Genomic DNA, 57,671 nt, shown 5'->3' with positions numbered 1-57,671 from the left:
TGACTTTGCAGGTGGGTGACTTGATGATTGCGCCCCCGTTGCGAAGGTTCAGCGTGACCATGGGAGTTCTTGCATTATTCAGCACCTGCCCCGCAAAGATGCCATCATTCCCAATCTTGCCACTGCCTACCGTCGCGCTGGTTTTGATCAATTCGACGGTTACAGTGGATGCTGGAATACCCAGAACTTGCCCAATCCGATAATATATTTCCGCAGTGTAGTTGACCGATTTGGGTCCACTATCGCCAGTCAAGGTCTGCGTTATTCTGATTCCAATCCCAGGCACCGCAGTAGTAAGCCCCCCCGGCACCGTTGGGACATAGCCATTGGAAGTAGCTTGAAAAATAGCCAATGAAGAGCTGTTTGGTCCAAACGGATCGCAGATGAATGTATTCGCGCTCGTCGGGCTGATGCTGAAGGTACGTGTGAGAATCACCCCCCCAACCGGCAAGCTGGATGGAACACTGATTTCGCCTAGATTGATGTCGATGTTCTGCGCGGAAAAGCTCACTAATGGATTGACACGGCAGTTCGCTGACGCATGTTGGGAATAAGTTGCTCCCAGCACTGCGAGCAGGGTTGCAGCAAGCAAATGCACCGTTGGATGGATCACCGGCATACCGTCTCCAATGAAGTTACTCCGAACTGATCCTGCCCAGGAACAGCCGCCACCTGATAGTCAAACACGCAACGTTGCGATGCTTGCGATCCCCATTCAACTTGCAGCCTGCCGTTATCGCGGTCACTACGAACATAGAGGCGACCGCCCTGCCCAACCAGGCCAACCAGCTGCCCCTGCTCATCCTTGACTGAGGCACCCAACGGTAGCGATTTCCCCGCTGCGCCTCTCACGCTGATCAGCAGCGCGCGTCCGCTACGCGTCTGGAAGCGCAGCAGACTGATAGCGCCAGCGTAGGGTGCTATCGACTGGCTACTCGACTCCAATTCAACATCGCGCGGCATGTCTCCTGGATCCAGGGTGATGGCATTGAGCCGAAAGGGCGACACATACGGCACAACGGCATAACCGCGCCGATCCACACGTAGACCCAGTGCATTGGTCACCTGCGCATCAGCCGCTCCCGGCGCATGCACCAACACCATGGTGTCGCCGCGATACGGTGCGAAAGTAACCCCGCCAGCATGCATCACCACATTGCCGCTTGCACTCAGCGACAACTGGCGGAAGTCATCCGAGTAGCCATAGGCGCCATTGAGGCTTGTGTAACGGCCACGATAACCCGCAGTGGCCATGACGCTGGTGCTCCCGCTACGGCTGTCTGCCAACGTCAGCCCATAGTCAAAGTTGTAGTCGACGCCGGCAGACCCGCTGATACCGATTCGGCTGTTGTCATAGCCACCGGCTTGGTTGCGCGCACCACTATCGCGAATGCCGATATCTGCATTAAGCGACATCGATCGATTCCGCCTGCCCAATGGCATGCTCATGCTGAGCAGATATTGCGTATCACGTACCGCAGGCAGGCCGACTTCGGTACGCACCGCAGAGAAACCGAAATTCACCGCGCGCCAGGCATTGTTGTAACCCACCTGGTACTGCACGCTGCTACCTGCGATATCGTAGAAATCACGTACCGATCCCGTTACATACAGCGCACCCCAGCCCTTGGCCAACGGCTGATTCAAGGTCAACTGGAACTGGCTGCGTTGCCGCCCGTAGCGTTGCGCGTCGAAGCCACGCGAAATTGCATCACGATGGTTCAATGCATCCTGCAGGCTGTAGTAGCCGCGGGTTGAATACCGGTATGCCGCCAGGGTCACATTGGTACCCAGCTGACCAATCAGGTTGCTATAGCTCAGCCGCATGCTCGCGCCCAACTTGTCCTCACCTCCCTGGAAGCGCGAACGTGCGTGCGTCATGTCGAACGACAATGCGCCTACCGGCGTTGCAAGTCCTGCCCCATATAGCAGCGCACCATAGTTCTCACTCAGCAAGCCGCCGCCATACAAGGTCAGACGATTGCCAATGCCACGCTGGTAGGTGCCCTGCGCCAACCAGGGCTCATCCAGCAGGTTCTCGTTGCGCACCTGTCCGACGGTGAACGCATAGCGTGACATCCCCGGGCGCAGCATCTGCGCCACCGCGCCGAACGGAACCTTGAAGGAGCGCGTGCGACCATCAGCCTCGACAACACTGACCTCCAGATCGCCGCCATAGCCGGTCGGATACAGATCGTCGATAACGAAGCTGCCAGGCGATACCGTGCTCGAGTAGATCAGCTGCTGGTTCTGGCGAATCTCTACGCGCGCATTGGTTTCGGCGATACCACGAACGACGGGCGCGTACCCACGCAGCGAATCGGGCAGCATGCGATCGTCGGTCGCCAGGCTGACGCCGCGATAACCTACCGAATCGAACAACTCACCGCTGGTATAGGCCTCACCAACAGTGAGCGCTCCACCCACCCTTGCGAATCCTCGCTGGGCATAGGTCGCGATGCGCTGCCAATGGCTGCCATCACCCTCGTTCCAGGTCAGGTTCGAGTCCTGGCGCAGCTGCCAGCCCGCCAGATTCAGACCCACGTTCAGGCCAAGATAGGCGCTACGGTTGCGTTGACCAAACGCGCCACGCGTCTGCCCATCCACCATGTTGAAACTGTAGCCGACGAAGCCCGCATTGATACCGCGGTCCCATAGCGCAGGATTCACGTAACCGCGCGCCTCGCGGCGAAGATTGACCTGGGGGATGCTCAGGTCGTAGCGCAGATTGCCGCTGTCATAGATACCGAATGCATCTGGCATGCGCTCCTGCACCTGGTAACACACGCTTTCTGCATTGCCGTCGGCGGCGGCCGCCTGCAGCTGCTCGGTATCTACACCGAGTTCCTCGAGCAGCGCGATGTCCAGGCAGGCACCCACCTCGCCCTGCCGGTTGGCGCGGAACGGCAGGTCACGGCGCCCCTTCCAGCTGCCGTTGACGTAGATATCCACGCGGTAGTCGCCCGCCACCATCGGGTTGCCATTGCTGAAAGCGGACAGATCGACCTTGGTGCCGGAGCCGGAGAGAAAGTTGGAGTCGAATTGCGCCACTTCGGGAGCAGCGCGCCTCGACGGGCCTGCGCTCACCAGCAACGCCTGCTCGCCCAGATTGGCGCTTGGCTCGGGAGACGCTGCCGGCGCCGCCCATAGCTGCAAGGGCAGCGCAGCGCCTGCGACAAGCAGGAACATGGGCAGCATTCGCTCCCTGCCCGTTGCAGCATCGAAGATCGATCTCCGAATTGATGATGACAACCTGCTCTCAATCACACCGGCTTCCTTCAGAACGATCGCAACTGCGATACCGCTCGATCCATCGAGCTGCTACTCAGGGGCCAGCCGATACGCTGGCGCTGTTCTCCACCCGTCCGCCGTAGTCGTTGATGGTGATGAAGCGCACCTTGTCCATGGGACCGGTGGCATCCAACGTCAACTGCTGGTTGGGGCCGACCATCTTTCCTTTCTCTTCAACCAGCCTGTCTGCGCTGGCGCTGATTGCATGCACCTCCGCCAAGGTCACGTGGTAAGGCGTGGGATTGTCTGCCCTCAGCTTTCCGCCCGACCAACTCCAGCGCAGTTTCGGCGGCGCATCATTGGCGGTATCCGGCAGCCTGTTGGGGCGGTAGAACAACTTGATCCGCGAACGGAAAGCCACCTGCAGATAGTTCTGCTCTTCACCGGTTTCCTTCGGCGATGGCGCGACATCCAGTACGTTCAACCAGAACAGTGACTCGCGATCCTTCGGCAGATCCGCACCGGTGAAGATCACCCGCAAGGCTTGGCTACGCCCTGCCTCAACCCGGGCGATGGGCGGCGTCAGCAGGAACGGAGCGTCACTGTTTTCTGCCGTCTGCTCGGGGTCGCCGCTGTCGATCCACGCCTGTACCAACGATGGCGCCTCGCCAACATTGTTCACCTGGACGGTGATCTCGCGCGCCTGCTCCGGGTAGATCACCCGTGTCCCGCTGATCACCACGCCCGCCATGGCCGACGGGGAAAACGACGCCATCAACACTGCGCCAAGCAGTGTCACTGGAATTTGTGCTTTCATCGCAGTCGCTGCTTCTATGCGTGGAAGATATCCCTCGGCCGGCCGCATCGCCGACCGAGGGTGACGGCAACTGCAATCAGTTGTAGATGATCGTGTACTTCACGCTGCTGGTGACTTCACCCGGGCTGACCGCGCCCTGGGCGTAGTACTCGACCGCGTAGTTGAGGTTTGCCGATCCATCGGCAGCAACAGTGACCCATTGCGAGTTGGTCTGCGGCTGGCCCGCGCCTCCAGCGGCGACCGGCAGCGCGAGGTTGTTGCTGCCAAGCAGCTGCAGCTGCACCTGGGTCGCAGCGTTGGCGGTAGCGGTGTTGTTCAAGCGACCGCTGCTGGCATCGATGGTGGCACCCGGCTCGAAGTAGGTCGCCACGCTGCCAGCATCGCATTGGGTCAGATTGATCGAGAACGGCGTGCGGCCGGCAACCTGGCCACTGGCCGCCAGCGCGCTGGCGCCCACCGTCGGCAGGGTCACGGTGAAGTCCTTGCCCTGCGGCGTGGAAACGGTGCAGGTCTTGTCGGTGATTTCACCATTGAAGGTGATGGTGCCGTCAGCGGCGCTTGCGGCGAGCGGTGCTGCTGCCAGCAGGAGTACTGCGATGATGTTGACGTTGCGCATTGCGATTACCTTGCTCTGATGGAGTGGAAGTGGGTCCGGGGCAAGCAAGGAATTCAACGAAGCAATACTCAATCCTTGACTCGCTTCCCGATCAGGACTCGACACCTGCTGTTCGAGAACTGGACGAGAAGTTATCAGGAACAAATGTGACGCTCTCCACATTAATTGCCAATTAGCCGTTCCAATCAAATCTGCGACAGCCTTTCGCATGACAGCTGCACATGCAGCACATGTGTGCCCTTTCGTGTATCCGGATTTCACTCGGTACAGTCGATCGACCAGACGTCTCATCTGCCGTGGAAAATGATCGACTTGATCGTGATCACTCAACACGCGTGATGTCCGCGAGCAGAACGGCAAGTTGCCTCTTCTGTTGCGTTTCGCGCAGGCGCCTACTGAAGCTCCCAAACGCGGAGTACGGCCATGATTCGTTCTCTCCTGCTCGGTGCGGCGTTGCTTTCCATCACTTCGGCAGCCAACGCCAGTCAAGGCACCATTCGCTTCGTGGGACGCGTAGTTGATTCAGGCTGCAGTATTGGGCTGGTGCGTGATCAGCGACAACTGAACCTGGATACCTGCCCGATGTCTGCGCAAGGCGCGCAGCTGGAGGTATCCACTCTGGCCACCGGCGATGTCATCACCTTGGCCGCCTACAAAGCGCAGGTTGGGCTTGCGGCACATCAAGGCGAAGCACACGAGCGCTTTTTTTCCAAGAGCTACGCACTGCAGCCCAGCCCGGGGCAACAGGCAAAAGCAGGCTATCTGGTAGTGGTCACCTACCCGTGACACCCGCAACGGAAGCCGGCAGACCTGAAAGGCCTGCCGGGCTCCGTCCCACTTTTCCATGGTCATCCGATTGTTGGGCTGCAACCCTTGACGCCAGCGACCCGCGCCGATCAGTCGACGTGCAAGGACTCGCGAATCGTGAAGTCGCGCGAGTACCGCGAGCCCTCGCGGTCAATGCTGGTATCAGGCTGCAGGCACGCGTGGAGTACTCTGGCTTCGAACCGCCCGCACACTCCAGCCAGCCAACAACAGCGAGCACGCGAGCGCATACACCGACGCCACAATCATCTGCGTCCAGATACCCGGCACGAGCTTGAGCAGCACCATCGCCATCCCCAGCACCAGCACCGCCAGCACGGGAAGGCGCAGCATCAAGGAGTCGGCCAGCAGCGCGTAGCGGCGCAGGAACAGATAGGCCGTGAGCAGGCAGCCGGCCAGCGCTGCCCAAGCGATGCCCGCGATGCCAGTGACCGCGGGCACCAGCAACAACACCAGCGCATTGAGACTACTGCCCATCAATTCGTAGCGCATCGGCAACACGGTGTTGCCAACCGCATAAGCGTAGCGCGCGAGCAACGCATTCCACGCGCCAAATACAATCACGCAGGCAAACCACGCCAGCAACATCGGCAACGCGCCCTGCTCCATGCCTGCAGGCAGCAACAGCTTCACCAGCGATGGCGCGCTGGCAATCATGCCAGCCGCGGCGGGAATGGTCAGGGTAGCCGTCACCAGCAGCCCGAGACGTAGTGCGTTGCGTCGAGCGGCCTCGTCTTCGCCCAGCTGCGCCATGCGCGCCAGCACCACCTGGTTGAGGCTCATCAGCGCGACCAGTGGCAGGTTGACCAGTTTGCGTGCCAGATTGACCAGCGTGATCGCGCCTTCACCCAGGAACGAGGCACATATGCGCTCCAGCAAGACCAGCCCTTGGCTGGCACCTGCGCTGGCGAGCAGCGGCCCTAGCCGACGGTACAAGCCATACGCATCGGCTTGCTGCCAGTGCCAACGCCACGGCCGCCAGCCACCGCGCCACAGCAGCGGCAGCACCGAGAGCAGCATCAACACCGCACCAGCAACAAAGGCCCAGGCCAGATCGCGTTCGTTGGTTGCCGAGCGCTGCATCAACAGCAACAGCACCGCCGGCAGGTTGTACAGAAACGAACCCAGGCCAGCCACCAGGAAGCGTTGCTGGGCCTGCCCTATCGCTGCTGCCAATGCATGCACCAGCAGCATCGGTACCACGCAGGACAGAATCAACAGGCTGGACGCGGCCGTATGCTGCACGCCCGTCACCAGGCCAGGTCCGATCAAGCGGACCCAGATGCCCGCGCCTGCCGCCAGCGCAATCGCGATCAGCGCGCCCACCAGCAGCAGACTCAGCATCTGCGTGGACACCCATGCCGGTTGTCGCGGGCCTTGCAACTGCTGGTACAACGGCAATGCGGCGGACGACAACAGGCCTGCAGCCAGCGTCATGCGGATGGCTTCGGGCAGGAACAACGCGACCAGGAAACCATCACTGCGTGCACCTGCGCCCCAGGCATCAACCAACAGCCATTCGCGGCCGAAACCGAGCGCGAGCCCGGCCACCGTCACCAAGGTCAACCAGAGCGTGGCGCGGAACATGGCTCAGTGCAGCAGGGTCAGGATGTTCTTGCCACCCACCCGGTAGGACAGGTTGTGCGGGCGTTCGCCCATTGGCTTGGCGCCGCTGCCGCCGATGATCTTGTACGGCGGAACTTCCTTGGCCACAACGGTATTGGCGGTGATCACGCAGCCACGCCCCAGGTGCGCACCGTGGGCGACCAGCGCACGGCTGGCGATCCACACATAGTCCTCGATCACGATGGGCGCCGACACCGACCAGAATTCCGGGGCGGTCAGGTCATGCGTCCCGGCGATGATCAGCACATGCGATGCAATCGCGACGTGGTCGCCGATGCGCAGGCCCGCACGCGCATCGATCTGGCAATGCCAGGCAATCACGCTGTCCTTGCCGATCACCAGGCTGTCCATGCCCAGTACCTCGGTGTTGCGCCAGATGGTGGAGCCCTCACCAATCTTTGCGCCGCCGATACGCAGCCAGGTCAGGCGTACCCAATGGAAAGGCACCTTGTTGATGGCGATGTTGTAGAGCTGCTCCCACAGGCGCAGGCAGCGATCCTTGAACGTGATCCAGTTGATGCCGTAGCGCGGCACCAGTTTGGTCGGCAGTTCCATCTTCAACTCGTGGTAGAGGCGCTTGCCCAGCGGATGCTGCAGGCGCCATTCAATATCCACCGAGCAGATCGACACGCGCAGCTGATCGCCACTGGCTTCCTCGAACGCGCCCTCGTTGGCCAGCAACCACTCATAGGCCTCGGTCAACGCGGCAGGTTCCACCCCCATGCGCGCAGCGTAGTCGCCAAGCCGCGAGCGCAGGTCGACGGAATGAAAAATACGATGCCTCATTGCTGCTTCCTCGAACTCGATAAAGGCCGGCCCTCTGCGCCGGGTGGAACAGCGGCTGCGCTCTGCAGCCCGAGCCCCATCACCAGCCAGAACAAGGCCACCAGCACCATGGTGAAACTGTAGTAGTGATCGATCAGCCCTGTCAGCAGGGCGGCGACCAGCGCGGTGGTACAGCCCATCCACAAGCCGTTGCGGCGGTCGATGGTGAGCACCTTGCCCTGCGGCCGCACCTGCCGCCACCAGCGCCAGGTCACCACGCAGTACAGCAGCATGCCGAGCAGGCCCAGCTTGTACATGTAGTACAGCCACAGGTTGGAGATACCAAGCAATCCACTGCCGGGTACCGGCGGCTCGGTACGGAAACCAATTCCCAAGGGATAACGCGCAACAGCCTCGGGGAAGCGCTTGTATTCATCCACGCGTACCTCGGTACTGGCGTTGTCCGATGAGAACATCGTCGCCAGACGGTCCTGCAGTGGCGCATAGGTCACGGTCAGTACGCCACCGAGAATGATCCCGGCCATCACCATTGCCCGCGCATACGGCACCCGCAGCCAGGACAGCCACAACAGCACCACACCGATGGCGAGGATGGCGCCGCGCGAGCTGCTCAGCAGCAGGGCAGCCGCGCCGAGCACGGCCACCGATGCCCCCAGCACGCGTCGCCAACCGTGCTGGTAGAGCCCGTAGAACGCAGCAAGTGGCACGAACATCGCCATCGCACCGCCGGTCAGGTTCGGGTGGACCCACGGCGAACCGAGACGTGCGTTCTCTGCGCTGAAGATGTCCAGCAAGGCCTCCGGGTGCGCATAACGCAGCTTCTCCAGCACGGGAATCATGTCCAGTGCGCTGCGTGATTTGACGAACATCCCCAGCGACAACACCAGCATCGCCAGATTACCCAGCAACAGCATCACCACCAGCTGCTCGCGCTGCTTCTCCTGTGACAGCATCAGCGGCGCCAACAGCAGCAATGACAGGTTGGCCAGCCAGCGTACCCAGTTCACCGGCCCGTTGCCGTCAGCCACGATCGTGACCTGCCCCACCACGAACGGCAGCGCGCTGAATGCCATCAACAACAGCATTCCACGTTCGACGCTGCCCCACTGCGGCCGCTCCAGCCGCTGGAAGAACAACTGCAATGCCACCCCGGCCCAGGTCAGCCCGAGCATGGCCTCGGCCACGGTGAAACGAAAGCCGACCTGCAAGGTGCTGAAGGGCATGAACGTCGCCACCAGCGCGAACAGCGACAAGCCGACCACTGGCCAACGCAATACCACCAATGCGGCTGGCAATCCCAGCAGCACCACGATGAACTTGGACGGCGGCAGGAACAGCAACAGACTGCCGAACAGCAGGCCGCACAGCACCGCGATGGTCGTGCCCAGCCTCATCGCGACGCCGCCTGCAGCAGTTGCGCTACGCGCTGCTGGTAGGGACCAGCGGCGTAGCGCTGTGCTGCCGTGATCAAGGTTTCGCGTGCCTCGTTCTCGCCACGCCCGCAAGCCGCTGCGAGCAAGGCATCACGCAGCGACGTCGCACTCCGTGGATCGAAGCGCAACGATTGCGGTGGAGTGATTTCATCCAGCGCACTGCCGGTGGCAACCGCGACCGGCGTGCCACACCCCAATGCTTCGATCACCGGCAGACCAAATCCTTCCGCGGTCGCCGGGTGCAGCAGACGTTCGGCATCGTGATAGAGCCGCGACAGCTGCGCGTCACTCAATCCGCTGCGCCAATGCAGGCCAGGCAGGCCAGCCAGCTCCGCGTCCACATCGGCGCGATCGCCAACCAGCACCAGCTCCGGCAGCGGATTACCTTCCCCACGTAGCGCACGCCATTGCTGCAGCAGGAACGGAATGTTCTTGCGCGGCTCGCGGGTCCCCACCACCAGCCAATAACGCGCGGGCAAGGCTGGATCGGCCGCCGCGCTGGGTACCGCCAATGGCAGCACTGCGTTGGGCAATACCGAGGTCCGCGCCCGCGCACCCGGATACAAGCGGGCAAGCTCACCAGCGCTGAACTGTGATGGCGTCCAGATCGTGTCTGCCGCACGCACCGCGTGCCCAATCAGGAAGCGGTCCATGGCACCGTAGACACGACCATGCAACCACGTGGCATGACGCCCTGACAAGGTCAGCTGGAATACGTCGTGCAGCAACAGCACCTGCCTGCGCAGCGTCGCCGGGCGGCGCAGCGGCAAGCCGCTGTTGGCGGTGGCGATGTACAGATCGATGCCCTGCTGGCGCAACGCGCCCGGCAGGAAACCCAGCTCGAAAGCCATGCGCGTACGCGGACGGTGCAGGCCATTGCTTGCCACCGACGCAGGCGGACAGATCGCCAGCTGCCGGTGCGGGTGCCCATCCGGCGCCATGCTGAAGCGCACCAGTTCACGGCCTTCGGCCAACAGTGCCTGTTCAAGCGCCAGCACCTGACGGGCGATGCCCGAGTGCGGCGCGGCGGTGACTGGCCGGTAATCAATGCCTATGCGCATGTCAGCTCGGTGTACACCGCCTCCAACTGGTCGGCCGAACGCTGCCAATCATGTTGCGCGCGCACGTAGTCACGGCCAGCCTCACCGGTCGCATGCGCCAACTGCGGATCGGCCAGCAGCTGCAGCGCCGCAGCAACCAAGGCGGCAGTATCGCCCCCGCCTTGATAATGCGTGCCACGCTGGACGTCCAGCCCGGACACCGCCTGCGCTGTGGCGACCACCGGCAAGCCCGCCGCCATTGCCTCCAACACCTTCAGCTTGGAACCGCCACCGTCGCGCAGCGCGGCCAGGAACAGACTGCTCTTGGCCTGCACCGGTTGCAGACTGGGGACGAAACCGCGCCACTCGATGCGTGCATCCGGCCAGCGCTCGGCCCAGTGCGTCGGCAATGCGTAACCGCACAGGCATAGCCGGGTCTGCGCTGCAGCCGCCCAGATCGCCGGCATGATCTCGTCCAGCAGCCATTCCACCGCATCGATGTTGGGCGCGTACTCGAAGTTGCCGACGAACAGGATCCGTCCGGCGCCAGGATCGGCCACCACCTCGGCAAAGGCCTCGGTATCGGTGCCATTGACCACCACGGCGATGGGCTGCCTGCTGTATGCGGCCAGCACCTTGGCATCATCCTCGGTCAAGGCCACCACCTTGCGTGCTGCACCCACTACGTGACGTTCCCAACGCTGGTAGCGCCAACGGTCCAGCCGCGCCAACGGCCTGAACACTGCAGGCAGGCGGCTGTAGGTGACCTCGGCAAGCGTGGATTCGACATTGTGCTCACTGAGCAGGAAACCCGCCGCGTACCGCTGCAATGGCGCCCGGCACGGTTCGTACATGTACGAATGCTCCAGCTGCACCACATCCCAAGGCTGCTCCAGCAACGTTCCCAGCGTGCGACCGAAGTCCGGCGCGTGACCATTGACCGAAGCCAACAGCGGCACCGGTGACAACAGTCCGTTGATCATCGTCTTCAACGAACGCAGCGGGCGCCGCTGCAGCACGATCAGGCGCTCCAGCAGCGGCTCGAGTTGCGCCTGGGTTGCAGCGTCCAACGGCACTTTGCTTTGCACCAGCAAGGTGATGCGATGTCCGCGCGCGGCCAGGCAACGCAGCAGATGGTATTGGCGCAGCTTGCCGCCACTGGTGGTTGGCCATGGCAGGTAAGGCAGGATCCACAGAATCCGCAGCGGTCGCATCACCACTCCAATACCGAAAGCGTCGTCGATACCGGTACGTTGACCGCATCGCCGCTGCCGATCTCCTTGTGCGCGCCGCTCAGTACATCGTGCAGCACCGCCTGCTTGAGGCCATTGACCTGCACCTGCCCGGGTTGCGCGCCCCAGAACAACCATAGCCGGCGGCCGTCCGGGCGCTGCCAGCCAATGCTGATCATGCCCGGCGTATTACCGGTGAATACCGGCGCCTTGCCCGGGACCAGACGCGGTCCGGTGATCTGCAGCAGCCGTTGCACCGCGCTGTACACCGGCTTGGCGGCAGCAGCTTCATCCAGCAGCCCATAGCGCCGATCACGCGCACCTGCGCGCTGGTCCAGGTCACTCAGCGCGAACAGGAAAATCTTGTCGTAATCCAGCGCGCTCATCAGCGCCAGGCGACGGGTCACGAAGTCCGCCTGCCCCTGTGCGCCGATGATGGGCTGCTCTTCCTTGGGGCCTGCATAGCTGGACCAACCCCATTCGTCGGCCCAGATGTCACGCGCACCGGCGGCGCGCAAGGATGCATTGCCTTGGCGGGCACGCTGCACGAAGTCCATCGCATGTGCGTCGTCGCCTTCCGGATACAAGGAGTACGGGTGATAGGCGGTAATCACGTCCAGCGAGAACAAACCGCCCTTGGCCAATGCTTCAACCATCAGCGCGCCACCGCGGGTGGGCATCTGGCTGAAGTAGCCCATGCCACCCAGCACGATCTTGCGACCAGGCGCTTCGCGACGCATGGCCTCCACGCTGGTCAACAACAGCTGGCCATAGGCGGCAGGATCCTCGCGCGGTCGCCAGAATGCCGGCAGGTTGGGCTCGTTCCACACCTGCCAGGCAACAACCTTGGGATAGCGCTGCGCCAGCTGCACCAGGGCGCGCGCGTAGAGCTTGGGATCCTTCGGCGGGTATTGGTCCGGGTTCGGACTGCCGGCTGGTGCGGAGGTGGCATGCGGCGCCGATCCGACCAGATACACCTCGGCCTTGAGACCGCGCCGTTCCATTTCCGCCATCAAGGGGTCCAGTACATCCCAGCGGAACTGGCCTTCGCGTGGTTCGATGGTGTCCCAGTGCAGATCCACCCGCACCCACTGCAGGCCCAGGGCCTGCAGCTGGTCCATCTGTTTGCGGTATTGGCTGGGCTCAAACCACAGGAAGTGTGCGTTCACGCCGAGATAGTCGGCCCACACCAGCGGTCGCGGCGGCACCAGTTCCTGGGCCGCGCGTTCGCCCTTGGCACAGGCAGTGACGCCCCATAGCAGCGAACCGACCAGCACTGCTGATGCAAGTACCCGCAGCAGCCGCGCCTTGAACATGCCTGGTCCTTTCATTGCTTACGCTCCACAACCGATCTAAACAGTGCCGCAAATTCGCTGGCAATGGTCGCCCACTGACGCTGTGCGCCCAGCGCGGATGCCGCTGCCGCCCAGCTGTGCGCCAACGACGGCTCATCCAGCAGGCTGCCAATCCGTTCGGCCAGGGCCGCGCTCTGCCCCTGCGCATAGACCACGCCGTTGCCGTGGGAAACTTCCTCGGCAAACGCGCGCGCATCCGAGGCAATCACCCCGCGCCCGCTGGCGTTCGCCCACGACAGGGCACCACTGGTGCCGCGCATGCGGCCAAGCAAGGCCAACTTCTTTGAATCGCGATACGGCAACACCATCGCGTGATGGGCCTGCACGCAGTCCAGGATGCCGCTGGCAGGCAGGTCGAGCTGCCACTCGATCCGATCTGCGATGCCCAATTCGGCAGCGCGTCCCCGCAGCTGCGACAGGTAGTTGCCGCGGCTGCCAAACGCCAGCTCAGGCGCCGATCCGCCAGCCATGGTCACTGCAAGCCGCGCCTGCGGGCGCTGGCGAAAAACGGTGGCCAAGGCATCGAACAGATCCTCGATCCCCTTGCCCGGATAGATGAAACCGAAATACAGCAGCTTCAGCAGCTCGCCGTCAGGCAACGCGGCGGTAGCAAACACCGGATTGCCGTGCGCGATGAAGTGCACCTTGCCTGGCGCAACCTGCATGCGCTCGACCAGACAGCTGCCGCCGGTACGGGTCAACGCAACCATCGCATCCAGACCGGCAGCCAGGCTGCGCTCGCGCGCCAGCGTGCGCCGGTCCTGTGCCAGCGCCAGCAGCTGCGGCAAGGGGCGCGGCCAGGTCGCTATGCGGCGGGCCAGCCCCTGCGCAAGGTCCGGTGAGCGCCATACCAGCCGCTCCGGGTCATGCACGGTTGCGCTGGTCGCCAGTTGCGGCCAGCGCGCACGTAGTTGTTCAAGCGCGAGGAACTCGGGGCTGCGTCCACCGCCCAGCTGCGCATGGACGATATCCACGTCCTGCCAGAACGCTGCGTCACCTGTGTCCCAAGCACCGTCTGCGTGCTGCGGTGGTACCCGCACATCGACGCCCGCGCCGCGCAGCGCCTCCATCCACGCCTGCGCGTAGTCGGCGATGCCGTTCTGCAACGGCGGCAGCGGTGCGAGCAGCGCCAGCTTCACTCAGTACGCTCCGAGCCAACGACTGATCGGCTTCCAGAACCTGGCCGGGATTTCAAAAACGCGACGATTCAGCACGATGCCGTCGACACGCCCCAAGGCATCCCGCAGCAACGCCAGGGCGTTTTCCACTGCCGGCACCGTGGTGCTGCGCGCCTGCACCACCAGAATGATGCGATCGCAGCCGCGCAACGCAATCAGCGCGTGCTCGTCGCTCAGCGGCGGCGCCTGCACGATCACCATTTCGCCCGGCTGCGCCGGCAGTGCGCCCTCGCGCACGCTATAGCCCTGCTGCCTGAGCACGATGGCCAGACGCGAGGCAATGAAGCTCACGCCTTCGCCGGAACGGCCCGAGGTCAGGCCCACCGACAGGCCATGCTCGGCGATCTGCTCCAGCGGCAGGCGGCAATAGATGCGGTACAAGGCCGCACGCAAGGGTTGCGAAGCATCCTGGTCGCGTTCGATCTCCGGTACCGTGGCCAACAGGGGCACGTTGAAGGTTTTCTCGATGCGGCCACCGTCATGGATACGCTGGTCCATCAGGTACAGCAGGAACACCACCACCAAGGCCACGGCCAGCGCCACCGGAATGGTCAGCAGCAGCATCAACATGCTCTTCGGGAACACGCGCGACGGGGTGAAGCTCGATTCACCGACCAGCGCCACATTGCTGAGGCGGTTGCGATTCAGGTCACGGATGACGCGCGCGCGCAGCAGATAGTCCGAGTACTGCGCAAACGTCTTCTCGGCAGAACCCAGCTCCAGGCTCAAGCGCGACAGCGATGGTTCCGCCGCCATCACTTCTTCGCGCGAGGCCTGCAGCTGCTTGAGCTGCTCATCGATCTCGGCGATGTTGGCGTCGATCTTGGCCACATTGATGCGCGCATCCTGCATGTCCTGGCGCAGGCGGGTGCCCAGGGCGTTGGGCGCGACATTGCGCGAGCGCACCACATTGTCATTGACCGCTGCGATCTCCGCTTCCAGTCCGGCAATGCTCTCATCCAGCGCACGTACCGGCGGCGCACCTTCCTTGAAGTTGCGCAGCAGATCCAGGCGCTGCTGTTTGAGTCCGTTCAACTTCAGCTTGAGGTCTTCGCGGGCAGGATTGAGGCTGATCTCGCGCTCGGTCACCACTTCCCCTGCGACCGCAGGCAACTGCCGGCCAGCCGCGCCGAGGATGCCGAGCAGCGCCTCGCGCTCGGCCTGCAGTTCGCGGCGGTGACGGTACAGCTTCTGCAACTGGTCGGTCACGTCCTCGATGCGCTGTTCGACGCTGGTGGCATCGATGACACGCAGGCGATCACGCAACTGCTGCTTCAGCTTGATGATGGTGTCGTTGAGCTCGGTGTTCTGCTGCTGGTAGAAATCAAACAGCGCATCACCGCCAGCGGCATTGGCGCGCTCGTCGAAATACGCGTCCACCCAAGCCTGCGAAATACCCTGGGCGACATGCGGATCGCTCCAGGTCACACGCATCTCCATCACGTTCGAGCCCGGATCGTGGCTGACCGTCAGGCGCTTGGCCAGGCGTGCCGCAAGGCGATCCTCCGGCGGCGCCTTGTCCATCAGGCCCACGCCGACGAACACATCACGGACAACTTCCTTGCACCAGGCCGCCGCCTTGCCCATCTGGAACTTGAAGCGCGCCCAGCCGCCCTGCGGCGGTACCGATGACATCGCCAGGTAGGCCTTGGCGACCTTCAGCATGACCGGTGCGCTGGTCGCCATCTTTTCCTCATCCAGCAACGGATCGCGCTGCGGGCTCTGCTGCACGAAGCCCGACTCCGGGCCCGGCTGCACCGGCAACTGCACGCTGGCGCTCTGCGTTGGCTTGACCAGCAGGCGCGCATCGGAGACGAAGCGATTGGGCAGCAGGAAGGCACCGGCCACCACCACCGCGATCGTGACCATCAGGGTCAGGCGGAACTCGCGGGCGAAAATGAACAGCAGACGCAGCGCGTCGCGAAGGCTACGGACTTCGATCACGGCACGGTTACCTCTGGCGTATTGATCCGGTAGGACGGCTCGTTTATCTGGTAGTTGGCCGATGCACCGAAACCACGGAACATCAGCAACTGGCCGACATACATGTCCACGCGCTGGATCGCATTGCCGATCCGCGAGCTGGGCACGAACACCAGGTCACCGCGCTGCAGCTGCACCCCCGGCTGGCCGTTGGTGGCAGGGCTGAGCAGGGCCGCGTAGTCGAAGAAATAGACCTGCTGCACGCCATCGTCATCCTGGCGCACCAGCGCCACATGATGGCTGTCCGCGGTCGGCAGCACGCCCCCGGTGGCGGTGATGGCCTGTGGCACGGTCACCGCCGACATCAGGTCGAAGGTTCCCGGGTTGCGCACGGCGCCGCCGACATACACCCGGCTACCGGGCGCTTCAGCGATATTGATGGTCACCCGCGGCTCGCGGTAGATCGCATCCAGCCGTTCGCTCAGCTCCTCGCCGATTGCTTCGGGGGTACGCCCGCCAGCCTTGACGATGCCGATGAATGGATAGGCGATATTGCCGTCGGGCCTGACCCGGTACAGCGTTGCCTCGTCCTTCTCCGCTGGCGTCTGCGCATCGCGCACGATGCGCAGCACATCGCCGGTATGCACCTTGAGCACCGGCTTGGGCAGCTGTTCCGGGCTGAAATTGCTGATCTGCCGCTCACGCACCACCTTGCCAGCGGGCAGCTGGACAACGTTGGACATGGCGCAGGCGGTAACCAACAGGGTAAGCAGCGCCGGCAGCGCCAATCGCAGGGACTTCATGATTGCCTCCAGTAGCCGGTAAACATTCCAATGCGTCGCTTCAGGCGCAGCGGCAGATGCCGTTCCATGTGCCCCAGACGATAACCAATGAACTTTGCAGCGGTGCGCAACAACGCACCGGGTATTGCAGTGACCGCACCGGCCTGGCGCAGCGCGCGCAGCTCGGAACGCACAAAGCGCCCACCTTCGCCGCCGGCACCACCAAAGCTTTGCCGTATCCAGCCCTCGCGCGAATAGAACACGCCGATGTCGAAGTAGCGTCGCAGCTCTTCCACGATGCTGTAGTCGTGCGAGTGCCAGGCCTCGGCAGCTGCCACATAGTTGACCGCCCAGCCCGCCAGCAGCGCGCGCGCGGCGACATGGGTGTCCTCGGTGCCGATCACATCCTCTGGAAACCCGCCCACCTCGGCCAGCACGTCGGCGCGGTAGGCGCAGAACGCATCGGAACTGAAGCAGGTCTTGATGCCGAGCTCGGCGGCGTCGCTGCTGCGCTTGATGCGGCCCTGCGACGGATAGTTGAAGGCGCGCGCATGCCGGGCCAGGATGCCGGCCTCCGGATGCGGAATCTGCCGCCCGTAGGCCACCGCCACGTCGTCAGCGGCATACACGCCATCCACCAGCGCCTGCAGCGCATCCGGCGGCACCGGTATCGCATCCTGGGTCATGTAGATCAGCACATCGGCGCTGACCAGGCTGGCCGCAAGACGCCGCGTGCCGCCATGGTTGAAGGTGGCCGGATCAATCTCCACGACGCGCGCACCAAACTCGCGCCAGCGCGCGACACCGCCATCGGTGGAGGCACTGTCGATGATCAGCAGCTCGTCCGGCTGCAGCGACTGCGCGCGCAGCGCAGGCAGCATCCGCGCCATATGCGCTTCACCGTTGCGTACTGGAATGATCAGGGCAACACGCGGCCTGGCCATCAGTACGCCGCCTTCATCGACAACACGGCCGGCAAGGTGCGCAGCAGGATGAAGGCATCCAGCCCAAGCGACCAGTTCTCGATATAGGCCAGGTCGTACTCGACGCGCTTCTGCAGCTTCTCGACGGTATCGGTCTCGCCACGGTAACCATGCACCTGCGCCAGACCGGTGATGCCGGGCTTTACCTTGTGCCGCGCCACATAGTTGGCGACCGCCTCCTCGAACAGGATATCCGCCGCTTTGGTGGCAGTGGCATGCGGGCGCGGCCCGACCATCGACATGCTGCCGGCCAGCACGTTGAACAGCTGCGGCAACTCATCGATGCTGCTCTTGCGGATGAAGCGCCCGATCCGGGTCACCCGCGGATCGCCAGCGCGCGTCTGGGTCTGCGCATCCATGTCGCGTTGATCGTGGAACATGGAGCGGAACTTGTAGACCTCGATCAGCTGGTGGTTGTAGCCATAGCGGCGCTGCCGGAACAGCACCGGACCACGCGAATCCAACTTGATGGCGATGGCTACCAGCAGCATCAACGGCGACAGCAGCAACAAGGCCAGGCTTGCCAGCACCACGTCCTCGGCACGCTTGTAGGCAGGCGCCCAGCCTTTCAATGGCGGCTCCGAAACCACCAGCATCGGCACGTCGGAAATGTCCGCAACACGCGGCAGCGCGAAGTTGAAGGCCTGCATCTCCGGCACCAGGAACACCTGCACCGGCATTTTCCTGAGCAGCTCAACGTAGTGGTGGTTGCGCCCCTCAGCCGCCGCTGGCAGCGCCATCAGGACCTGATCCACCTCGTTGTTGCGGATCAGCTGTTCGAGCAACGCGAAGTTGCCGATCAACTGCGGCCGCAGGTTTGAGGCGATGCGGTCTGGACTGCGGTCATCGATGAAGCCCAGCAGGCCACTGGCGATATCCACATTCTGCTGCATGTGCTGTGCGAGCCGGCTGCCGTTCTCGGTCGCTCCAAGGATCACCGAGCGGCCAACGAAGTGGCCGTCGCGGATCCGCCGCTGGAAGAACGCCAGCATCAGCAGTCGCCCAAGCACCAGCAACAACAAGGTCGTCAGGTACCAGAGCAGCGCCATCTTGATCGGCAGGTAGGCGATCACCCGGAACACGGTATGCAGCATCAACACCAGGCCGAAGCTGGCCGACCAGGCAACGATGGTGGAACGGATCAGCACCCGATTGCTGAACATCTCCCGCCCGTACATGCCGAACGCGGTGAACACCAGGATGGTCAACAGACCGGCCAGCAAGGCCAGCACCCCATAGGTACGTATCAAGCTGCCGTCATGGACCCCCATCAGCAACAGCACCAGCGCCGCCGGCGAAACCGCAGCGCAGAAGTGGAAAATACGCGCCATCAGACGCGACCAGCGCATCACTATCGGGCGTGTATTTGCAAACAATGCATCTGAAAACGGTAAGCGCATTACGACGTCAGACACCTGTGCTGATGCGAACAAAACAGGCACACACCCACACAAACCGAGGCAGTCGCCTGCAAAGCGACGCCATCGGCTTGACCCTAGTGAGCCACCTGCCCCCCTGCAGACAACCGGCCGGACTCATTCAACGACGAGAACGGCTGTACCTGATCATCTGTTCCTTACCCGATACAATAACGTGATGGGACTCACGTTTACAGGGGTATAGGCACACGGATGCGCTGCGTTAAGGAATCAACCGCAGTTGTCAAGGCCAGATGACAGAAGTTTGACGCCTACTGAAGCTCGAAGACCTGCCGCAGATAGGACAGGTAGCCCGGATCATCACACATGCTCTTGCCGGGTGAGTCGCTGAGCTTGGCCACCGGCTGGCCATTGCAGCGGACCATCTTGATGACGATGTTCAGCGGCGTCGGGCCCAGGTCGTTGGTCAGGTGTGTACCAACACCGAAGGCAACCTGGCAGCGGCCACGGAAGTGGTCGTACAGCTGCATCACCTTCTCGATGTTCAAGCCATCGCTGAACACCAGCACCTTGCTGGTCGGGTCAACGCGATTGGCCTTGAAATGGGCCAGCATGCGGTCGCCCCACGCAACCGGGTCGCCGGAGTCATGGCGCACGCCATCAAACAGCTTGCAGAAGTACATGTCGAAGTCGCGCAGGAAGGCGTCCAGCCCGACCACATCCGACAAGGCGATACCCAGGTCGCCGCGGTACTCGCGTGCCCAGGACTCCAATGCCGCCACCTGCGAGTCACGCAGGCGCGGGCCCAGTGCCTGGAAGGCCTGCAGATACTCATGCGCCATGGTGCCGTGCGGGGTCATCCCATACATGCGCGCGAAGTACACGTTGCTGGTGCCGACGAACTGCGGGCCCAGCGCGTCGCGCAGCATCGGCAGCATCGTGCCATGCCATTCCCGCGAGTAGCGACGGCGGCTGCCGTAATCGGCGATGCGGCAGTTCTCGAAGCCGGCGGTATCGCGCAGCAATGCAGTCTTGGCCTGCAGGCGGCGCTCGCCTTCGGCGAAATCAGCGGTGGTGGTGTTGCGGAACCAGACTTCGTTGATGATCGCCAGCAACGGCACTTCGAACATGATGGTGTGCAGCCACGGCCCGGTGATGTCCAGCTCGATCTCACCCGGCACGGTTTCCGACGCACGCAGGCTGATGTACTTGCGGTCCAGGTGGAACAGGCCGAGGAAATCGGCGAAGTCCGGCTTCACGAAGCGCAGCCGACGCATGTATTCCAGCTCGTCGGCGGTGAAGCGCAGGCTGCACAGATGGTCGATCTCGCTGTTGATCTCGTCCATGTACGCGGCCAGGTCAATCCCCGGCGTACGGCATTTGAACCGGTACTGGACGATGGCGCCCGGGTACTGGTGCAGTACCGCCTGCATCATCGTGAACTTGTAGAGGTCGGTGTCGAGCAGGGATTGGATGATCATGCCCGGCATTATGCGCTGGCTGGCTGCTCCGGTTCAGCCAGCCGCTGGGGCTTGTTCATGGTCTGTGGCGGGCACTGGGGTTAGGGCGGAGGGTGATTGCTCGAAGAGCACCCCTCCCCAGCCCTCCCCAGCCCTCCCCTTGGCTGCGCCAAAGGGAGGGGGCAGAAGCGTGCATTGCTCCCTCCCTTTGGCGCAGCCAAGGGGAGGGCTGGGGAGGGGTGCTTTGAACGCCACAACACCCCAGATCCGAACTTACTTCAGCAACAAGCGCGGCACCTGCAACGCCGCATGCGCCCAGATCGCACACCACACCCCTGCCCTCACCGGCAGGCTGCGCTGGCTGGCTTCGAACTTGCGGAAGTAGCGCCACAGGCCGCGATGCTTGTGCCATTCCACGAAAAACGGCCGCGAACGGCTGGATACGCCACGCACATGCAGCACCTTCAAGTCATTGGCTATCGCCACCACAGCACCGGCCTGGCGTGCGCGCCGGCATAGATCCAGGTCTTCGGCATGCAGCCGGTAGCCGGCGTCCCAACCGTGCAGGCGGTCGAACAAGCCACGCGGCATCAGCAACAGCGCGCCCGACAAGGCCTGCACCTGCTGCAACGCTGCCGAATGGTCCACCTGCACCGCGAGCCGCGAGCCCGCACCAGGGTTGCGCAGCATCGCGGCGAAGTCCGGGTCGCGGCGGCGTACCGCTGGATCAGCGGCGCCGTCCTCGTCCACCTGCTCCACGCCGAGCAGGCAATCGCCCAACGGCCGGCCAAGATCGCGCAAACGCGCCAGGGTCTGCGGCTCGACCATCAGATCGGGATTGACGAAGGCCAGCCACGGCGAATGGCATTCGCTTGCGCCCTGGTTGCAGGCGGTGGCAAAGCCGGGATTGTCAGGATTGGCGATGAAACGCACACGGCTGTCGGCCAGCGCATGCCGCTGTGCGATCGCCAGCGAACCATCACGCGACTCGTTGTCGACCACGCGGATCTCGGCAACATCGGCGGCGGCGCGCAGACGCTGCAGGCACTCATCCAAGGTGCTTGCACTCTGGTAACTGACCACCACCACCGCAATCGAATCGCTCACACCGGCTCCGCGCCTGGAAGGGAACCACAGGCATCGAACAGGTCGGGCTGGGCTTGCGGCATTATCGCCTGCTCGCACAACTGCTGCAGTTGCTGGCGGTGGGCATGAAGCGGGTCGTTCATCAGGAACGCGGCCAGCCGCGCGGTCCACACCGGCCAGCGATTGGCCAGCACCTCCATGTCGCCTTCGGCCGGCCGACCTTCGCTGTGGCGGCCAACGAAGGCGTTGTCACACAGCACGTTGCGCCAACCCAGCCCGCTCATGCGCAGGCTCAGGTCTACCAGCGCGGCGTACCACGAACCATAACTGTGGATATCCAGACCGCCGGCACGGCGACGTGCACTTCCTCGTATCAGCACCGCATGGGTGACCGCAGAGGGCAGCTCGGGCTGCAGCAAGGGCATCGCCGCCAGGGCCTGCAGCAGCCGCGCCGGATCGGCAGGCAGCGGATTGAGTTCGCCGGCACGCGGCCATGATACGGCTTCGCCGGCGTTGCTCCACGGCGTGGCGGTGGCGATGGAGGCATCACGCGCCAGGCAGTCGCTGAGCTGCTGCAACCAACCGGCCATCGGCAAGGCATCGGGTGCAAGCACGGCGACATCGGCGTCGCCACAGGCCTTCAGCATCTCGTCCAGATGCGCGGCTTCGCCGATCGGACGTGGACGGCGCGTGTACTCGGCCTGCAGGCGGGTGCTGGCAAGCCAGTGTTCGATCACCACCTGGCCGCGCGGGCCGCTCTGGCCATCGTCGGCCAGCCACACCGGCGTACCCGCCGGTGTGTGTTTCTCCAATGCCGCCAGGCAGGCATCAAGCGCTGCATCATCCACACCCACCGGCAGCAGGATGACCGGCAGCGCCATGCTCAGCGACCCTTGGGTGCGTTGATCGGATCCAGCGCACGGAATTTGCTGCCGTACTCGTCGGTGAGATTGCGCGCCTCCTGAGGATTGCGAACGATGGTCGGGGTCAGCAGCACGATCACTTCGCTGCGTCGGCTGCTTTGCGTCTTGCGACCGAACAGGCCACCGATCACCGGCAATCGGCTCAGTCCGGGCAGACCGGATGAGCCCTTGGTGGCACTGTCCTCGATCAGGCCGGCCAGCATCACCGTGTCACCGGCATTGACCGCCGCTTCGGTCTTCATGCGGCGGGTGTTGATGCGTACGTTGCCGTTGTCATCAGGCTCGCCTTCGGGCGAGCTGACTTCCTGCACGATGTCCAGGAACACCATGCCATCGCGGGTGACACGTGGACGCACCTTGAGGATGGTGCCGGTCTCCAGGTACTGCACCTGCGCGTACTGGTTGTCGCTGATGCCGGACACCGACACCGAATACACCGGAATCTTGCTGCCCACATTCAACGTGGCCACCGCGTTGTTGCGAACGAACAGCGACGGGGTTTGCAGCAGGCGGACATCGGTGACCTGGTCCAGTGCCGTGATCACCGCAGCAGCATTCTTGCCGAGGAAGGTCCAGCTCAGCCCGCCGCCGCCTTTGCCGTCACCGGGAATCAGCGAGCCAGCGATATCACCCCAGATGCCGCGCCCGAGGGCTGACGGCAGGCCGGCGCCGCCGTCGGCAACCGGCCTGTTCACCGCCTGCTCGAAATACCAGTTGACGCCATAGCTCAGGTCACCGCTCAAGGCGACCTCGGCCACCTGCGCCTCGATGTGCACCTGCATCGGCATCACATCGAGCTTTTCCACTACTTCGCGGATCGAACGCCATGCCTGCGGTGTGCTGCGCACCAACAAGGTATTGGTTTCCTCGACGGCGGAAACACCGACGCGGTCGCCTTCCACTTCCAGGGTCACGCTGCCATTGCCCGAGCTGCGCTGCGGCAAGGCCATGCCCTCGCCCATGCCGCTGCTGCCGCTACCACCGCCCACGCCATCGCTTTTGCCGAACGAACCGCCGCCGTCACCGAGGTTGTCGTCGGCGCTGGCCGATGGATCGACGGTGCCACCGCCTTGCAGGCTGACTGCACTGGCGCCCGGCGCCAGCGAAGCGGCACCACTCTGCCCGCCACGCGAACCACTGCCAGCGCCGAACACTTCGGCCAAGCGGTCCGCCAGATCCTTGGCCTTGATGTACTTCAGCTCATACGAGAACAGACGCGCACTGCCGCCGGCACTGTCGATGCGGTCCAGCCACTGCTGGATCTGGTCCAGGTAACGCGCCTGCGGAGTGATCACCAGCACCGCATTGGCATTGTCCAGCGGCATGAAACGGAACATGCCGGCACTTGGCGTCTTGCTGGCTTCGCCGAATACCTTCTCAAGGTCACTGGCCACCTGTGAGGCGCGTCCGGACTGGATCGGGAACACGCCCACCGACATGCCCGACAGCCAATCCACGTCGAAGATCTCGACCGTGCGCAGGTAGTTTTCCAGTTCGGCGCGGGTGCCGCCCAAGGTGATCACATTGCGCGAGCCATCCACGCCGACAATCGCGTTCGGGCGTGCATACGGCTCCAGCACCTTCTTCATCTCACTGGCCGAGATGTACTGCAGCGGCACCACCCGCACCTCATAACCACGTGCGGCCGAGGCCGGTGCCGTGCTCGGTGCGACCGTGCCCGCCAGCGACTGGTCAGCCGGCACCACGTTGTAGCGGCCGCCGCTGTAGATCAGCCGGGCGTTGTTCCAGCCCAGCACCATCTCCAGCAGGTTCAGCGCCTGTGCCGGCGACACCGGCTTGGGCGTGGCCAGGGTTACCGTGCCCTGCACGGTCGGGGCGATGACGTAGTTCTGGCCGAGCATGTCACCGAGGATGGCTTTGGTGACTGCCTGTACCGATTCGCCCTCGAAGTTGAACACCGCCGTGCCGTTGCCAGCGGCGGTCAAGGCGGGGGTCGGTGCCGAGGCGGCAGCGCGGTTGATGACCGTGCCGTTGCCACGACGGATCACCGCCCTGCCTTGGGCGTCATCGACCTTGGGGGGATCTTCGGCGCCGAGCGGATTGGTGCGCGCTGCCTCACCGGGGGCCGGCGTACTGCTATCCGTCGCAGCATTGCGACGGATGTCCGGTGCCGGCGTGGTAACGCAGCCGCTCAGGGCACCGATCAGCAGGCTGACTGCAACTATGCGTGATGTCATACGCTCACTCTACGGGTTCTGGCGGCCGGAGCTGCCGTTCTGATTCTGTTGTGCCTGCCGACGGCGGGCCTGGATGCGATCACGGATCGCCTTTATCTGGTCTGCCGATGGCGCAACCGGGTCGGCTGCAGGCGGCGGAGTAGCAACGCTGACCGGCGGAGGAATCGGCTGCGAATTGCCAGGCAGGGGCACTACCCCCCCCTCTGTTGGCGGTTTGAGCCCGCCACTGAACACCTGCAATTCCAGGTTGAGCGTGCCGGCCGGGCCGCTGACCACCGCGCTGCGCGGCTGCAACGACAGCAGCTGCCAACCGTCCTGCACCTCACCGCCCAGGCGCAGGCGCAGCGACTTGCCCTGCTCGGTGGTCAAGGTGGCCATGTCCAGCCCCGGTGTCATCAATACGCCGGTCAAGCGCACACCTGTCGCTGCAGGTTCACCGGCTTCGCCAATGAAGAACGGATGCGGCCGCCGATCGCTGGCAAACAGTGGCCGGTTCAAGGCTTCGGCGTTGTCGGCGACCACCAGCTCCCTCGCCTGCGGTACCGCTGGCAAGGCCGGCACTTCCAGCGCTGCGTTGCTGCTGCCAATCCTGCCGCCAAGGCCGAACAGGCAGGCTGCCCACACCAACAGCGCCCAAGCCGCGAATGCAGCCAGCAACCAGGTGCGTAGACCCGCTGCGTCATTGCGCATTGGCTGCCTCCGTCGCTGGCGCGACCACGCCCGGGCGCAGGTAACCGCTGAGCTCGAAACTAACGTCCAGTCCGCCACCGCCTTCGCCCAGGCCGGCGGACAGGATGTCGAGCCGGTCCACGCGCAATTGCGGCGCACCGGTTTCCAGCGTCTGCAACACGTTCATCCATTCGCTCATGCCACAACGCAGCCGCGCCTGCACCGCAACGCGCGGGAAGCGGCCAGTGCTGTCGGCCGGCAACGGCGAGCGATCGCTGATCGCGCAGCTGCGCTGGTCCGGACTGGCCAGACGTGCCGCTTCCTCCAGTCGTTGCACCAGTTTGGAGGTCGCCAGCTCCGCTGAGCTTTCCGCCATGAAGCCGGGTTGATCGACCAGTGCCTGCTGGGCCTGCTGCAGCCGTTGCGCGACCTGCGGCGCCTGCCGCAGCTGCATGCCGATGCGCTGCTGGCGCTCCTGCAAGGCCTGGATTTCCGCTTCGACCACCAGCATCGGGCGGACCCACAAGGGCTGCACCAGCAGCAGGTAAATCATGCCCAGTACGGCCAGAAGCAGGCCAAGTGCCAACCAGCGGTCACGGCGTGCGGGATGCGTTGCCATCGGCAGCCTCCTGGTTGGGGCCGCGCAGTTCCGCGGTCAGGGTGAAGCGTTCACGCGCGGCACCCTGGCCGGTCTGCAACACACCGGTCAGCGATGGCGTCTTCCACAGCGTTGAGCCCTCAAGCTTGGAAACCAGCGATGACGCACTGCTGCTCATGCCGATCAGCTGCATGCGGCCACCTTCGATCGAGAGTTTCTCCAGCGAGGTATCGTCGCCCAGGCGCTGGCTGAGTTCGTTGATGATCTCCGTTGCGGTCGCCTGCTGGGCGCGTTGTGCGGTGAAGAACTGCTGGCCATCGACCATATCCTGCAGCTGCTGCCGCTGCGCGGCCACCGCACGCGCGCGCACCGCAGCTGCATCCACCTGTGCCGCCAGCCGGGTCGCGGCGGCGCGTCGATTATCCAGCAACTGCCACGCGGCAAGCACCAGCATCACAACGCCTGCGACCAGCAACAGCCGGTTGAGCCGGCGCATGGGATCGTGGCGCTGCCGGCGCAGTGCCGACGGCAACAGGTTCACTCCCAAGGGCTGGCCCTGCGCATCAACTGCATCCACGCCATCCAATTGCTGCTGCCACGTCTCACCCGGGCCCAGCAGCGCATCCACCAGTGGTCGCGGTACGACCACCAGTTCGGTATCCAGTTGTCCATCTTCGCGACGCTGCAACAGCCGCACGTCGTAATACACCTGCGCGGCGGTGAATGGCGTCTGCCGGTCTATCTCGAAACCCAGCACTTCGCGCAGGCGTGCCTCGGCGGCGGCCGGCATGCGCAAGGGTTTGCGCAGAACCGCGCTGGCTGGCAGCAGTCCGTGGCGCGGCAGGCTGGCCACGCGAGGCGGCAGCGCGGCATCCACCGCGTGCGGCGTGGCATCGGCAGGCAGCGCCTGCAGCACCTGCCGCTGGCCGTTCTGCTGCAGCGACAGCAGCAACTGCGCGTTACCCGCTTCCAACAGCAAGCGTGCATCGGACACACCCAGCAAGGCCTGCCAGCGCAGCGGCAGCCACGACAGCAGGGACTGGCTCCACCAAGCCCAGAAGCCACCCGCGCCCGGCGCAATGCGTGCACTCACCTGCCCCAGTCGTTCACGCAACCCCGTCATCTGGACATCGCTCCCTGTTCCCATTGCAGCACCGTATACGGTGCACCGACCACACCACCGGGATTCAGACGCACCACCGCGCGGACAACTGCCTGTCGCTCGGCCACCAATTGCACCTTGCTGGTGACACTGTAAGTGCCGGTGTCACCCCCTCCGGCTGAAGTTTCGCCCATTCCGGGATTGCCGTCTTCACGTTCGCGCTGGGCCAGGATCAAAGCCGCATCCATTCCCATCGCGGTCAACACCGGACCGGGGGCAAAACGCGGATTGGGCCGGGCGCTACCGTATACCGTCACCAGCGGCACAAGCTGTACGTAAAGTGCTGGTTCCATGCCGAGCACACGCTGCAGTTCGCTGACGCTGTCGAACGGTGCGTTCTTGGCGCCATACGGCAACCCGGCCGCCTGGTAGTCGGCGGTCTCAGCGCCGCCAGCTACCTGCAGCAGCGAATCCGGATCACGCCAATCGACGATGGCGCCGGCCAACCGCGCGGCCTTGTCCGGTGGCAGTTCGAGGCCACGCAGCAAGGCCTGCAGCAGGTTCAGGTCGGCCTGGTTCAAATCAACCTTGCCGGTCTCGTCAACGATGCGCAGCTCCACCGTGCGGCTGTCGAACTGCCAGCGATAACGCCGGCCATCGGCGCGCCAGCTGGGCTGGGTCGGGGTGGCGCGCATCCGCGACAATGCATAGTCGATGCCGGCGTGGGCAATCTGTTCGCCCCCGGCCAGGTCACCGGTGACCCGGCCCTGCAGGTGCTCGACCCGCGCGGTCAAGGCAAACGCGGCAATGGTCGTAGCCAACAAAGCCACCACCCACAGCACCAACACCAGGGCTGCACCGCGCGCCTTCATCGCCAGCTCCCGGCAATCGAGGACTGCGGCAAGGCCACCACCAGCGGCGGCCAGGCCGCACCCTGTGCGGGCGTGATTTCAATCGACACCAGCATCGGCATGCGGCCCGGGACCTCCCAGTTGTCCTGCCAGCGCCCCATTGCAGTCGTGCCCGGTTCGATACCGCGATAGCGCAGCTTTACCTGCTTCAGTCCATCTGCCAGCAACTCGCTGCCGCGCGGCGGGTTTTCCTCCAGCAGCTGACCGGATTGCAACAGGGTCAAGCCCAGACGCAGCTCCTGCGTCGAACCGCTGCCGCTGACCTCCAGCGTGTGCAGGTAGGGGCCGCCACGGCCCAGGTAATCCGGCACATTGGCCACAAAGCGCAGCTGCGTCGGGCTACCGGTAAACACTGCGGCGTTGCCACTGAGGGCGTCGCGTTCCAGCGCCAGGGGCATCGCCGAGACCAGACGCCGGCGCAGAAAACCTTCCACCGCGCGCATGCGCTCGTTGCCGCTGGCAATCGCCTCGCCGCGGCTGCTGATCGCGAGCGTCGAGCGCACCGCGGCGAACGCCAGTGCCATGCCTGCCGCCAGCAGCACGGTGGCCAGCAATACCTCGATCAGGGTGAAGCCACGTGCCCGCAGCGGATGACGCAATGAGGACCTCATGGCAGCACTTCCAGCGGTGCATTGGCGCGCAGTCGCAGGGTGCGCCAATGCAGTTGTTCCTGCGCGCTGTCGCCCCAGCGCACCTGCAGGTCCAGCAACCACAGCCGCGCCTGTTGCTGGCGTGGCTCAACATAGGGGGAAACCTGCAGGCTCCAGTGATAACGGCCCAGCTCCCACTCCCCCTGCTGGCGCCCGGCCTGCAATGGCGCTTCAACCCCCGCAACCGCCAGCAGCGATTGCGCATGCAGGGCGGCGCGGCCGTAACCGTCGGCCATGCTGACCTGCCGCGCAGCACCGGACAGGCTGCCCAGCAGCAAGGTCATCGCCAAGGCCAACAAGCCGAAGGCGACGATCACTTCAATCAACGAATAGCCGCGTTGACGCCTCATCCTGCGCCCTCACGCACCGGCCCGGCCTTGACCTCGCCGGTGATCCACGCAACGTCGATCCGCCACACAGCCTTGCCGGCACGCAGTTCAATGCGGCCGCCGCTGGAGGCGCCATCCTCGAAGAAACGCACGACGCCTTCGTCCTTGCGCGCCTGCAATTGCCCAGCGCCGGTGAATGTCACCACCAGCGCCTGTGGCAGCTCACCATGGTGACCGTCCGCGCCCTGCCAACGGCGGCTGCCCGGATTGATCTGCAACTGCTGTGCGACCCCGGTACTGATCGCACGGGTACGCGCATAACGCAGTTCGGCCGCCAGCGTCTTGCCGCTCGAGCGCAGCTGCATGCCGTCCATGCCACCACTCATCGCCATCGCAGCCATCATCGCCAGCGCGGCGACCAACGCCAGCACCAGTACCATCTCCAGCAAGGACATGCCGCGCATGCCTGCGGGCCGCGCGGATACGGCACGCGTGGCAGCAAGCGGTAGTGGAAAGCGCGTCACGACCATCAAGGCTTATTCGTAGCGGATGTCGGCGTTGTAGCTTTCGCCGCCGGGCTGGCCGTCGGCGCCCAGGCTGATCAGATCGAACGGACGACCTTCACCCGGCACCCGGTACTGCACCGGATTGCCCCACGGATCATTGAACTCCGCCGGTTTGGAATACGGGCCCAGCCAACCCGCCACACCTGCAGGCTGCGTGGACAGGTCCTCCAGCTTGCTCGGCAAGCGGCCGGTATCGAGCTTGTAGTTCTCCACCTTGCTGGCCAGCGTCTGGATCTGGGTCTTGCCAAGGTTGGCCTTGCCACGGTCGGCACCGCCCAGCACACGGCTGCCGACCAGGGTCAGCACCGCGCCAATCAGCACGATGACGATGATGATTTCCAACAAGCTCATGCCAGCCTGGCGTGCGCGTGACAGGGGTTGCTTCAGGGTTCGCCTCATTTCTTCATCCTTCCACGAAAACAGGGATCAACCGATGGCATTGGTAAGGTCGTACAGCGGCACCAGCACCGCGATGATGACCACGCCCACCACCGACGCCAACAACAAGGTGATTACCGGCACCAACGCCGCCAGCATGCGGTCGATGGCGCGGGCACTTTCCTGCTCAAAGGTATCGGCGGTCTTCAGCAGCATGCTTTCCAGCGTGCCGGACTCTTCGCCGACCTGGATCATCTGCAGGGCCAGGCGCGGGAAGCGGCCATTGCGTCCCAATGACGAAGCCAGCCCGGCACCGTTCTTCACCGCCTCGGCGGCTTCACTGACGTCCGCGATCAGGGCACGGTTGCCGAGCACATTGCGGGCAATGCCCAGCCCGGCGAGCAATGGCACGCCATTGCGCAGCAAGGTGCCAAGCGTGCGCGCAAGCCGCGCGCTCTCCAGTTTGGCAACCAGTCCGCCAATCATCGACCGTTTCAACAGCCAGGTATCAAAGGCCAGACGGAATACCGGATCACGCCGCTTGCGCTCCACCCACAGCAGCAACAACGCTGGCACCACGATGAAAACGAACCAGCCCTGGCGCACCAGCAGGCCGACCTCCAGCACCGCGCGGGTAAACCACGGCAAGGTCACATCGAGGCTTTGGTACATCAGCGAAAACTGCGGCACCACGTAGCCGAGCAGGAACAGCAGCGCCAGACCCACCACCACCAGCAGGATCGCCGGGTAGATCAGGGCATTGATCACCCTGCCCTTCAACTCCTGGCTGCGCTCCAGATAGTCGGCGAGCCGTTGCAGGGTTTCGTGCAGGCTGCCGCCCGCCTCGCCGGCGCGCACCATGTTCACGTACAGCCGCGAGAACAGGCCGTGTTGGCGCTCCAACGCCTGCGACAGTGGCGCACCGCCGCGTACGCTGTCGCGGATATCGGCAATCACCCGTTGCGAGCGTTGGTCTTCCGGCGTTTCCATCAGGATCGACAAGGCACGGTCCAAGGGCTGTCCGGCGCTCAACAAGGTCGCCAGCTGCTGGGTGAACTGCACCAGCGCGGCGCCGGCAAACGGACGCTGCCGCCATTGCTTCCAGCCGCCGCCCTCGAACGCCGAGCCGGTCGCCGGCTTGGCTTCCATCGGCAGATGCCCCTGCTCCTGCAGGCGCGCGATCACCTCGCCTTCGCTGGCCGCATCCATCTGCCCTTCGAGCAGGTCGCCGCGGGCATCCAGCGCCTTGTATCGGTAACGCGGCATCAGCAGCACCGCTCCGGGTGTACGCGATGACTCATGCGTCCTCCGTCACCCGCAGCACTTCTTCCAGCGTGGTTTCACCACGCAGTGCCTTGCCGATGCCATCTTCGTACATGGTGCGCATGCCGGCCTTGCGTGCGATCTGTTCGATCTCGCCCATGCCGGCCTTGCGCATCACCGCATTGCGCAGCGCATCGTCCATCACCAGGAACTCGACGATGGTTGTGCGGCCGAGGTAACCGGTCGGCGCCAGCGCCGACGGCTGCGCGCGGTAAAGATGGATGTCGCCCTGCGGCTGGAAGCGGCGCAGGCCGAAGCGCTCGATCTCTTCTTCCGACGCGCGGTAGCGCAGCGCGTGGGCCGGCTCCAACCTGCGTACCAGACGCTGGGCGAGGATGCCGTTGATGGTGGAAGTGAGCAGGTAGTCTTCCACCCCCATGTCCAGCAAGCGGGTGATGCCACCGGCGGCGTTGTTGGTATGCAGGGTGGACAGCACCAGGTGGCCAGTGAGCGCCGACTGGATCGCGATGCGCGCGGTTTCCAGATCACGCATTTCGCCGATCATGATGATGTCCGGGTCCTGGCGCACGATGCTGCGCAGGGCATTGGCGAAATCCAGCCCGATCTGCGGCTTGGCCTGGATCTGGTTGATTCCCTCCAGCTGGTATTCCACCGGGTCTTCGACGGTGATGATCTTGACCTTGTCGGTGTTGAGCTGGTTGAGCGCGGTGTACAGCGTGGTGGTCTTGCCCGAGCCGGTGGGGCCGGTCACCAGCAGAATGCCATGTGGCTGCTCCAGCACCTTGCGGAACTGCGGCAGGAAATCCTCGCTGAAACCCAGCCGCTGGAAATCAAACACCACCGCCTCGCGGTCGAGCAGGCGCATCACCACACTCTCGCCGTGTGCAGTTGGCATGGTGCTCACGCGCAGATCCAGTTCCTTGCCCTGTACCCGCAACATGATGCGACCATCCTGCGGCAGGCGGCGCTCGGCGATGTTGAGCTTGGCCATGATCTTGATGCGGCTGATCACCGCCGCGGTCAGGTTGACCGGCGGGCTTTCGCCATCAACCAAGACGCCGTCGACGCGGTAACGCACCTTCAGTCGGTTCTCGAACGGCTCGACGTGGATATCCGACGCGCGCAGTTCCACCGCACGCTGGATCAACAGGTTGACCAGGCGGATGACCGGCGCTTCGGAGGCGAGGTCGCGCAGGTGCTCGATATCGTCCAGCGGAGCAAGCTCACCATCAGTGGTTTCCAGGATCGTCCCCATCGCGGTACGGCCCTGTCCATACCAGCGCTCGATCAGCTCATCCACTTCGCTGCGCACGCCAACCACGGGGGCAACCTCGCAACCGGTAGCGAGGCGGATCGCGGCGATCGCGTAGCCGTCCTGGGGATCAGCCATCCACAGCAGGATGCGGCCACGTTGCTCACCCAGCGGCAGCACCAGGAACTGCTTGAGGAAGCGCAGCGGCACCGGCTCCACGCCTTCCACCAGCTCAGGCGGCTGTTCGGGCAGGTCGCGAGCGGCAAGCAGCCGCAGCTCCAGTACCTTGGCACAGGCTTCAGCATGGTCGCGCTCGGACACCAGCCCCAGCCGTGCCAGCAACACCAGCAGGTCGCCACCGGATTCACGCTGCAGCTGGCGTGCGCGCTGCAGGTCAGCGTCCTTCAGCCGGCCCTGCGCCAGCAGTTCGGTGACGATGCGGTCGGCAGGTGATGGCGCAAGTTGGGCGTCGTGGGCTACCGCGTTCACGCAATCCTCCTGAGTTGGCCGAACTTTAGCAGTTCGCACCCCTAGGTCGTGCACATGAACCGGCATTACAGTTAAAAAGAGCCCCGGCAACGCCGGGGCTCCAAGGTCGCACGATAGTCAGAATTACTGACGGGCAACCAGACTCACGCCGCTATACGAGCTCGCCCCAACCAAGGTGACGTAGTAGGTGCCAGCCTGCGGCTTGTTGATGCGCACCGTTTCGCTGTTACCGCCGCGGGTCGATTTGGCGTCGAATTCGCTGCTGCTCGCCACTGCCTCGTAGCGGACATACACCGATACGTCGCCGCTGCCACCGTAGGTCATGAAGGTCAGCACCTTGCCGGCCTCGGCCTGGAAGCTGTAGACCGTCTCGCTGCCACCACTGCCGGAAACCCCGGTCAGCGCAACCTTGTTGACCAGCGGCGTGGCGTCCGGGCCGCACTGCTCGACATTGGGATCACACGGCGGCGTGGTCGCCTTTACCAGCGCGGCGTTGATGTTGAGGATGCCGGCCCCGATCGGGGTGCTGGCCGGGATCGCCACCGGGAACGGCGTAGCGGTCGTCTTCAGCAGGTCACGCATCTGGTTCAGGGTCAGCGGCGTGTCGACCACGCTCTGCACCATCGCCACCGCAGCAGCCACATGCGGCGATGCCATCGATGTGCCACCCATGCCGCCGAGGATCCAGTTGCTCGGCTCCGGTCCCTTCTCGCCACCGTTCATCACCTGCCAGATGTAGCCGTTCGGGTTGCCGTCGACCGAGCCGCCACCGCCCGGCGCTGACAGATCCACGCGTGCACCGTAGTTGGAGTAGTAGGCACGCGCACCGGTCACGCCGGTGGCACCGACACTGATCACGTTGTTGCAGGAGGACATCGTGTAGCTGGCGGCGTTGGCATTGTCGTTGCCTGCCGCGACCACCACGATTGCACCCTTGCTGTTGGCCAGATCGATGGCTTCCTGGTACTCGCTCGGGCAGGTCGCGGGCGATACGCTGCCCAGGCTCATGTTGATGACTTCGGCAGGATTGGTGTTGAGCGGCAGCCCCGGCACCTCGCCGCCTGCGGCCCAGACAATACCGTCAGCGATATCACTGCCGAAACCACCGCAGGAACCCAGCACGCGTATCGGCATCACCTTGGCTTTGTAGGCCAGGCCGGCCAGGCCCCTGCCGTTGTTGGTCTCCTGGGCGATGGTGCCGGAGACGTGACTGCCATGCCAGGAACTGACGTCGGCCGCATGCGAGCCACCGGTTGCCCAGCCGGTGCAGTAGTTGGCCTCCACCCAGTCACCGATATCCCAACCACCGGCAACCCGCCCGTCACTGTCACGGCGCGATACGCGCTTGTCGCTGATCATGTCGTAGCCGGGAATGACATTGTTCTGCAGGTCCGGGTTGCCCTGGGTGATGCCGGTATCGATCACCGCCACCACCACGCCTTCGCCCTGCGACAGATCCCAGGCCTGCGGTGCTCGCACACCGGTGCTGGGGTTGAAGAAATTCCACTGGTACTGGGCATAGTTGGGGTCGGTCGGAACCATTGCCGGGGCGACATCCACCATGCGCTGGTACATGCGATCGATGTCAGCGCGTTCAACGGCCGGATTTGCCTTGAGCTCGCGGACGAAGTTCGCCGCTTCCTGCGCATTGAGGGCACGCGAGGTCTTGACCACGCTCCAGCCCGGCGCGCCCATGCGCCGCAGCAGCGCGGCCTGGACCGCAGGCTGGGCGGCTGCACGAGACGTCTTGGCCACGGCACGATCCAGGCCGGCGCGCGACGCCGCTGCGCCAAGGCCACGATTGAGCGTCGCCGCATCACGCAATTCGCTGCTGCCGGCGCGGTACTTCACCACGAACCGATAGCCACCGCTGCTGTCCACCGTGGACGAACTCAAGCCTATTGTCTTCGCAGGTCCAATTCCGGCAGCAGATGCGGCAGGCACGCCGATCGAAGCCATCAGTACGGCACCGGCAATCGCCAAACCAAGCTGGGTCTTCTTCTTCATGTCGGATCTCTCGTCTTGATAGAACAGGGATGGAACTCAACGCTGCATCGCTTTGCCGTCCTGGCCCGCAACAGCCGCACTGCGGGGGCAGCACGGCTCCTGGCGATGAACCTGGAAGCCCCCGCCGCAGCAGGCGGGGGCAAGACCAAACCGCTTACCAGCCGAAGCCGGCACCAACGCCGACCGAACTGTCGTCACTGCTGAAGGCACCACCCAAGGTGACGGTGGCGCGATCACTGATGGCACGCTGGTAGCCCACGGACAGTGCCGATTCGCCGCCCTGGTAGCCGACACCGACACCGACCCGGTTCTGCGTGCGCACGCCCGCAGCACTGGTAGCCATGTTCAACATGGCCGCGCTCATCGCGCCTTGACGATCCAGACGACGGTCGACGTGGCGCAAGCGCTTGTCGATATCGCCACGGAAGATATCGAAGCTGTCGGCCATGCTGCTGAACTTGGTGTCGGTATAGGTATTGGCGGCGGTGATGCCACTATCCAGCTGCGCCTTGTTGACCGCATCGGTGGCCTGCGTGCCAGCAGCAACGTTGGTGACCTGCCGCTCATGGCCGCTGCTACCGACCGACACCGTGTTGGCACGGTCCGCAATCGACCCTTGGCCCAAGGCAACGGCACCGGTTGCAGTGACGCTGGAACCCTGGCCAATCGCCGTACCGGAGGCAACGCTGACGGTGGCACTTTCACCCACCGCCACCGCATTGGTGGCCACCGCCGCGATGCTGGTATTGGCACCCACCGCGGTGCTGCCGTCGGCATTGACGCGGGAATTGCTACCAATCGCGGTGTCGTTCGGGCCATGTGCATAGCTGTTGTTGCCGATGGCGCTACCCGCAACGCTGTTGGCCTTGGCTTGCTCGCCCAGCGCTACGCCAGTGCTCGCAGCCGGCGCAGCAGTCTCTGCTCGCGGGCCATTGCCATTGCCATTGCCGTTGCCGTTGCCGTTGCCATTTCCATGACCGTTTCCATTGCCGTTCCCGTTTCCATTCCCGTTGCTGGCAATACGGTTGTTGATGGCCGTAACCTGGCCGTCGAGCGCCGACAACGCTGCACCCACGTTGTTGTAGCTGGCCCCCTGGATGACATAGGTCGGTGCGACGAACATGCCCTGCATGCCCACGCCGGCACCGCCACCGAGGAAGCTGGCCATATTGCCCAGTGACTGGAACAGCTGCCCGCCATTGATGGCCTGCATGCTGCCAGCAGCGATGGCACCGGCAGCGACGTTGTCCAGCGTGGTTCCCTGCACACCCGCCAGGGTGAGTTTGTCGCGGCTGGCGTCGTCGTAGGTCACCGCATTGGCGGTCACGCCCTCGATGCTGCCGATACGACCATCGATGTCGGTAACGCGCGTCTCCACCGCACCAACCCGCTGGTTGGTGACATGCAGCTGACCACCGGTCACCGCATCAGTGCTGCCTTCGGCAATACGCCCTGCACCGACATTGACGATGCGACGCGTCACTGGGCCATTGGTGCCGTTACCACCACCTACCGAAACCACGTTGGCTTCAACTGCACGCGAACCTGCGCCCAGGGCCACCGAATTTGCACCAGAGACACCTGCACCCGCACCGATAGCCACGCTGTTGGCACCGTTGCTGGCGAAAGCACCGTAGCCAATCGCCACACCGTTGGTTGCGGTGATCGAGGTCTGCCGGCCCAGCGCGGTGCTGTTGCTGGCACGTGCCGATGCATCGGCACCTACCGCAGTCGCGCCATTGGCATTGGCGGTGCTGGCGGCACCCAAGGCGGTACTGCGCTCGGCACTGGCAACCGCACCCGAGCCCGATGCAACCGCGTTGGTACCGCTGGCAGTTGCCACGCCATCACCGGATGCCTGGAAGTACTTGTTAGTCTCGCCTGCGACCTCGGCCACCGCATCCAGCTGCGACTTGTTGACCGCATCGGTTGCCTCGGTACCCGCAGCAACATTGGTGATCTGCCGTTCGGCACCCACATCACCCACTGACACGCTGTTGGCGCGATCAGCAATGGAGCCTGCACCCAGCGCCACCGAATTGGTGGCGCCGGCTTCGGCACCAGTACCAACTGCGGTGCTCTGCTGGCCGAAGGCCCAGGCATTGGCACCCACCGCGGTCGCGTCATCACCGAAGGCCCAGCTGCCGCTGCCGATGGCCACGGCATTGGTCGCGCCGATGCCGAAGAAGCCGAAGCCGGTTTCGGCACCATCACCAATTGCCAGACTGCCTTCGCCCAGCGCCGACGCATTGCGGCCGACAGCGACGTTGCCATCCTCATAGGCAGCTGCGTTGTAACCAACCGCCGTCGTGCCCACGCCTTCGGCGTAGCTCTGCGAGCCGGTCGCGGTGCTGTAGTTGCCAAGTGCATTGGCCACCGCACCGCTGGCGGTGGACTGATCACCCTGGGCATAAGCACCAACGCCCGTTGCCGTCGCCGCGAAACCTTCCGCATTGGCACTGGCACCCAGTGCGGTACCGCCGACACCGGCACTGGTGGCACCGGTCTGCACCGGCGCACCGCCGACGTTGATCAGTGGATCACCATTGGCATCCACCGCATTGCCGCCCACCGCCACCGCACCCGGTCCCATCGCCTGCGCGTTCTGGCCGAACGCCGCGGCGTTCTGGCCGCTGGCCAGGGCGTTCATGCCGACCGCCGTCGCGCCATCAGCCACTGCAATGGCACCGCTGCCGAAGGCCGATGCGCCATTGCCGATGGCATTGGTCGCTTCGCCGGAAGCCGTGGCGTTGTCACCCTCGGCGTACGCACCGGCATCACTGTCGGCACTGCCGGTGGCCTTGAAGTACTTGGCCGTGGTCTGCCCTTCCGCCGCTACCGCGGCTACTTCATCGAGCTGATCCTTGTTGACGGCATCGGTGCCCTCGGTACCGGCGGCAACGTTGGTGATCTGCCGTTCGGCGCCCACATCGCCCACCGATACGCTGTTGTCGCGGCCGGCAATGGAGCCTGCACCCAGCGCCACCGAGTTGGTGGCACCGGCCTCGGCACCGGTACCAATCGCCGTGCTCTGCTGACCGAAGGCCCAGGCGTTCGCACCCACCGCGGTTGCATCATCACCAAATGCCCAGCTGCCGCTGCCGATCGCTACCGCATTGGTCGCGCCAATGCCGAACAAGCCGAAACCCGTCTCGGCACCATCACCAATCGCCAGGCTGCCTTCGCCCAGTGCAGAAGCATTGCGGCCGACCGCAACATTGCCGTCCTCGTAGGCGGCCGCGTTGTAGCCGACGGCCGTGGTGCCGGCACCTTCCGCATACGATTGCGAACCGGTGGCGGTGCTGAAGTCGCCAACCGCATTGGCGACCGCACCGCTCGCGGTAGACTGATCACCTTGCGCCCATGCGCCAACACCGGTTGCGGTAGCGGCGAAACCCTGGGCATTGGCACTGGCACCAAGTGCGGTACCGCCGACACCCGCACTGGTCGCGCCGGTCTGCACCGGCTCGCCATTGGAGGTGATCAGCGGATCGCCATTTTCATCCACGGCATTGCCGCCGACGGCAACCGCGCCAGGGCCGGTTGCCTGTGCGTTCTGGCCGAAGGCCGCTGCGTTCTGGCCACTGGCCACGGCATTCATGCCAATCGCCGCCGCACCGCTTGCCAAAGCACTGGCGCCGTTGCCGATCACGATGGCGCTCTCACCGCTGGCCACGCTGTTGCTACCCAGTGCGATGGCGTTGTCACCATCCACCAGGTTGGCAAAGCCGAACGCACTACTGTTCTCTCCATCTACCTGGTTGAAGTTGCCGAATGCCGAGCTGTTGCTGCCGTTGGCGGTATTCACGTAGCCGACGGCGCTGGAGTAATCACCAGCGGCGACGTTGTAGCTGCCGACGGCCGTACTCTGTGCGCCGGAGGCCTCCGAGCCAACACCAGCCGCGGTTGCACCGTCACCGCTGGCAATCGCGTCATCACTGCCATCGGCAGCGCCATTGGCCTTGAAATAACGCCCGGCCAACAGTGCACCTTCGGCTGCGGCATTGAGCTGATCAACGTTGACCGCATCGGTGCCTTCGGTGCCTGCAGCAACATTGGTGATCTGGCGCTCCGCGCCTTCCGCTCCAACCGACACACTATCGGCACGATCTGCCAGCGAATTCGCGCCCAGGGCAACACTGTTGGCGGCGCCTGCGGTGGCATTCGCACCCAAGGCGGTGCTGTCCGCGCCAAGGCTGGTGCTGTAGAAGCCAACTGCCGTGCTGTTGATACCGCTGGCCCAGCTTTCCGCGCCCAGCGCACTGGCATTGTCGCCCGCTGCATAGGCGAAATAGCCGACAGCCGTGGATTCAGCACCCGCAGCTTCGCTCAATGCACCCGACGCCAAAGCGTAATCACCCGAAGCGATTGCGCCAGCGCCCAGCGCCGTGGAAGCCTCGCCACTGGCCTGGGTATCAACGAAGAAGCCAAGCCCCGGGATGAGGTCGATCGGACCACCTACCGCAACGCTGCTGGTGCCTGATGCAGCACTCTGGCTACCTACCGACGTGCTGTAATCACCGGTTGCATTGGCCACCGCGCCAAATGCGGAGGACTGCGCTCCCTGAGCGAACGCGCCGAGACCGGTGGCGGTGGCGGCGAAGCCCTCCGCACTGGCACTCGCACCAAGCGCAGTTCCACCGAGGCCTGCGCTGGTCGCACCGGTCGTCACCGGCTGTCCACCAAACGTGATCAATGGATTGCCATTGGCATCCACTGCATTGCCACCTACGGCCACCGCCGCCGGGCCGGTGGCCTCGGCGTTCTGGCCGAACGCGGCACTGTTCTGGCCGGTGGCCAAGGCATTCATGCCAACTGCGGTTGCACCGTTGGCCACCGCATTGGCGCCCGTACCGTAGGCCGACGCGCCGTTGCCGATGGCATTGGCTGCTTCGCCCGCAGCAGTAGCGCTGTCGCCTTCCGCGTAGGCACCGGCGTCACTATCGGCGCTGCCAGTGGCAGTGAAGTACTTGCTGGTGTTGCCAGCTACCGCGGCCACTTCATCCAGCTGGTTCTTGTTGACCGCATCGGTACCTTCGGTGCCGGCGGCGACATTGGTGATCTGGCGCTCGCTGCCAACATCACCCACCGACACGCTGTTCTCGCGATCCGCCCAGGAATTGGCACCGATGGCGACGCTGTTGACCGCTTCAGCCACCGCGCTCTGGCCCAGTGCGGTGGAGTTGTCGGCATCGGCCCAGCTGTTGAAGCCAATGGCCGTCGCATATTCACCCAACGCCCAGGCGCCATTGCCGAATGCCGCGGCGCCGGTGCCCGATGCCTCGGTGCTGATCAAGCCGCCATAGGTAGTGCCGCCGACGGCGGTCGACTCCTCACCCGAGGCAATCGCCGATTCACCCACTGCGGTGGTGCTGGCGCCGGATGCTGCTGCAGCCAAACCCATTGCAACGCCGTAGTCGCCGCTGGCCTGCGCAGCGTAACCCACAGCCGAAGCGAGATCGCCGGAAGCAACCGCGTAGCTGCCCACCGCGGTGGTGCCACGACCGCTGGCCTCGGCACGGAAACCGTTTGCCAACGCCTGCTGGCCAGATGCCACCGACTGTGCACCCTGCGCAGTAGCGAACGCGCCCGAGGCTTCCGCTCCTTCGCCGAAGGCACTGCTGCTGTCGCCGCTGGCAACGCTGCCCGTACCGACGGCAATCGCGTCATCGGCGTCGGCCAATGCGCCATCACCGATCACCACGCTGCCGTCACCGCTGGCAACGCTGTTGCTGCCCAAGGCAATCGCATTGGCACCATCGACCAGGTTGGCCGTGCCGAATGCGCTGCTGTTCTCGCCATCCACCTGGTTGAAATTACCTACCGCCGAGCTGTTGGTACCGTTGGCGGTGTTCACGTAACCGACGGCGCTGGAGTAGTCACCGGCTGCGACGTTGTAGCTGCCAACCGCGGTGCTCTGCGCACCGCTTGCCAGCGAGCCGACCCCGGCAGCGGTTGCACCGTCGCCGCTGGCGACCGCGTCGTCATTGCCATCGGCGGCGCCGTTGGCCTTGAAGTAGCGCGCGGTCAGCTCTGCGCCTTCCGCGACGGCAGTGAGCTGATCGACGTTGACCGCATCGGTGCCTTCGGTACCGGCGGCGACATTGGCGATCTGACGATCAACAGCGGCGTGGACGACGCCGGCCGAATCGGTCCATTCCTGCGCCGCCCCGACCGAAACCGTGTTGGCACGGTCAGCGAACGAACCGGCACCCAGCGCGACGCTGTTCTCTGCGTCCTTGCTGGTCCAGGCATTGGAGCCCAGCACCACCGCGTTCTGCGCCTGTGCATAGCTGTTGTAACCAACGACGGTGGCTCCGTCCTCGGTCGCCCACGCCTCCGCACCCAGCGCGGTGGTGTGCTTGCCTTCGGTGACGCTGTAGAAATCCTGGCCGGCCAGCGAGTTGAAGCCGACTGCAACACCAAGCTCACCGGTGGCGGCATTGTTGCCGACTGCGACGCCGGTCAAGCCTGCACGCGCCTGTACGCCGAACGCAGCACCTGCGATGTCCGCAATTGCGTTCTGGCCTACCGCAGTCGCCACGTCAGCGGCCTCGGCAAACGTGCCGATCGCCGTGCCGAAGAACGTTGCATAAGCGCCACTACCAACAGCCACCGCCTGCCACGCATCGGCGTAGGCACCGAAGCCCAGTGCGGTAGCCTGACGACCGGTTGCCCAGGCCGATGTGCCGATTGCGGTAGCAGCAAAGCCTGCAGCCTGCGCATCGGTACCGATGGCGGCGGAGAACAGGCCCTGCGCGTTGGCACCTGCGCCGATGGCCATGAAGGCACCTTCGCTGACCGAGGCATCAGTACCAATGGCAATGCTGTCGCCGTTCTCGGCGTTTGCATTCTGACCCAGCGCGATGCTGCCGGAACCGGTTGCCAGTGCATTGGTGCCGACCGCAACACTGTTGTCAGCCAAGGCATTTGCGCCGGTGCCGTAAGCCGATGCACCGTTGCCGATCGCATTGGCAGCCTCGCCGGCCGCGATGGCGCTATCGCCCTCCGCATAGGCACCTGCATCGCTGTCGGCACTGCCGGTCGCCTTGAAGTACTTGCTGGTGTTTTCGGCAACTGCCGCCACTTCGTCGAGCTGCGACTTGTTCACCGCGTCGGTGCCTTCCGTACCGGCAGCGACATTGGTGATCTGGCGTTCACTGCCCACATCACCGACCGACACTGTACTCTCGCGATCGGCCCAGGAGTTCGCACCGATGGCGACACTGTTGGCGGCCGCCGCGGTGGCGCTCTGGCCAAGCGCGGTGGAATCGTCCGCATCGGCCCAGCTGTTGAAACCTATCGCGGTGGCGTACTCACCGATCGCCCACGCACCATTGCCGAACGCCGACGCACCGGTGCCCGATGCTTCGGTGCTGATGAACCCACCGAAGGTAGTGCCACCCACCGCAGTCGATTCCTCGCCCGACGCAATCGCCGATTCACCCACCGCCGTGGTGCTGGTGGCCGAGGCGGAAGCACCCAGGCCCATCGCAACGCCATAGTCGCCACTGGCATCAGCGCCATAACCCACTGCCGAAGCAAGGTCACCGGAGGCGGCGCTGTAGGCGCCCAGCGCAGTGGTGCCGCGACCGCTGGCATCGGCGCGGAAGCCACTGGCCGTTGCCTGCTGCCCGGAAGCAAGCGCCTGGCTGCCCTGCGCGCTTGCATAGGCACCTGTCGCTTCTGCACCGCTGCCGACGGCAGTGCTGCCCAGCTCGCTGGCAAGACTGCCGGAGCCGACCGCAGTGGAGTCATCGGCAGCCGCGTAGGCGCCATCGCCGATCACCACGCTGCCATCACCACTGGCGATGCTGTTGCTGCCCAGGGCAATCGCATTGTCACCATCGACAAGATTTCCGGCACCGAAGGCGCTGCTGTTGGCACCATCAACCTGATTGAAATTGCCGACTGCCGAACTGTTCTCACCGTTGGCGGTATTTACATACCCCACCGCGCTGGAATAGTCGCCTGCAGCCACGTTATAGCTGCCTACCGCGGTGCTTTCCACGCCGCTTGCCAGCGAGCCGACACCTGCAGCCATCGCACCTTCGCCGCTGGCCACCGCATCATCGCTGCCATCAGCTGCACCATTGGCCTTGAAATAGCGACCCGCCAACAGTGCGCCGTCTGCGGCCGCATTGAGTTGATCGAGGTTCACCGCATCGGTTCCGACAGTACCGGCAGCAACGTTGCTGATCTGTCGTTCGTTGCCAGCCGAGCCGACCGATACCGTGTTGGCGCGATCAGCAATGGAGCCAGCCCCCAATGCCACGCTGCCTGCAGCCGAAGCCACCGTGCCAGCACCAATGGCCACCGCGTTCGCGCCCGATGCATCGGCGCTGTTGGCGATGGCGCAATCCACCAGGGTTGCGCTGCCAAGCACCATGCACTGCGCGTTACCGCCCACTTCCACCGACTGTGCCTGCGCCGCTGTTACCCAGGCACTTGCTCCCAGACCCAACGCAACGGCAACCGACAAGGCTTGCAGGCGTATCCCGGCGCTATGCCGCTCATCCATGACCACACCGGCCGAGCTGGACGATGCCAACTCCGACGCCACCACCAACTGCCCCAATGCCTTGTTCCATACCTTGCGGTAGATCCGGTTCATCGCTGCTGCTCCTCAAGTGGACGGGTTTTTTCGCTTGCAGAAAACCCCATCGCTGGACTGGCGTGCCCAACGATCCCCCTGTGGTGTTGTGGTCCCGGTCCCGCTGCTGCTGGGCACGTGAGGCTCACGCCTGTCGTGGTCTACCCCCCTGGTTCCATACCTGTCGGGCGACTACGGGATGGATGGAGTCTTAATCGACGATTCATGATTCGTCAAACCTTTGGCTCAAATCTCAGTTTTTGAGATGAATCTCTCAAATCTCTCAATTTGGTGAGATCTTCGAAAATTTACTTTTGAAACAGTCTCCTAGTCCCGAGAAAGCAGTGAGACATGGACATCCATCCCAATCGACGAAGGGACCGCCGTCGGAGCCGAAACCCTTGGACTGCAATCGTTTCCCGACTCCCGTCGATTCCTCTGGAGCAAAGGATTCATCTTCCTTAAAGAACGGCGGACAGTTGCATTGCAGCAAGGCAAGTTGCGCCAACAAGCCCATCTCTGGGCGCGAAAGAGGACAGGCAAGGCTCCCGAAGCGTCAAGTTGCTGGCACCCTTCACCGACACAGGCGGCATTCAATTCCCGACCGTCTGGTCAGCCGAGAACGAATTGACCATTCACCGGGAGCAAAACTGCTCTGCCCCGAACACAGACAATCCACGTCCCCCGTGAACCTGCAGTTCCGCTCTCATCAGCGATGCATATATCCACGCACAAAACGACATCCCAGAACGGAAAAAGCCCGCAGGCTGTGACCTGCGGGCTTCTTTGACTTCCTACGCACAGAAACTACCTATCGGCGTTCCTGCCTGCTCAGCCGCACCATACCCGTGCGTTGCGGAACATCCGCAGCCACGGCGAATCTTCGCCCCAGCTGCTCGGCGCCCAGCTCAGGTTGACCGTGCGCGGGGTACGTTCCGGGTGCGGCATCAGGATGGTGACGCGGCCATCGCTGGTGGTCAGGCCGGTGATGCCGTCCGGCGAACCGTTCGGATTCAGCGGGTACTGGGTGGCCACGCGGCCATCACCATCGACGTAACGCAGCGCGATGCTGGCTGCTGCCTGGTCCACCGCGCTGTCGAACTCGGCACGGCCTTCGCCGTGTGCCACGGCCACCGGCAGGCGCGAGCCGGCCATGCCACGCAGCAGGATCGACGGCGACTCGACGACTTCCAACAATGCGGTGCGTGCTTCGAACTGCTCGCCGGCATTGCGCAGGAACTTAGGCCAGTGTTCGGCACCGGGGATGATGTCCTTGAGCTGGCTCATCATCTGGCAACCGTTGCACACGCCCAGCGCGAAGGTATCCGGGCGGGCGAAGAAGGCCGCGAAGGCCTCACGCAGTGCCGGACGTTCGAGGATGGAAGTTGCCCAGCCGCGGCCTGCACCCAGCACGTCGCCGTAGCTGAAACCGCCGCAGGCAGCGATGCCGCGGAAGTCGCTCAGCTGCACGCGGCCTTCGATCAGGTCGCTCATGTGCACATCGTAGGCGTCGAAACCAACGCGCTCGAAGATATTGGCCATTTCGATCTGGCCATTGACGCCCTGCTCGCGCAGGATCGCCACCTTCGGCCGTGCGCCACTGGCGATGAACGGTGCGGCGACGTCGTCGGCCGGATCGAACGCCAGCTTCGGCTTCAGGCCCGGGGCGTTGAAGTTGCGTGCAATCGCACGCTCCTGGTCAGCCGCATCCGGGTTGTCACGCAGCTTCTGCATGGCGTGGGTCACCGACCACCAGGCATCGAACAATTCTTCCCAGCGCCATTCCACCACGCTGTCGCCGGCCAGCTGCACGCGCACCACTGGTGCGGTGGTCGGGCGAGCGATGCGCTGTGCGCATTCGGTCAGCGCGTGGCGTTCGACCAGGTCGGCGAACGCAGCGCGGTCTTCCTTGGCGATCTGCACCACGGCACCCAGTTCTTCGTTGAACAGGCTGCGGAACGGATCATCGCCCCAGGCATCGAGCACGATGTCCAGGCCCATGCGCGAGGCGAATGCCATTTCGCACAGTGCGGCGAACGCGCCGCCGTCGCTGCGGTCGTGGTAGGCCAGCAACAGGCCCGACTCACGTGCATCACGGATCAATTCAAAGAATGCACGCAGCCGCTGCGGGTCATCCAGATCCGGCACATCACCGGCGAATGCCGGCAGCGCGCTGTGATCGGCCTGGGTCTGCGCCAGGATCGAACCGCCCAGACGCTGCTTGCCAGCGCCCAGGCCAATCAACCACAACTCGCTTTCGGTTTCGCGGTCGAGCAGCGGGGTGAGCTGCTGTCGGGCATCGCTGACCGGGGCGAACGCGGTGATCACCAGCGATACCGGCGACACCGACTTCTCGGGCTGGCCATCGGCCTGCCACTGCGCCTGCATCGACAGCGAGTCCTTGCCCACCGGGATGCTGATATCCAGCTGCGGGCACAGCTCCATGCCGACGGCCTTGACGGCGTCGTACAGCAGCGCGTCTTCGCCGTTGTGGCCGCAGGCGGCCATCCAGTTGGCCGACAGCTTGACCGTATCCAGCGCGGTCACCGGTGCGGCACACAGGTTGGTGATGGCTTCACCCACCGCCATGCGTGCCGATGCAGCGGCGTTCAACAGTGCCAGCGGCGTACGCTCGCCCAGCGACATCGCTTCGCCGGCGTAGGTGTCAAACCCAGCCAGGGTGATTGCAACATCCGCCATCGGCAGCTGCCACGGGCCGATCATCTGCTCGCGCGCGGTCAGACCACCCACGCTGCGGTCACCGATGGTGACCAGGAAGCTCTTCGAAGCCACGGTCGGGTGTGCAAGCACACGCAGACCGGCGTCATGCAGGTCGATGCCGGCGGTCTTCAGCGACGGCCAGCGCGGTGCCGGCGGATGCACGGTGTCGCGGTGCATCTTCGGTGCCTTGCCGAACAGCACGTCCATTGGCAGGTCGATCGGTGCATCGTCCGGGGTGTTGCCCGGGGTGGCGCCATAGGCCACGACCAGATGTTCCTCAGCCGTTGCAACGCCGACGGCGGCGAACGGGCAGCGCTCGCGCGCACAGATGGCGGCGAACTCGGCCAGGCGCTCCTGCGCCACGCCAAGCACATAGCGTTCCTGCGATTCGTTGCACCACAGTTCCAGCGGCGACAGCGAAGGATCGTCGGTGGGCACCTTGCCCAGGTCGATCACGCCGCCAACCTTGGAGTCGTGCAGCAGTTCGGGGATGGCGTTGGACAGGCCGCCAGCGCCGACGTCGTGGAAGAACTTGATCGGGTTGTTCGTGCCCATGGCCACGCAACGATCGATCACTTCCTGGCAGCGGCGTTCCATTTCCGGGTTGTCGCGCTGCACACTGGCGAAGTCGAGGTCTTCGGCGCTTTCGCCCGAGGCCACCGACGACGCCGCGCCGCCACCCAGGCCGATCAGCATGGCCGGGCCGCCGAGCACGATCACCGCGTCGCCCGCCTGCAGCTGCAGCTTTTCAACCTGCGCGCGATCAATCGCGCCCAGGCCACCGGCCAACATGATCGGCTTGTCGTAGGCGCGGGTGATGCCGTCTTCCGCCAGCTCGAAGCTTCGGAAATAACCCAGCAGGTTCGGGCGGCCGAATTCGTTGTTGAATGCAGCGCCGCCCAGCGGGCCGTCCAGCATGATGTCCAGGGCCGGTGCCATGCGCGGGTTCAGCGCGCGCGGCGCTTCCCACGGCTGCGGCAGGGTCGGGATGCGCAGGTGCGAGACCGAGAAACCGGTCAGGCCGGCCTTGGGCTTGCCGCCACGGCCAGTTGCACCTTCGTCGCGGATTTCGCCACCAGCACCGGTCGCGGCGCCCGGGAACGGCGCGATCGCGGTCGGATGGTTATGCGTTTCCACCTTGATCTGGAAGGCGCTGGGCACCACCGCTTCGCTGCGGTACTTGCCGGTGGCCGGGTCCGGGCGATAACGCGCAGCCGGTTCGCCTTCGATCACCGCAGCATTGTCGCTGTACGCGCTGAGCGTGTGCTGCGGGGTCTGCTGGTGGGTGTTCTTGATCATCTTGAACAGCGAGCGGTCCTGCTCGTTGCCATCGATGGTCCAGCTGGCATTGAAGATCTTGTGCCGGCAATGCTCGGAATTGGCCTGCGCGAACATCATCAGTTCGACGTCGGACGGATCACGGCCGAGTTCGCTGTAACGCTGGCGCAGGTAATCGATCTCGTCATCGGCCAGGGCCAGACCGAGGCGCTTGTTGGCGCCTTCCAGATCGTCCAGGGCGATGCGCTCCAGAGTGCCGCGGCCGACGTTGGCGAACAGCGCCTGGGCCTGGTCGATGTCTTCCAGCAGCGACTGGGTCATCGGATCGTGCAGCAGCTTGGCCAGTGCGGCCTGTTGCGCCGGATCGGACGGCCAGCCGCTCAGGTCGATGCGGGTACCGCGTTCAACGCGCTGGATTGGCAGACCGGCGCCGCGTACCAGCTCGGTGGCCTTGCTTGACCACGGCGACAGCGTGCCCAGGCGCGGCACCACATAGCGCGAGATTGCGCCATCGGCGCGCTCTGCAGCCTGTGGCTGACCCTGCAGGATGCGGCCCAGCGTGGTCTGGTCGACCGCGCCGGCATCGGCAGCCTGGGTGAAATAGACGTGCCAGGCACCGGTGATGCGCAGATCGGCGGCAATGGACTGCAGGCGGGATTCAAGACGTTCGCGGCGGAACGGCGAAAGGGCAGCTGCGCCCTCGAGGACGATCATGTCCGGGAGACCATGGTGGGAATCGGCCCGCGATTGTACCGGACTCGGCCGCCCCAAGCCTCAGCAGCCCGACTACCGGAAGTCCTCAGGGATGACGCGGTTCACACCGACAGTCAGCTGCGCAGGCCAAACCGTGCCGCCTTTTTTGACAACGTTATCCTCATTCGACCGGCACCTGCGTGCTGGTGCAACGGCCCAGATCCGGGCCCAGCAAGCATTTTCCTCGTCCCAAGGCCGGGCGCAGCCGCGCCCGCCCCGCCGAAGGCGTGCCCCGGAACAACGCACAACCATCGCCCCACCAAAGAAGGAGACCCACCATGACGGACCATCCCACAGGCCCTTTCCGGCCCCGATATACCTGCCAGCTCGCCCGCAGGCCGCGGCTGGGCCGGGCCCTGGCCCTGGTGTTTGCGGCCGGCAGCGTCGTACCGGCAGCCCAGGCCGCCAACTGTGCAGGGGTGAAACCCTGGCTGGGAACCACGATCTACCAGCCCGGCAACCAGCTGCAGAAAAGCGGCACGCTGTACCAGGCACGCCAGACCATCTGGAACGCACCACCGGACCACCCTGCAGGCCGCCGCTACTACGACAATCTGGGCCGCTGTGATGACGGCGCACCAGCAGCCAACCAGCCGCCGCAGGTCCGCCTGACCTCACCCAGTGCAGGCAGCACCTTCAGTGCCGGCAGCAGCATCACCTTCAGCGCAGTGGCGACAGACAGCGATGGCAGCATCCGCAGGGTCGAGTTCTTCCGCAACGGCCAATCCATGGGCAGCGTCGGCAGCGCGCCTTACAGCCTTGCATGGCACAACGCCGCAGCCGGCAACCATCTGCTCAGCGCCATCGCCACCGATGACCGCGGTGCCAGTACCACCTCGGCCACGGTCAACGTGACGGTCACCGCTCCGGACAAGGACAGCACCGCTCCCTCGATCCCGGACGGGCTCCGCGTAGAAGCGCGCACCCCGACCAGCATTGCGTTGCGCTGGAATGCTGCCAGCGACAACCCCGGTGGCAGCGGCATCGCCGCCTATGACCTGTACCGGGACGGCACGCAGGTCGCTTCGACTGCCAGCAGCCAGCATGCCGACACCGCGCTGACCCCGGCCACCACCTATCGCTATGCCGTGCGTGCCCGCGACAAGACCGGCAACGCCTCCCCGCTCAGCGCCATTGTCAGCGCCAGCACCTTGACCGAGGACACCGGCGGCGGCACCGATCCAGGAAAACCAGGCGGGCCCGGCACTCCAGGCGCCAGCGGCAAGCGGGTGATCGGTTACTTCACCCAATGGGGCATCTACGGCCGCAACTACCGCGTCAAGAACATCCACAGCAGCGGTTCGGCGGCGCACCTGACCCATATCAACTACGCCTTCGGCAACGTCCGCAACAACCGCTGCGAGGTTGGCATCACCCAGGCCGCTGATCCGGCCAGCGGCGCGGGCGGCGACGCCTATGCCGATTACACCCGCAGCTTTGGCGCCAGCGAAAGCGTCAGCGGTGTCGCCGACCAATGGAACCAGCCGCTGCGCGGCAACTGGAACCAGCTCAAGCAGCTCAAGGCCAAATACCCACAGCTCAAGACGCTGATTTCGCTCGGCGGCTGGACCTGGTCACGCGGTTTCTCCAGTGCCGCACGCCCGGAGAACCGCCAGGCCTTTGTCGCCTCCTGCATTGACGCCTACATCAAGGGCAATCTGCCGTTCACCGACCATGCCGGTGGCAAAGGGGTAGCTGCAGGCGTGTTCGATGGCATCGACATCGATTGGGAGTACCCGGCCGCCTGCGGCCTGGGCTGCGGCACACCCGCCGACCGCGACAACTTCACCGCCCTGCTGGCCGAATTCCGCCGCCAGCTGGATGCCGTGCGTCCCGGCCTGCTGCTGACCGTGGCCGTGGGTGCAGGCATCGACAAGATCCGCCCCACCGACCCGGCCGCTTATCACCGCCACCTGGATTTCATCAATGTGATGACCTACGACTTCCATGGCGCCTGGGCCGGCACCACCAATCACCACACCGCCCTGTTCCACTCCCCGGCAGATCCTTCAACCGGCGACGCTGCCCTGTACAACAGCAACGACGCCATCGAGGCCTACCTGCAACGCGGCGTCCCGGCCGCCAAGCTGAATATCGGCGTCGGCTTCTATGGCCGCGGCTGGACGGGCGTGGCACGAACCAACAACGGCCTGTACCAGAGCGGGCGGCCGGCAAGCGGCAGGTTCGAGGCCGGCATCGAGGACTGGAAGGTGCTGAAGAACCTCGGTTGGCCGGTGCATACCGACCCGATTGCGCAGGCGACGTGGCTGTATGACGGCAACACCTTCTGGAGCGTCGACACGCCGGAAATGCTCGGCCGCAAGATGACCTACGTCAAAGCCCAGGGGCTGGGCGGCGCGTTCTTCTGGGAGTTCAGCGGTGACGACCCCCAAGGCACATTGGTCAACAGCGTCAGCAACGGCCTGAAGTAAGCAACTGCCAAAAACACAACGCCCCTCGCGTTACCGGGAGGGGCGTTGTCTGTTCAAGCCTTCTCGCGCGTGGCTATCAGCGGCTGCCGCCACCTTCCAGGCGATCCAGCGTGGCCTTCAGCTGTGCCGGCGGCAGGTAGCCACCAAGCTGGCTGCCATCGGCGGCAAAGATCGCCGGGGTACCGTTGATACCCAGCTGCTGGCCAAGGTTGTACTGCATGGCCACCGGGTTGGTGCAATTCCTGGACGGTACCGGCTGGCCGGACTTGGCAGCAGTCAACGCGGCCTTGCGGTCGCTGGCACACCAGACCGAGATCATGTCGGTTGCGTCCTTGCTGGCCAGGCCCATGCGCGGGAACGCGAGGTATTCGACGGCGATGCCGTTGCGGTTCAGCTCGGCGATATCCTGGTGCAGCTTGCGACAGTAGCCGCACTCGATATCCGTGAACACGCTGATGGTGTGCTTGGCATTTGGCGGTGCAAACACGATGCGGTCCGCATGCGGCAGCGTCTGCAGCAGATTGCGACGGTAAGCCAGCAGGCCGGGGCTGGTGGCCTGGCCCTTCTTCTCGATGTCGTAGGGCGTGCCCTGCAGCAGATAACGGCCGTCATCGGTCACGTACAGCACCTGCCCGGACACCAGCACCTCACGGAAACCCGCGAACGGTGCCGCGCCGATGTACTCCGGCTTGAGGTTGGGATCCAGCTCCTTGAGCGCGTCGCGTACCTGCTTTTCGACTGCGGCATCAGCCGGGGAGGCAGCGGCACTGGCAGCGGCTTTGGGAGCTGCGGGCTGTTGCGCGCAGGCAGTAAGGCTGAGCGCGCCGAATAGCGCGGCAATGGCAAATCGGAACATGACGACCCATCGAAAGAGAACAGCCGGATTCTCGCACACCGCCCGAATCGGCGTGGGAGCGGCCCCGGCTTGTAGGAGCGGCGTAAGCCGCGAAGCCCTCCATCCCTGAGCACAGGCATCAACCGCAACCTGACACCCCCTCTGCTTCGCGGCTAACGCCGCTCCTACGGGCTTCGCTGGGAGAGCCCCTGCCGAGCATGGCTCGGCACTACGCCTTTGCTCCCTGACGCCGGGGTAAGCCTCTGCCCCTCCCTTGCGCCAAAAGCGCAGGGCCATGCCTCTGCCCCCTCCCTTGCGCCGAAGGCGTAGGGGAGGGTTGGGGAAGGGTTGGCTCTTCGCTGTCCGCTTTCAAACAAACCATATAACTTCACCCCCGCGGATGGTGCTTGCGATGCAGCTTCTGCAGGTGTTCACGGGCAACCAGGGTGTAGATCTGGGTGGTGGACAGCGAGCTGTGGCCAAGCAGCATCTGCAGCGCGCGCAGGTCGGCGCCGTGGTTGAGCAGATGGGTGGCGAAGCTGTGCCGCAAGCCGTGCGGGCTGATCTTGCCCGGATCGATGCCGGCCACCGCCGCGCTGGCCTTCACCAGGGCCCAGAACTGCTGCCGGCTCAATGGGGTACGGTCGATGTCGACAAACAATGGCACCTGCCCCGCCAACGTGGCCGCAACCGGCTTGCCTCCGGTAAGCTGCGGCCGCGCCGTGGCCAGATAGCGCTCCAGCCAGTACTGCGATTCCTCGCCCAAGGGCACCAACCGCTCCTTGCTGCCCTTGCCGGTCACCCGCAGCACCCCCTGGCGCAGATTGACCGCATTGGCCGGCAGGTTGACCAGCTCACTGACGCGCAGGCCAGCGGCGTACATCAGCTCCAGCATCGCGCGATCACGCAGGCCGACCGGGCTTTCCGTATCTGGCGCTGCCAACAGCGCCTCGACCTGACTCTCTGCCAAGGCCTTGGGCAGCGAGCGTGGCAACTTGGGCGACTCCAGCAGTGCCGCAGGGTCTTCACTGCGCTCCCCGCGCTTCAATGCCTGCGCGAAGAAGGCGCGCAGCACCGACAGCAGGCGGGCATTGCTGCGCGCGGTCCAGCCGTGGCGGGTGCGCCAGGCCAGGTAATCAAACAGGCCCGCACGATCAATCCCGGCCAGGCCGTCGCTGGCGCCGTCGCGCCAGCGCGACAAGCCTTCAAGGTCGCGCCGATAACTCTCCAGCGAAGCCCGGGCCAAGCCGTTCTCGGCCCAGATCGCGTCCAGGAAACGCTGGATAACACGGTCATCGGCATCACGCAACGGCGGCAGTTGCTGTACCAGTTGGCGGCGTTCGGCGGGAGTCAGGGACGCGGACATCGACGCAAGGATAAGCCCTGCTTCCACGACTGCCCATGCACGCGTGCCGGCACAGACCGTATGCTCGGCACATGAACCCACCTGCCCTTGCCGAAACGCCCCGCCCTTCCGCGTTGCTGCTGCGCCGCCTGGCCGCGCTGTTCTACGACCTGTGGCCGGTGTTGGCGCTATGGATGCTGGTGTCGGCTTTGTTCACCGTCGGCTACACCCTGGCCGGCCATGCCAGCCGCGACAACATCCATCCCTTCAGCGCACTGCAATGGCTGCTATGGCTGAGCTGCTGGTTGATTGCCGGCCTCTATGCCACCGAGAGCTGGAAGCGCGGCGGGCAGACCCTGGGCATGCGCCCGTGGCGGCTGCGCCTGCAGAGCGCTGACGGGCAAGCCCCCAGCCGGGTGCAGCTGTGGAAGCGCTACGCACTCGCCACGCTGTCGCTGCTATTGGCTGGTTTCGGCTTCGTCTGGGCGCTGTTCGACCGCGAGCGCCTGACCCTGCACGACCGCCTGAGCGGCACAAGGCTGACGAAACTGTAGTGCCGAGCCATGCTCGGCAGGGGCTTTACCATCATTGCCGAGATGTAGTGCCCAGCCATTCTCGGCAAGCCGCCGGTACGGGCAAGCCTCAGCCGAGCATGGCTCGGCTCTACCCCGCACTACCCAACCCGTCGTCGTGACAACCAGGCGGAGATACCCAGCATCAGCAACGGCGGCAAGGCATAAGCAATGCGGTAGTCGAACTTCAGCGCGCCGGCCATGCGCCCGAAGAACATCTGCAACAGCAGGAAACCCAGCGCGAACAACATGCCCAGGAACAGGCGCTTGCCCATGCCGCCGCTGCGCAGCGAACCAAAGGCAAACGGCACCGCGGCCAGGCACAGAGCCAGCACATTCAAGGGGTAAAACCAGCGCCCCCAGTAGGTGTCTTCGTACTCACGCGCGTCCAGGCCATTGCGCTTGCGGTAGTCGATGCTGGTTTTGAGCTCACCGACACCAAGGTTGCGCGGCTTGGCCAGGCCGGAAGCCAGCGCAGAGGCATCCAACTGTGAGGCCCACTTTTCGCTGGGCAGCTCCTGGCGCGCGACCGAGCGTTCGCCGAAGGTATCGCGACGCACGCTTTCCAACACCCAGCCCTGGCTGTCGTGACGTGCGGTCTTGGCATAGGTCAGGCTCAACAGGCGCCCGTCTTCGCCCAGCTGGTACAGGCGCACGTCATGCAGCAGCAAGGTCGACTGACCGTCGGCGCTGAGCTGCTCTTCGCCGGTCAACGCATTGAGGAATGTATCGCCTTCACGCGCCCACAGGCCCGAATAGCGGGCCGTGGCCATATCGGTATTGAAACGGGCGCTGGCCTTCAAGGCATCGGCGCGGCCCTGTGCCCAGGGCGCCAGGGTTTCGCCATTGACCACCATCAACGCGGTCAGCAGCGACAGCGCAATCGCCACCGATACCGCAATCCGCCGCCGCGACAGGCCAATCGCCCGCAGCGCAGTCAACTCGGAGGTCGCCGCCAGCTGGCCCAGGCCCATCAGCGCGCCAATCACCGCAGCCATCGGAAACAGTGTGTAGGCACGACGCGGCAGGGTATATGCCACCCACGCCAGAGCATGGCCGAAGCTGTAATGGCCCTGGCCGATCTTCCCGGCCTCGCCGGACAAGGCCATGATCGCGTCCAGGCCCAGCAGCACCATCCACACCACCAGCACCGTGAGCAGCACGGTACGGCCTACATAGACGTCATGAATCCGCGGCAGCAACCTCATGCCTTTGCTCCCGCACGGCGGCGACTCAAGCGCCCATCACGGAAGTACAGCCACAGGGCCAGCAACAGCAACGGCAGGGTCAACCACCACATGCCGGCATCGACCGGCAGCTTGCCCGCGGCCAGCCACTGGCGGCCAAGAATGCTCAGGCTCACGCCCACGGTGTAAGCGAGGAACGCGACCATGATGCGGCCATAACGCTGCTGGCGCGGCGCGCTGCGCGCCAGCGGCAGGGTCAGCAGGGCAAATGCCAGCGCCAGCAGCGGCGGGGTGATGCGCCAGTGCAACTGCGCCTTGGCCTCCGGCCGGTCATCGCCGAGCAACTGGCCGGTGGTCAGCATTTCCGGGTCATTCTGGTCGCGTACTTCCTCGCGGTCCGGCAAGGCAACTTCATTGCGCGCATAGCGCATCAGCCGGTAGTCCAGGGTTCCGCTCTCCGGGCCTTCGACCCGGTAGCCGTCCTCCAGCCGCAGGTAGCGCTGGCGTTCGCCTTCGAAGAACATCGCGCCACTGTTTGCCGATACCACGTCGATACGCCCTTCCTTCTGACGCTGCATGAACACCTTGCCCATCTTGGTGCCGTCGCCCGTCAAAGACGACAGGTAGACAATGCCGCCACCAGCCAACGGGGTGAACTGGCCCGGCTCCAGCCCGGCCACAACCATGCTGCGACTGGCTTCCTGCAGCATCCGCTCCGCGTTGCGGTCGGCCCAGGGGCCCAACCACAGCGAGCAGCCCGCAACCAGCGCCACCACCGGCACCGTCAACAGCAGGATCGGCTTGAGCAGGCGCTTGGGACCGACGCCAACACCGGTCAACACCGCCATTTCTGAATCGCGGTACAGCCGCGCGATCGACAGGGCCAGCCCCAGCATCAGCGCGAGGGGCAGGATGATGGGCAGGTAGACGATGAATTGCAGGCCCAGCTGGGACAGCATCAGGCCGGCCGGGATGCGGCCATCGGCGATACGGCCGAGAATGTCGACCAGCACACCACCCATGCTGACTACCAGAAGTACGGTCAAAGTGGCCAGAAAACTCTGGAGGAAGTCACTCAGAAGGTAGCGGTCAAGCTTCGCCATAGGGTCGGTGGTTTAAACTCTCGGTTTAGTCCGCAGAACGCCCGGCCTCGGTGGCCTTGCGTATACAGCCTGCGATTGTACGGATTTGGCAACGGAATCTGATCAATGTCTCTGGAATTCACCCTGAACCACGCCGCCCCGGTCTCCGCCGAGGTGGATTGCGTCATTGTTGGCGCCTTCTCTGACAAGTCGCTGACCCCGGCCGCACAGGCCCTGGACGCAGCGTCTGGCGGCCGTCTGGCCGCCCTGGTCGAGCGCGGCGATGTTGGCGGCAAGACCGGCAACACCACCCTGCTGCACGATCTGGCCGGCGTCAGCGCCGCCCGCGTGCTGGTGGTTGGCCTGGGCGACCCGGCCAAGTTCGGCGTGGTGCAGTACCTGAAGGCTGCCGGCGACGCCGCCCGCGCCCTGAAGAGCGGCAATACCCGCAGCGCGCTGTTCACCCTGAACGAACTGGAAGTTGCTGGTCGCGATGCCGCCTGGAACGTCCGTCAGGCCGTGATCACCGCCAACCACGCCAGCTACCGCTATACCGCCACCCTGGGCAAGAAGAAGCCGGAAGCCCCGGGCCTGGAGTCGCTGGCCATCGCCAGCAGCGACGAAACCGCGCTGCTGCAGGGCCAGGCCATTGCCGCCGGCGTGGAATACGCCCGCGAGCTGGGCAACCTGCCGCCGAACTACTGCACCCCGGCCTATCTGGCTGAATCCTCGGTCAAATTCGCCGCCGAGCACGACGGCGCCGAAGCCGAGATCCTGGACGAGGCGCAGATGGAAGCGCTGGGCATGGGCTCGCTGTTGGCCGTCGCCCGTGGCTCGGCCAACCGCCCGAAGCTGGTGGTGCTGAAGTGGAGCAATGGCGGTGACGCCAAGCCCTACGTGCTGGTCGGCAAGGGCATCACCTTCGACACCGGCGGCGTCAACCTGAAGACCCAGGGTGGCATCGAGGAAATGAAGTACGACATGTGCGGTGGCGCCAACGTCATCGGCACCTTCGTCGCCACGGTCAAGGCCAAATTGCCGTTGAACCTGGTGGTGGTCGTCCCGGCAGTGGAGAACGCCATCGACGGCAACGCCTACCGTCCGTCCGACGTGATCACCTCGATGTCGGGCAAGACCATCGAAGTGGGCAATACCGACGCCGAAGGCCGTCTGATCCTGTGTGACGCGCTGACCTATGCGCAGCGCTTCGAGCCGGCCGCACTGATCGACGTTGCCACGCTGACCGGCGCCTGCATGGTGGCCCTGGGCCACCAGACCGCCGGCCTGATGAGCAAGCATGACGACCTGGCCAACGAACTGACCGCCGCCGGCGAGAACGTGTTCGACCGCGCCTGGCGCCTGCCGCTGTGGGACGAGTACCAGGGCATGCTGGATTCCAGCTTCGCCGACGTCTACAACATCGGCGGCCGCTGGGCCGGTGCCATCACCGCTGGCTGCTTCCTGTCGCGCTTCACCGAAGGCCAGCGCTGGGCGCACCTGGATATCGCCGGCGTCGCCAGCGATGAAGGCAAGCGCGGCATGGCTACCGGTCGCCCGGTCGGCCTGCTGACCCAGTGGCTGCTGGACCGCGTTGCCTAAGTAAGTCCTGGACAAAGCCGGGGTTGGGGGTCACGGGGGGGGGGGGGGGTGGGGGGTGGGGGGGCGGGGGGCGGCGGGGGGGGGGGGGCGCGGCGCGGCGGGGGGGTGCCGCGGGGCGCGGCGGGTGCGGGGCGGGGTGGGAGGGGGGGTGGGGTGGCGAGCGGGG

The 57,671-nt window shown here is 64.6% G+C and carries 40 protein-coding genes (1 of these 40 running past the window's edge); 4 read left to right on the top strand and 36 right to left on the bottom strand.

The genetic code is table 11. The annotated features are described in order from the left end of the window. The 4 genes from AC1VWL_RS06690 to AC1VWL_RS06675 all read right to left on the bottom strand — a co-directional run. Window positions 1-619: the 5' portion of a fimbrial protein gene (locus AC1VWL_RS06690; RefSeq protein WP_482986190.1), read on the bottom strand. The gene continues 425 nt to the left of window position 1, outside the view; 619 of the gene's 1,044 nt are visible here — the first part of the coding sequence; its start codon is at window positions 617-619; its stop codon lies beyond the left edge, outside the window. Further along, a complete protein-coding gene (locus AC1VWL_RS06685; protein ID WP_482986189.1) occupies window positions 610-3,189 on the bottom strand; it encodes a fimbria/pilus outer membrane usher protein in 2,580 nt (859 codons plus the stop codon). Before AC1VWL_RS06685 ends, AC1VWL_RS06690 begins: the two co-directional genes overlap by 10 nt. A 136-nt stretch (window positions 3,190-3,325) precedes the next feature. Further along, window positions 3,326-4,048, bottom strand: a complete 723-nt coding sequence (locus AC1VWL_RS06680; protein WP_481533354.1) for a fimbrial biogenesis chaperone — start codon at window positions 4,046-4,048, stop codon at window positions 3,326-3,328. 76 nt (window positions 4,049-4,124) lie between these two features. After that, on the bottom strand, window positions 4,125-4,664 hold the full coding sequence (locus tag AC1VWL_RS06675; RefSeq protein WP_482986188.1) for a fimbrial protein: 540 nt from the start codon (window positions 4,662-4,664) through the stop codon (window positions 4,125-4,127). Between the two features lie 423 nt (window positions 4,665-5,087). Here AC1VWL_RS06675 and AC1VWL_RS06670 point away from each other — a divergent pair, with 423 nt between their 5' ends. Further along, the gene (locus AC1VWL_RS06670; protein WP_482986187.1) at window positions 5,088-5,450 is read left to right on the top strand and encodes a hypothetical protein; all 363 of its coding nucleotides are present in this window, start codon (window positions 5,088-5,090) and stop codon (window positions 5,448-5,450) included. Window positions 5,451-5,633: 183 nt separating this feature from the next. On the opposite strand, the gene AC1VWL_RS06665 is transcribed toward AC1VWL_RS06670, so the two are convergent. From AC1VWL_RS06665 to purL, 28 genes are all read right to left on the bottom strand, one after another. Continuing rightward, a complete protein-coding gene (locus AC1VWL_RS06665; RefSeq protein WP_482986186.1) occupies window positions 5,634-7,076 on the bottom strand; it encodes a lipid II flippase MurJ in 1,443 nt (480 codons plus the stop codon). Window positions 7,077-7,079: 3 nt separating this feature from the next. After that, window positions 7,080-7,901, bottom strand: a complete 822-nt coding sequence (locus AC1VWL_RS06660) for an acyltransferase (protein WP_482986185.1) — start codon at window positions 7,899-7,901, stop codon at window positions 7,080-7,082. Beyond that, window positions 7,898-9,295, bottom strand: coding sequence for an O-antigen ligase family protein (locus AC1VWL_RS06655; protein WP_482986184.1), 1,398 nt, complete (start codon window positions 9,293-9,295; stop codon window positions 7,898-7,900). The genes AC1VWL_RS06660 and AC1VWL_RS06655 overlap by 4 nt, the downstream gene beginning before the upstream one ends. Then, the gene (locus AC1VWL_RS06650; RefSeq protein WP_482986183.1) at window positions 9,292-10,395 is read right to left on the bottom strand and encodes a glycosyltransferase family 4 protein; all 1,104 of its coding nucleotides are present in this window, start codon (window positions 10,393-10,395) and stop codon (window positions 9,292-9,294) included. Before AC1VWL_RS06650 ends, AC1VWL_RS06655 begins: the two co-directional genes overlap by 4 nt. Beyond that, entirely contained in the window at window positions 10,386-11,588 is a 1,203-nt protein-coding gene (locus AC1VWL_RS06645; RefSeq protein ID WP_482986182.1) for a glycosyltransferase family 4 protein, read from the bottom strand. Before AC1VWL_RS06645 ends, AC1VWL_RS06650 begins: the two co-directional genes overlap by 10 nt. Continuing rightward, window positions 11,588-12,937, bottom strand: a complete 1,350-nt coding sequence (locus AC1VWL_RS06640; protein ID WP_482986181.1) for a beta-galactosidase — start codon at window positions 12,935-12,937, stop codon at window positions 11,588-11,590. The genes AC1VWL_RS06645 and AC1VWL_RS06640 overlap by 1 nt, the downstream gene beginning before the upstream one ends. After that, window positions 12,934-14,100: a glycosyltransferase gene (locus AC1VWL_RS06635; protein ID WP_482986180.1), complete on the bottom strand. Its 1,167-nt coding sequence runs from the start codon at window positions 14,098-14,100 to the stop codon at window positions 12,934-12,936. The genes AC1VWL_RS06640 and AC1VWL_RS06635 overlap by 4 nt, the downstream gene beginning before the upstream one ends. Further along, window positions 14,101-16,083 carry a GumC family protein gene (locus AC1VWL_RS06630; RefSeq protein ID WP_482986179.1) on the bottom strand — a complete coding sequence of 661 codons (1,983 nt, stop codon included), beginning with the start codon at window positions 16,081-16,083 and terminating at the stop codon, window positions 14,101-14,103. Further along, window positions 16,080-16,865 carry a polysaccharide biosynthesis/export family protein gene (locus tag AC1VWL_RS06625; protein WP_482986178.1) on the bottom strand — a complete coding sequence of 262 codons (786 nt, stop codon included), beginning with the start codon at window positions 16,863-16,865 and terminating at the stop codon, window positions 16,080-16,082. Before AC1VWL_RS06625 ends, AC1VWL_RS06630 begins: the two co-directional genes overlap by 4 nt. After that, window positions 16,862-17,788, bottom strand: coding sequence for a glycosyltransferase family 2 protein (locus AC1VWL_RS06620; RefSeq protein ID WP_482986177.1), 927 nt, complete (start codon window positions 17,786-17,788; stop codon window positions 16,862-16,864). Before AC1VWL_RS06620 ends, AC1VWL_RS06625 begins: the two co-directional genes overlap by 4 nt. Beyond that, window positions 17,788-19,176, bottom strand: coding sequence for an undecaprenyl-phosphate glucose phosphotransferase (locus AC1VWL_RS06615; RefSeq protein WP_482986176.1), 1,389 nt, complete (start codon window positions 19,174-19,176; stop codon window positions 17,788-17,790). The genes AC1VWL_RS06620 and AC1VWL_RS06615 overlap by 1 nt, the downstream gene beginning before the upstream one ends. Before the next feature lie 341 nt (window positions 19,177-19,517). After that, window positions 19,518-20,687, bottom strand: a complete 1,170-nt coding sequence (gene pncB, locus AC1VWL_RS06610; RefSeq protein ID WP_481544339.1) for a nicotinate phosphoribosyltransferase — start codon at window positions 20,685-20,687, stop codon at window positions 19,518-19,520. A gap of 252 nt (window positions 20,688-20,939) precedes the next feature. Next, a complete protein-coding gene (locus AC1VWL_RS06605) occupies window positions 20,940-21,773 on the bottom strand; it encodes a glycosyltransferase family 2 protein (RefSeq protein WP_482986175.1) in 834 nt (277 codons plus the stop codon). Next, complete coding sequence (locus AC1VWL_RS06600) at window positions 21,770-22,633, bottom strand: glycosyltransferase family 2 protein (RefSeq protein WP_481533338.1); 864 nt, start codon at window positions 22,631-22,633, stop codon at window positions 21,770-21,772. Before AC1VWL_RS06600 ends, AC1VWL_RS06605 begins: the two co-directional genes overlap by 4 nt. Window positions 22,634-22,635: 2 nt before the next feature. Then, window positions 22,636-24,873 (bottom strand): type II secretion system secretin GspD, encoded by a 2,238-nt coding sequence (gspD, locus tag AC1VWL_RS06595; RefSeq protein WP_482986174.1) that lies wholly within the window; start codon window positions 24,871-24,873, stop codon window positions 22,636-22,638. A gap of 9 nt (window positions 24,874-24,882) precedes the next feature. After that, complete coding sequence (locus AC1VWL_RS06590) at window positions 24,883-25,563, bottom strand: type II secretion system protein XpsN (RefSeq protein WP_482986173.1); 681 nt, start codon at window positions 25,561-25,563, stop codon at window positions 24,883-24,885. After that, the gene (gene gspM, locus AC1VWL_RS06585) at window positions 25,553-26,161 is read right to left on the bottom strand and encodes a type II secretion system protein GspM (RefSeq protein ID WP_482986172.1); all 609 of its coding nucleotides are present in this window, start codon (window positions 26,159-26,161) and stop codon (window positions 25,553-25,555) included. Before gspM ends, AC1VWL_RS06590 begins: the two co-directional genes overlap by 11 nt. Continuing rightward, window positions 26,136-27,263 (bottom strand): PilN domain-containing protein, encoded by a 1,128-nt coding sequence (locus tag AC1VWL_RS06580; RefSeq protein ID WP_482986171.1) that lies wholly within the window; start codon window positions 27,261-27,263, stop codon window positions 26,136-26,138. The genes gspM and AC1VWL_RS06580 overlap by 26 nt, the downstream gene beginning before the upstream one ends. Next, window positions 27,260-28,114, bottom strand: coding sequence for a type II secretion system minor pseudopilin (locus AC1VWL_RS06575; RefSeq protein ID WP_482986170.1), 855 nt, complete (start codon window positions 28,112-28,114; stop codon window positions 27,260-27,262). Before AC1VWL_RS06575 ends, AC1VWL_RS06580 begins: the two co-directional genes overlap by 4 nt. Then, window positions 28,111-28,764, bottom strand: a complete 654-nt coding sequence (locus AC1VWL_RS06570; protein WP_482986169.1) for a prepilin-type N-terminal cleavage/methylation domain-containing protein — start codon at window positions 28,762-28,764, stop codon at window positions 28,111-28,113. Before AC1VWL_RS06570 ends, AC1VWL_RS06575 begins: the two co-directional genes overlap by 4 nt. Continuing rightward, complete coding sequence (xpsI, locus tag AC1VWL_RS06565) at window positions 28,761-29,153, bottom strand: type II secretion system protein XpsI (RefSeq protein ID WP_482986168.1); 393 nt, start codon at window positions 29,151-29,153, stop codon at window positions 28,761-28,763. Before xpsI ends, AC1VWL_RS06570 begins: the two co-directional genes overlap by 4 nt. Then, a complete protein-coding gene (gene xpsH / locus AC1VWL_RS06560) occupies window positions 29,150-29,662 on the bottom strand; it encodes a type II secretion system protein XpsH (RefSeq protein WP_482986167.1) in 513 nt (170 codons plus the stop codon). Before xpsH ends, xpsI begins: the two co-directional genes overlap by 4 nt. 6 nt (window positions 29,663-29,668) lie before the next feature. Then, on the bottom strand, window positions 29,669-30,097 hold the full coding sequence (gene gspG, locus AC1VWL_RS06555; RefSeq protein ID WP_303748838.1) for a type II secretion system major pseudopilin GspG: 429 nt from the start codon (window positions 30,095-30,097) through the stop codon (window positions 29,669-29,671). 27 nt (window positions 30,098-30,124) lie between these two features. Beyond that, window positions 30,125-31,342, bottom strand: coding sequence for a type II secretion system protein XpsF (xpsF, locus tag AC1VWL_RS06550; protein ID WP_482986166.1), 1,218 nt, complete (start codon window positions 31,340-31,342; stop codon window positions 30,125-30,127). Between the two features lie 31 nt (window positions 31,343-31,373). Beyond that, window positions 31,374-33,101, bottom strand: a complete 1,728-nt coding sequence (gspE, locus tag AC1VWL_RS06545; protein WP_482986165.1) for a type II secretion system ATPase GspE — start codon at window positions 33,099-33,101, stop codon at window positions 31,374-31,376. Window positions 33,102-33,224: 123 nt separating this feature from the next. Further along, window positions 33,225-35,108: a S8 family serine peptidase gene (locus tag AC1VWL_RS06540; protein ID WP_482986164.1), complete on the bottom strand. Its 1,884-nt coding sequence runs from the start codon at window positions 35,106-35,108 to the stop codon at window positions 33,225-33,227. A gap of 154 nt (window positions 35,109-35,262) precedes the next feature. After that, a complete protein-coding gene (locus AC1VWL_RS06535; protein ID WP_482986163.1) occupies window positions 35,263-43,722 on the bottom strand; it encodes an ESPR-type extended signal peptide-containing protein in 8,460 nt (2,819 codons plus the stop codon). A gap of 810 nt (window positions 43,723-44,532) precedes the next feature. Continuing rightward, a complete protein-coding gene (gene purL / locus AC1VWL_RS06530) occupies window positions 44,533-48,414 on the bottom strand; it encodes a phosphoribosylformylglycinamidine synthase (protein WP_482986162.1) in 3,882 nt (1,293 codons plus the stop codon). 317 nt (window positions 48,415-48,731) lie between these two features. Here purL and AC1VWL_RS06525 point away from each other — a divergent pair, with 317 nt between their 5' ends. Beyond that, window positions 48,732-50,885, top strand: a complete 2,154-nt coding sequence (locus AC1VWL_RS06525; protein WP_482986161.1) for a glycosyl hydrolase family 18 protein — start codon at window positions 48,732-48,734, stop codon at window positions 50,883-50,885. A gap of 76 nt (window positions 50,886-50,961) precedes the next feature. Here the strand turns inward: AC1VWL_RS06525 and AC1VWL_RS06520 are convergent, their stop codons facing one another. Together AC1VWL_RS06520 and xerD are read right to left on the bottom strand one after the other, a co-directional pair. Then, the gene (locus tag AC1VWL_RS06520) at window positions 50,962-51,741 is read right to left on the bottom strand and encodes a DsbC family protein (protein WP_481533325.1); all 780 of its coding nucleotides are present in this window, start codon (window positions 51,739-51,741) and stop codon (window positions 50,962-50,964) included. A gap of 367 nt (window positions 51,742-52,108) precedes the next feature. Further along, window positions 52,109-53,086 carry a site-specific tyrosine recombinase XerD gene (gene xerD / locus AC1VWL_RS06515; protein ID WP_482986160.1) on the bottom strand — a complete coding sequence of 326 codons (978 nt, stop codon included), beginning with the start codon at window positions 53,084-53,086 and terminating at the stop codon, window positions 52,109-52,111. A 71-nt stretch (window positions 53,087-53,157) separates the two neighbouring features. Here xerD and AC1VWL_RS06510 point away from each other — a divergent pair, with 71 nt between their 5' ends. Beyond that, window positions 53,158-53,619: an RDD family protein gene (locus AC1VWL_RS06510; protein WP_482986159.1), complete on the top strand. Its 462-nt coding sequence runs from the start codon at window positions 53,158-53,160 to the stop codon at window positions 53,617-53,619. 119 nt (window positions 53,620-53,738) lie between these two features. On the opposite strand, the gene lptG is transcribed toward AC1VWL_RS06510, so the two are convergent. After that, window positions 53,739-54,845 (bottom strand): LPS export ABC transporter permease LptG, encoded by a 1,107-nt coding sequence (lptG, locus tag AC1VWL_RS06505; RefSeq protein WP_482986158.1) that lies wholly within the window; start codon window positions 54,843-54,845, stop codon window positions 53,739-53,741. Beyond that, the gene (gene lptF / locus AC1VWL_RS06500; RefSeq protein WP_481533321.1) at window positions 54,842-55,927 is read right to left on the bottom strand and encodes an LPS export ABC transporter permease LptF; all 1,086 of its coding nucleotides are present in this window, start codon (window positions 55,925-55,927) and stop codon (window positions 54,842-54,844) included. The genes lptG and lptF overlap by 4 nt, the downstream gene beginning before the upstream one ends. 105 nt (window positions 55,928-56,032) lie before the next feature. Here lptF and AC1VWL_RS06495 point away from each other — a divergent pair, with 105 nt between their 5' ends. After that, window positions 56,033-57,505, top strand: a complete 1,473-nt coding sequence (locus AC1VWL_RS06495; RefSeq protein ID WP_481533320.1) for a leucyl aminopeptidase — start codon at window positions 56,033-56,035, stop codon at window positions 57,503-57,505. Window positions 57,506-57,671: the final 166 nt, after the last annotated feature.

The organism is Stenotrophomonas sp. STEN063 (assembly GCF_056854515.1).
Note: the sequence above shows the minus strand (reverse complement) of the source record. Positions and strands in the feature narration are given on the sequence as shown.

Coding starts and splice junctions, on each gene's coding strand:
- xpsF (WP_482986166.1), bottom strand. CDS start 31,342: ATGCCGCGTTACCGATACAAGGCGCTGGATGCCCGCGGCGACCTGCTC.
- AC1VWL_RS06520 (WP_481533325.1), bottom strand. CDS start 51,741: ATGTTCCGATTTGCCATTGCCGCGCTATTCGGCGCGCTCAGCCTTACT.
- lptF (WP_481533321.1), bottom strand. CDS start 55,927: ATGGCGAAGCTTGACCGCTACCTTCTGAGTGACTTCCTCCAGAGTTTT.
- gspM (WP_482986172.1), bottom strand. CDS start 26,161: ATGGCAACGCATCCCGCACGCCGTGACCGCTGGTTGGCACTTGGCCTG.
- gspD (WP_482986174.1), bottom strand. CDS start 24,873: ATGACATCACGCATAGTTGCAGTCAGCCTGCTGATCGGTGCCCTGAGC.
- AC1VWL_RS06675 (WP_482986188.1), bottom strand. CDS start 4,664: ATGCGCAACGTCAACATCATCGCAGTACTCCTGCTGGCAGCAGCACCG.
- purL (WP_482986162.1), bottom strand. CDS start 48,414: ATGATCGTCCTCGAGGGCGCAGCTGCCCTTTCGCCGTTCCGCCGCGAA.
- AC1VWL_RS06575 (WP_482986170.1), bottom strand. CDS start 28,114: ATGAAGGCGCGCGGTGCAGCCCTGGTGTTGGTGCTGTGGGTGGTGGCT.
- AC1VWL_RS06510 (WP_482986159.1), top strand. CDS start 53,158: ATGAACCCACCTGCCCTTGCCGAAACGCCCCGCCCTTCCGCGTTGCTG.
- AC1VWL_RS06625 (WP_482986178.1), bottom strand. CDS start 16,865: ATGAAGTCCCTGCGATTGGCGCTGCCGGCGCTGCTTACCCTGTTGGTT.
- AC1VWL_RS06660 (WP_482986185.1), bottom strand. CDS start 7,901: ATGAGGCATCGTATTTTTCATTCCGTCGACCTGCGCTCGCGGCTTGGC.
- AC1VWL_RS06620 (WP_482986177.1), bottom strand. CDS start 17,788: ATGGCCAGGCCGCGTGTTGCCCTGATCATTCCAGTACGCAACGGTGAA.
- lptG (WP_482986158.1), bottom strand. CDS start 54,845: ATGAGGTTGCTGCCGCGGATTCATGACGTCTATGTAGGCCGTACCGTG.
- AC1VWL_RS06600 (WP_481533338.1), bottom strand. CDS start 22,633: ATGGCGCTGCCGGTCATCCTGCTGCCGGTGGGTGTGGATGATGCAGCG.
- xpsH (WP_482986167.1), bottom strand. CDS start 29,662: ATGGTCGTGACGCGCTTTCCACTACCGCTTGCTGCCACGCGTGCCGTA.
- AC1VWL_RS06540 (WP_482986164.1), bottom strand. CDS start 35,108: ATGAAGAAGAAGACCCAGCTTGGTTTGGCGATTGCCGGTGCCGTACTG.
- AC1VWL_RS06615 (WP_482986176.1), bottom strand. CDS start 19,176: ATGCGCTGGTCGCGTCTGATGGCGCGTATTTTCCACTTCTGCGCTGCG.
- AC1VWL_RS06650 (WP_482986183.1), bottom strand. CDS start 10,395: ATGCGCATAGGCATTGATTACCGGCCAGTCACCGCCGCGCCGCACTCG.
- AC1VWL_RS06680 (WP_481533354.1), bottom strand. CDS start 4,048: ATGAAAGCACAAATTCCAGTGACACTGCTTGGCGCAGTGTTGATGGCG.
- AC1VWL_RS06655 (WP_482986184.1), bottom strand. CDS start 9,295: ATGAGGCTGGGCACGACCATCGCGGTGCTGTGCGGCCTGCTGTTCGGC.
- AC1VWL_RS06535 (WP_482986163.1), bottom strand. CDS start 43,722: ATGAACCGGATCTACCGCAAGGTATGGAACAAGGCATTGGGGCAGTTG.
- xerD (WP_482986160.1), bottom strand. CDS start 53,086: ATGTCCGCGTCCCTGACTCCCGCCGAACGCCGCCAACTGGTACAGCAA.
- AC1VWL_RS06580 (WP_482986171.1), bottom strand. CDS start 27,263: ATGACGGGGTTGCGTGAACGACTGGGGCAGGTGAGTGCACGCATTGCG.
- AC1VWL_RS06685 (WP_482986189.1), bottom strand. CDS start 3,189: ATGTTCCTGCTTGTCGCAGGCGCTGCGCTGCCCTTGCAGCTATGGGCG.
- AC1VWL_RS06665 (WP_482986186.1), bottom strand. CDS start 7,076: ATGTTCCGCGCCACGCTCTGGTTGACCTTGGTGACGGTGGCCGGGCTC.
- AC1VWL_RS06570 (WP_482986169.1), bottom strand. CDS start 28,764: ATGAGGTCCTCATTGCGTCATCCGCTGCGGGCACGTGGCTTCACCCTG.
- AC1VWL_RS06645 (WP_482986182.1), bottom strand. CDS start 11,588: ATGCGACCGCTGCGGATTCTGTGGATCCTGCCTTACCTGCCATGGCCA.
- pncB (WP_481544339.1), bottom strand. CDS start 20,687: ATGATCATCCAATCCCTGCTCGACACCGACCTCTACAAGTTCACGATG.
- AC1VWL_RS06590 (WP_482986173.1), bottom strand. CDS start 25,563: ATGCGCAATGACGCAGCGGGTCTACGCACCTGGTTGCTGGCTGCATTC.
- AC1VWL_RS06525 (WP_482986161.1), top strand. CDS start 48,732: ATGACGGACCATCCCACAGGCCCTTTCCGGCCCCGATATACCTGCCAG.
- AC1VWL_RS06495 (WP_481533320.1), top strand. CDS start 56,033: ATGTCTCTGGAATTCACCCTGAACCACGCCGCCCCGGTCTCCGCCGAG.
- AC1VWL_RS06640 (WP_482986181.1), bottom strand. CDS start 12,937: ATGAAAGGACCAGGCATGTTCAAGGCGCGGCTGCTGCGGGTACTTGCA.
- gspG (WP_303748838.1), bottom strand. CDS start 30,097: ATGAGGCGAACCCTGAAGCAACCCCTGTCACGCGCACGCCAGGCTGGC.
- xpsI (WP_482986168.1), bottom strand. CDS start 29,153: ATGAGGCGTCAACGCGGCTATTCGTTGATTGAAGTGATCGTCGCCTTC.
- AC1VWL_RS06670 (WP_482986187.1), top strand. CDS start 5,088: ATGATTCGTTCTCTCCTGCTCGGTGCGGCGTTGCTTTCCATCACTTCG.